This window comes from Rhizobium sp. 01N424 (assembly GCF_056399485.1).
In genome coordinates, this window is sequence record NZ_JBFTRK010000005.1 from 222,444 (window position 1) to 278,460 (window position 56,017).

The window sequence follows — 56,017 nt, forward strand, 5'->3', positions numbered from 1 at the left end:
GACTCGCAAGGATTATGTGATCAGGGTCTGAGTGCCGAACCTCAGCGCCTGAAACTCTCCGCGAAAGCGGGGGAGGAAATGCGGTTCAGGGTTTTGCGCAATTCTTCCGACGCTTCAGCGCCGAAGGCGTTTTCGAAGCGGTCGCGTGCTTCGGCCCAGAGACGGTTGGCTTCTTCCCATTTTGCCCGTCCGGCCCCGGTCAGCGTCACCCGTTTGACCCGCTTGTCTTTTTCGTCGGGCACCAGCTCCACCAGTCCGTCCCGGATCAGCGGTTTCAGCGTATGCCCGAGAGCGGAGAGGTCCATCACCAGCCCGTCGGCCAGGAATTTCAGCGACGGTTTGCCGTTCATATGGATCTGCGTCAGTAGCCCGAACTGCGTGCCTCTCAGCCCGCTTGGTGCAAAGACCTCCTCATAGAGCTGCCCGAGCTGGCGGGTCGCGCGGCGAAGCGCGCTGTTGCTGCAAACGGTCCAGCTTTCGAAGCCCGGTATTTTTTCGTCCATCGTCGTTCTCCTGATCCGGTGTCACCGGATTGCTGCCGGCCGTCAATCGTCTTCGATAATTTCTTCGGTGCGCCCTTGCGCAAGATGCCGTTGATCTCAATATAGTGGTATATGCCACTAATTACCAACGCATCGAAAAGGATTTCACGATGTCAACTTCCTCCCTTGGTACAGCTCTCGTTACCGGCGCCTCCTCGGGTATCGGCGCCACCTATGCCGATCGTCTCGCAAAGCGCGGATACGACCTGCTGCTGGTCGCCCGTGATGCAGCCCGTTTGAATGCCCTGGCTGAAAAGCTCACCGCCGCTCACGGCATCAAGGCCGAGGTCCTGCAGGCCGATCTGACGAACAGGGAAGACGTGCGAAAGGTCGAGAAGCGCCTGCGCGAGGACGAGGCGATTACGCTGCTCGTCAACAATGCCGGTATCGGCCCTAAAGGCGCATTGCTCGAAGATGATATCGACTATCTCGAAACGATGATCGAGATCAACGTCGTGGCCATCAATCGGCTGGGTGTTGCGGCTGCGCAGACCTTTGCGAAGCGCGGCAAGGGCGCCATCATCAACATTGCCTCGGTGGTCGCATTCCTCGCCGAACGCTTCCACGGCACTTACAATGCCAGCAAGGCCTTCGTGCTCAACCTGACCCAGTCGATCCATGCCGAGGCCAGCCCGAAGGGCGTCAAGGTTCAGGCCGTTCTTCCGGGCCTGACCCGCACCGAGATCTTCGAACGCGCTGGCGGCTCGGTTGATCAGTTGCCGCCGTCGATGGTGATGGACGTTACCGATCTAGTCGATGCGGCCCTTGCCGGTTTCGATCAGGGTGAACTCGTGACCATCCCGTCGCTACCGGATCCGGCTGATTTCGAAGCGTTGAACGCCGCCCGCTATGCGCTCGGACCCAACCTCTCACACAACAAGCCGGCCAGCCGCTACGGCATCGCATAAGGCTCCCGTTTTTGCCGGGCTGCGTCAAACCAACGCAGTCCGACATTAACATTTTGTAATGTTTACAGAGCCTTACAGGTTAAATCCTTGATTTAGTGAACGAACAGTCCTGCACGCTATGTGGGGCATCGGCGGGTGACTTCGAACTGTCGCGGAACTGTCATCAAACTGTAATGCGCAGCGCCTAGCCCGCCTTTGCGACGGGAATTTCAGCGCCCTTTGCCAGTGGATACCCCCTCCATGGCGCCGGTCTCGTCGATTGTTGGTTCCATTCAGGGAAGAGACCATATGCTCACCAAGACACTTCTTTCGGCCTGCCTCGGCGCCGGCCTGGTTGCTGCTCTCGCAGTGTCCGCTTCCGCCGCCGATATTACCGGCGCCGGCTCGACCTTCGTCTATCCGGTTCTGTCCAAGTGGTCCGCAGACTACAACAAGCAGACCGGTGACAAGCTGAACTACCAGTCGATCGGCTCGGGCGGCGGTATCGCTCAGATCAAGGCTGCGACCGTCGATTTCGGCGCCTCCGACGCCCCGATGAAGCCTGAAGACCTCAGCGCTGGCGGCTTCGGCCAGTTCCCGGTCGTAGTCGGCGGCATCGTTCCTGTTATCAACGTCAAGGGCATCAAGTCGGGCGAGCTGAAGCTCTCCGGCAAGGTTCTCGCCGACATCTATCTCGGCAACGTCACCAAGTGGAACGACAAGGCGATCGCCGACCTGAACCCGGGCCTCAAGCTGCCCGACAGCCAGATCGCCGTCGTTCACCGTTCGGACGGTTCGGGCACCTCGTTTAACTGGACGAACTTCTTCTCCAAGGTCAATCCGGACTGGAAGTCCAAGGTTGGTGAAGGCACTGCCGTCAACTGGCCGGTCGGCATCGGCGGCAAGGGCAACGAAGGCGTCGCTGCCTACGTCACCCGCGTCAAGGATTCGATCGGTTACGTCGAATACGCCTACGCCCTCCAGAACAAGCTGCCCTTCGTCCTCGTTCAGAATGCATCGGGCCAGTATCCGAAGCCCAACGCCGACAGCTTCTCGGCCGCTGCTGCCAGCGCCGAATGGGGCAAGGCTCAGGACTTCTACCTGATCATGACCAACGCGCCTGGCGAAAAGGCCTGGCCGATCACCGCTACCACCTGGGCGATCATGTACAAGGAGCCGAAGGACGCCGCGCGCTCCAAGGCTGCTTTCGCCTTCTTCAAGTGGGCGCTGGAAAAGGGCCAGAAGGAAGCTTCCGCGCTCGACTACGTTCCGCTTCCGGAGACCCTCGTGAAGCAGATCGAAGACTACTGGACGGCCTCCTTCAAGGGCTAAGTCCTGAGAATGCCGGGGCAGGGAGTTTTCCTCTCTGCCCCGTTTGCTTTGACGCCCCCTCAAAAGCAAGTCGAGTATCGATATGAGTGAAGCACTGGCATCGCTGCCGGCCGTCGTGCCGGATGTGAAGCGCCGCGACGGCGCCAACGGCGACCGCATTTTCCATTGGATCGTGATGGGCTGCGGCCTGTTCGTTCTCGCCGCGCTCCTGGCGGCGGCAATCTCCATGGCATGGGGCGGCCTTCTCGCCTTCCGCACCTTCGGCTTCGGCTTCATCACCGGCACCGAATGGGATCCCGTTGCTCAGCATTTCGCAGGTCTGGTGCCGATCTACGGCACGCTGGTGACCTCCGCGCTCGCCATGCTGATCGGCGTCCCGATCAGTCTCGGCATTGCCGTCTTCGTCACCGAGGTGGCGCCGCGCTGGCTGCGCGGACCGATCGGCGGCGCCATTGAACTGCTCGCCGGCATTCCCTCTATCATCTACGGCATGTGGGGCCTCTTCACTTTCGCGCCCTTCATGTCGGATTACGTTCAGCCGGCGCTGATCGACTGGCTCGGCCCGATCCCCGGGATCGGCCTGCTGTTCTCTGGCGCGCCGATGGGCATCGGCATGCTGACCTCTGGCATCGTGCTGGCGATCATGATCATCCCCTACATCTCCTCGGTCATGCGCGACGTCTTTCTGGTCGTCCCGGCGCAGCTGAAGGAATCGGCCTATGCGCTGGGTTCGACGCGCTGGGAAGTGGTGCGCGACATCGTCATTCCGCACACCCGCACCGCCGTCGTCGGCGGCATCTTTCTCGGCCTTGGCCGCGCACTCGGCGAGACGATGGCGGTCACCTTCGTGCTAGGCAACACCCACAATATCGCGGTTTCGCTGATGGAGCCCGGCAACTCGATTGCCGCTGTGATCGCCAACGAGTTCACCGAAGCCGATACCGACATCTATCTGTCGTCGCTGATCGCTCTCGGCTTCATCCTCTTCGTCGTGACCTTCATCGTCCTTGCCGCCGCCAAGCTGATGCTGCTGCGCATGGCAAAGCAGAGAGGCGAATAAGATGGCCGGTTCCAATTCCATCTATCGCAGCCGCCAGATCAAGAGCGGCATTGCACTGACGCTCTGCACCGGCGCCACCGGCCTCGGCCTGATCTTCCTGGTCTGGATTCTCTGGACGACGCTGGTCAACGGTCTCTCGGCGCTCAGCCTGAAGCTCGTCACCGAGATGACGCCGCCCCCTGGTGAAGACGGCGGCCTCGCCAATGCTTTTGCAGGCAGCCTGATGATGGTTGTGCTCGCCGTCATCATCGGCACGCCGATCGGCATTCTGGCCGGCACCTACCTGGCCGAATTCAGCCGCGGCAAGAAGATCGGCGCGGTCATCCGCTTCATGAACGACATCCTGCTGTCGGCGCCATCGATCATCATCGGCCTGTTCGTCTATGAGCTCGTCGTCCGCCAGACCGGCCATTTCTCCGGCTATGCCGGCGGCATCGCGCTCGCTTTCATCTTCCTGCCGGTGGTCGTGCGTACCACCGACGAGATGTTGCGCCTCGTACCGGACGTGATGCGTGAGGCAGCTCTTTCGCTCGGCATTCCGCGCTGGAAGGTGACGGTCGCCGTGCTCTACCGCGCCGCCTCGGCAGGCATCCTCACGGGCATCCTGCTCGCCGTCGCCCGCATCTCCGGCGAAACCGCGCCGCTGCTCTTCACTGCGTTGAACAACCAGTATTGGAGCACGGATATGTCCGAGCCGATGGCCAACATCCCGGTTGTCATCTTCCAATACGCGATGAGCCCCTATGACGAATGGCACGTGCTCGCCTGGGCGGGCGCCTTCGTCATGACCGCAATCGTACTGCTGCTGAGCGTGGGCTCCCGCGCCATTCTGAACCGTAAAGGTGGCAAATGATGCTGCAATCTTCCTCCACATTAGACACCCGCAGGACCGTGATGCCGATGGCCAACGACAAGCTCACCCTTGAAGATGTCAACTTCTACTATGGCGACGCGCATGCGATCCGTGGCGTCAGCCTGAATTTCCCCGAACGTCAGGTCTCGGCGCTGATCGGCCCGTCCGGCTGCGGCAAGTCCACGCTGCTGCGCATCCTCAACCGCATCTACATGCTCTATCCGAAGATGCGCGCGACGGGCACCGTGAAGCTCGATGGCGAAAACATCCTCGACCCGCGCTATTCGATGAATGAACTGCGCGCCCGCGTCGGCATGGTGTTCCAGAAGCCGGTGCCGTTCCCGATGTCGATCTACGACAATATCGCCTACGGCATCCGCCACCACGAGCGTCTCGGCAAGGCCGACATGGATGTCCGCGTCGAGCAGGCGCTGCGCCAGGCAGCTCTCTGGGACGAGGTCAAGGACAAGCTGAAGGGCAGCGGCCTTGGCCTCTCCGGCGGCCAGCAGCAGCGTCTCTGCATCGCCCGCGCGGTGGCATTGCGTCCCGAAGTCCTGCTGCTCGATGAGCCGACTTCGGCGCTCGATCCGATCTCGACCGCGAAGGTCGAAGAGCTCGTGTCGCAACTGAAGACCGACTTCACCATCGTCATCGTCACGCACAACATGCAGCAGGCGAGCCGCATCTCCATCAACACCGCCTTCATGTATCTCGGCGAACTCGTCGAATACGGCCCGACATCGCAGATCTTCCAGGCACCGAAAAACAAGCGCACCGAGGATTACATTACCGGACGTTATGGCTGATACGCCCGGTAGCCCTTTTGCCCAATCCCTTTAGGTGTATCCGAATACGCTAATTTACCGGCGCCGGTCCTTTCCGGTAAGAGAGCCCGGTCGCGAGCGGCGCGATGCGGGAGGGCTTCATGTCTTCGGGAATGATCGGGCGGTGGCTTCCGCAGGGAGCCATCGCGGGGCTTCTGTTTGCTATCTGCATGTCATCGGGCGCCTTTGCCGGCGAGAGGATCGATCTTGCGCTGGTGATCGCCGCCGACGTCTCGACGTCGATGGATCCGCGCGAGAAGGCGATGCAACAGGACGGCTTCGTCGCCGCCTTCCGCCAGCCCGAGATCATCGACGCGATCGGCAGCGGCAAATATGGCCGCATCGCCGTCACCTACGTCGAATGGGGCGGCGACCGCGGCCAGCGGATGGTGGTTCCCTGGACATTGCTCAAGGATGAGGCCGATTGCTGGATGTTCTCGCTGCGGCTTGCCGAGAATTCCCCGACCAAACTGCGCCGCGGCACCTCGATCAGCGAAGCGCTCTCCTATTCGGCCTCTCTGCTGCGCCAGAGCGGCTACGCGCCCGACAGGCTGGTCGTCAACATCTCCAGCGACGGCGTCAACAGCATCGGCCGGGAGGTCGCGCCCGTGCGCCGGGAACTGATCGCCGATGGCATGACGATCAACGCCCTCGTCATCAGCGCCCAGGGCGAAGAAGACGATGAGGAGCCGAACCTCTCTCCGGAAGCACTGTTTTCCTATTTTCACCGAGAGGTCATCGGTGGCCCGGGCGCATTCGCCATGCCGGTCCGCTCCGCCGCCGACTACCCAAGCGCCATCTACCGCAAGCTACTGCGCGAGATCGGCGGCTTCGGCGAGATTGCAGAAAACCGTTAGCGCTTGTCAGGCAGCGCGGATTTCCGGCAGCAGTTCGGGATGCTTGTCTAAAAGCCTCAAGAGTTTGACGAGCGCGACGGGTGGCTTGGTCTTGCCATTCTCGTAGCGTGAGAAGGCGTTGACGCCGCCGCCGAACAGATCGCCCGCTTCCTTCTGGTCGAGATTGAGCTTCTTGCGGACGGAAACGATGAAAGCCGGATCGACGCTGGTCGCGTTGACTTGCTTGCTGAATTCCAGCATCGCCGCGTTGACGCGGCGCGCTTCTGTGTCGTCGAGGACGAGTTCCCCGCATGACGCGCAGGATTGACCGGTGACATTGGCAATGGTCGTTTCCTCGCCCTTATAGCTATAAGGCAGGTCTTGGGTTCGCTGTGTCAAGTCGTCGCTGCCGCAGGAAGGGCACTTCATCTGTCCAGTTCCTTGAATGATACGATCAGCACGTCGTCGATAACCGTCAGTTTCAGGTAAACCTTGCCCGCTTTCGTCCGAGGCCGGTAGACATCCTGCCAGACTGTATGGTCGGCATAAGTGGTCATCGACTTGTAGAAGTCGCCAAGCGTCAACGACAGCACGGCTTCATGGACCTCATCGACGGTGAATTCCAGCCGCGAAGCGTCCGCCACCGCCGAGAAAGTCATGCGAACCTTGCCTTGGCCGACAAGCTTTTTGACAACATCGAGCGGACAATGCGCCTTACGCTTCTCGTTCATAAAATAACCTACTAGGTTAGTTTTTCAAGCGCTGAAATCACCACGCCAGATCAAGCCGCTCCAGCCCGTGGAAGTGATAGACATCCTTCACCTCGGGCACCTTCGCCATCCGCAGACCCGGCAGGCGCTTGAAGAGGATCGGCAGGACGACGTTGAGCTCCAGACGCGCCAGCGGCGCGCCGATGCAGAAGTGGATACCGGCGCCGAAGGAGAGGTTCGGGGCTTCGTTGCGGTCTGGCTTGAAGGCGAGGGGATCGGTGAATTTCGCCGGGTCGAGATTGGCGGCTGCGAGAATAAGGCTCACCTTGTCGCCGCGCTTGAACGAAATGCCGTCGATCTCGACCGGCTCGAGCGCCCAGCGCTGGAAGATATGGACGGGCGCGCAGATGCGCAGTGTCTCCTCGACCGTCCGCTCCGTCGTCGGCTCATCCTTGAAGAGTTCTGCGGGATCGCAGCCGTTGTCGAGGATGACGCGCACCGAATTGCCGATCTGGTGCACCGTCGCCTCATGGCCCGCATTCAGCAGCACGATCGTCGTCGAGACGAGCTCCTCCTCGGTCAGATACTGGCCCTTGTGCTCGGTATGGATCATGTGGCTGAGCAGATCGTCGCGCGGTTCGGCGCGGCGTTCGGCGATGACCGTCTTCACATAGTCGGAGAATTCCTTGGCGGCCTTCTCGGCGCCGTCCTCGTCTTCGCGGGTGCGGCCGAAGAGATACATGCGGATATAGGCATGCGACCAGTCGAGAAGTTGCGGTCCCATCTCCTCGGGGATGCCGATCATCCGGGCGATCATCGTCACCGGAATGATATCGGCAAAAGCCGAGAGTAGCTCGACCTCGCCCTTGTCCGCGAAGCCGTCGATCAGCTTGTTGGCAAGCTCCTCCAGTTCCGGCTTCATGCGCTCGACATGGCGGGAAACGAAGGCGCGGTTGACCAGCGTGCGCAGACGGGTGTGTTCCGGCGGCTCAAGTTCGAGCAGCGAATAGCGCTCAGCCAGATCGAAATTGGCGACATGCTGGTCCGGCTCCGGCAGGCCCAGTTCTTCGCGGCTGGCGATGTGCAGGATCTGGCGGCCGAAGCGGCGGTCACGCAACAGGCTGTTCACATGGTCGTAGCCTGTGAAGAACCACTGCTTCTGCTGTTCCCAATAGAAGGTCGGACAATGCTGGTGCAGCGCCGAATAGACGGCGTTCGGATTGCCATAGAAAGCCGGATCGCTGCTGTCCAGAGAAACGCGGCGGGTGGCGCGATCGATCGAGAGAAAGGGTGCTATCATCATGGCTTCGAGGCTTAGCGGATTTGCCAGGCCTCGAAAAGATGCATCAATTCGGCTGCGTCAACCGGCGCGGGAAAGCGAGCCCATCCGGCGCAGTGCCTCGACCTGATCGTCGACGGTTGGAACCAGTTCGCCAGCATTCTGGTCCATCTTCGCCGGCGGCGGGGCAGCCGTGTCCTTCTCGCCGAAGATGACGCTGCAATTGCGTCCGGCGCCCTTGGCGGCATAGAGCGCCCGGTCAGCGGCCGAGATCATCTTGTCGACATTGGCCTCGATCGGCGAGGCGATCGCTACGCCGATGCTGACGGTCGCCGGAACGATCGCTTCGCCGGTCGAGATCGGCAGGCGGCAGAACTCGGTGCGGATCGACTCGGCCAGCGCCTCGGCTTCCGTCTGGTCGGCAACTGTTGCGAAGGCGGCGAATTCCTCGCCGCCCATGCGGCCGAAGACGTGGTTTGGCACGAACTGGCGGGCCGACAGCGCGAAAGCCGAGAGCACGGCGTCGCCTGCCTGATGGCCGAAGCGGTCGTTGACGCGCTTGAAATGGTCGAGGTCGAAGAGCAGCACTGCCACCTGGCGCTTTTCGTCGAAGGCTTTTTCCTGGATGGCGCCGAAGCGGGCAAACAGGCCGCGACGGTTCCAGACGCCGGTCAGCGAATCCGTGAGGCTCAACACGCGCAAATGCCTTTCAGAGCGTTCCATGATCATGCGGCAGGTCAGTGCAAAGGCGATCGTCAGCAGGAAGGCGCTCACCATTGCTGCCACGCCGCCGTAATTGGTGGCCTGAGCATCGGTTGGCAAGGTCAGCGCCATCATCAGTGCAACGGCAAAGCAGAACACGCCCTGGATGACGAAGACGGCTGCCAGCTTGTTGCGCGTTCTTTCCTGGCGCATGTTGCCGGTGGCAACCGCCATGGCGAGCGCGGTCGCACCCGTGGCCGAGGCCAGATTATAGAGGATGACGCGGTTGCCGTCGTCGCCGCCGACCCATGGCAGGAAGACGCCGGCCAGCCAGATCGCCGGCGGCAGCAGCGCCCACCACTCGATCTTCCGTCGGTCGAGCGCCATGAAACCGGCGACCCAGGCGCTTTGCCCGGCCAGTGCCACGGCATTGCCGCCTTCGATCGAGAGAATATTCGGGATTTCACCGCGCAGCGCCACCATGGCAAAGCCTGCGCCGCTGAGAAGAAAGCCGAAGCTCCACAGCAGATAGGCCTTGTTGCGCGTATTATGGCGCCAGGCCATCAGCAGCAGCAAAGCGAGCGTCATGGCCTCCGAGCACCAGATCGCCAATCCTGTCGTAACACTAAACACGGCAATACCCCTTGAAGTCAGGGGCATACTCATCCGCCAATCTTCGCCAGTTGATTAATCGGGAGATCGGCGGCACGCGATATTCGCGGTTAGGCTTTGCAAAGGGTAAACGTTTGAAAGCACTTGCCGATGGATTAAGCTTCCCTTCATCCTGTCGCTGAGAAAAGCTGTGCGGGTGCTTGCAGGTCACTCGCCGTTAAGCGGCAATTCGCAGATAGACGCTACATCGCAGCACAAGGCTTTTCCACCGGTCCCCTTGCTTCTTAACGTTATCCTTATGCGTGTCTTGAAGTAGAGGGCAGGGACACTCTATGTAGGGATAAGGCATTTTTCTTTGATTCCCGGCCCGGCCGGCAAGACGTTGACAAAGGACGCACATGAGAAATCCAGTCGATACCGCTATGGCCCTCGTGCCGATGGTTGTTGAACAGACCAATCGCGGTGAACGCTCCTACGACATCTACTCCCGCCTGCTGAAGGAACGCATCATCTTCCTGACAGGTCCTGTCGAGGATCACATGGCGACGCTCGTCTGCGCCCAGCTTCTCTTCCTCGAGGCCGAAAACCCGAAGAAGGAAATCGCGCTTTACATCAATTCGCCAGGTGGCGTCGTCACCGCCGGCATGGCGATCTACGACACGATGCAGTTCATCAAGCCTGCCGTTTCGACGCTTTGCATCGGCCAGGCCGCTTCGATGGGTTCGTTGTTGCTCTGCGCCGGTGACAAGGACATGCGCTTCGCAACGCCAAACGCCCGCATCATGGTTCACCAGCCGTCCGGCGGTTTCCAGGGCCAGGCTTCGGATATCGAGCGCCATGCACGCGACATCCTGAAGATGAAGCGCCGCCTGAACGAGGTTTATGTCAAGCATACCGGCCGCTCCTACGAGGAAGTCGAAAAGACGCTCGATCGCGATCACTTCATGACCGCTGACGAAGCCCGCGAATGGGGCGTCGTCGACAAGGTTCTGACGTCGCGCACCGAGATGGAAGGCGATGCTGCGGCATAGTGATTAATTGGGATGGTGTTTTCGCTGCCACAGTTCTATCCCAATTGTGATTGAACAAGGGGTTTAATCCCGGAGCGGACACGCTAAGAGTAAGTATTAATGCTATGTTGAATTTTCATGACATAGCATTCGGCATTCGAGGGGAATTCGTTGCCGCCGGAACTTGAGCGTGTTTGGTTGGGTTCCGGTTCTTACCCCTTGAAGCTAGGCCGGCTGATGCTCTGGTGGCGGAGCGGGCTGGCGGGCCATTGAGTGGACCGCGATTTCACCTTTGAAATGCGGCGTGCTGGAAGGAAAGTGAAATGAGCAAGGTCAGCGGCAGCAACGGCGGCGACTCCAAAAATACCCTGTACTGCTCCTTCTGCGGAAAGAGCCAGCACGAAGTCCGGAAGCTGATTGCCGGACCGACGGTGTTCATCTGCGATGAATGCGTCGAATTGTGCATGGACATCATTCGCGAGGAGAACAAGTCCTCGATGGTCAAGTCCCGCGACGGCGTTCCGACGCCCCAGGACATCATCAAGGTTCTCGACGAATACGTCATCGGCCAGCGCCAGGCGAAGAAGATCCTGTCGGTCGCCGTTCACAACCATTACAAGCGCCTCGCGCATGCGACCAAGAACGGCGAAATCGAACTGGCGAAGTCGAACATCATGCTGGTCGGCCCGACCGGCTGCGGCAAGACCTATCTTGCCCAGACGCTCGCCCGCATCATCGACGTTCCCTTCACGATGGCCGATGCGACGACGCTGACCGAAGCCGGCTATGTCGGTGAAGACGTCGAAAACATCATCCTGAAGCTGCTGCAGTCTGCCGACTACAATGTCGAGCGCGCTCAGCGCGGTATCGTCTATATCGACGAAGTCGACAAGATTTCCCGCAAGTCGGACAATCCTTCGATCACCCGCGACGTGTCGGGCGAGGGCGTTCAGCAGGCGCTTCTGAAGATCATGGAAGGCACCGTTGCCTCGGTACCGCCGCAGGGCGGCCGCAAGCATCCTCAGCAGGAGTTCCTGCAGGTCGATACGACGAACATCCTGTTCATCTGTGGTGGCGCTTTCGCCGGCCTCGACAAGATCATCTCCGCCCGTGGCGAGAAGACCTCGATCGGCTTCGGCGCCAGTGTCAAGGCGCAGGATGACCGCCGCGTCGGCGAAGTGCTGCGCGAGCTCGAGCCCGAGGATCTGGTCAAGTTCGGCCTGATCCCCGAGTTCATCGGCCGTCTGCCGGTTCTGGCAACGCTCGAAGACCTCGATGAGGACGCGCTGATCCAGATCCTGTCGGAGCCGAAGAACGCGCTCATCAAGCAGTATCAGCGCCTGTTCGAGATGGAAGACGTGGAACTCACCTTCCACGAGGACGCCCTTCGCGAAATCGCCCGCAAGGCGATCGTCCGCAAGACCGGCGCCCGCGGCCTCCGCTCGATCATGGAAAAGATCCTGCTCGACACGATGTTCGAACTGCCGGCGCTGGAAGGTGTCCGCGAAGTGGTCATCTCCGAGGAAGTGGCGCGCGGCTCGGCCCGCCCGCTCTACATCTACGCTGACCGTCAGGACGAGAAGGCCAACGCTTCTGCCTGATAGTCGTAGACGGCATGGTTAGATTTAGGGGCTTGCCTGCGGCGAGCCCCTTTCTATTTTGTGAACCGGGAGCCCTCCTGTTAATTATTGCAGAAGAAGCTTGAAAACGCTGTTCCTGACGTTGCGGAATGCTGCGTCCCCGGCAATGATGGAATGATTCCGTAGCGTGTTTTCCGGCCCAGTATTTTAGCCGGTTCGGAATTGGTAAGCGCCACTACAGTTACACGCGTCATAGTGTGGGCGTTCCTTTGTAATAAGTCTGTCACAAGCAGGGAGCGCGAGCGTTGGCGTGGCTTGAAAAGGGTAAGAAGAACCTCCACTTGTAACTCAAGTGAGAGTGCCGGCCGGGTCCCAAGCGGCCGCGCCAGAGAGCCCGGAAACGGGACGATGGAAAGGAATAAGAAATGACGAAGAAAACGTCTGTAGCGAGCAGTGTTGCCTATCCTGTTTTGCCCCTGCGCGACATCGTAGTCTTCCCACATATGATCGTGCCGCTGTTCGTCGGCCGCGAGAAGTCGATCCGTGCGCTTGAAGAAGTCATGGGCTCCGACAAGCAGATCATGCTCGTAACCCAGATCAACGCCAGCGACGACGATCCGGATCCGTCCGCGATCCACAATGTCGGCACCGTGGCCAATGTTTTGCAGCTGCTGAAGCTCCCCGATGGCACCGTCAAGGTTCTGGTCGAAGGCCGCGCCCGCGCCGAGATCGACGCCTATACGGCCCGCGAAGATTTCTACGAAGCCCTCGGCCATGTGCTCGAAGAGCCGCATGACGATCCGGTCGAGCTGGAAGCGCTGTCGCGCTCCGTCGTCTCGGAATTCGAGAGCTACGTGAAGCTCAACAAGAAGATCTCTCCTGAAGTCGTTGGCGCCGCCAGCCAGATCGACGACTACTCGAAGCTTGCCGATACGGTCGCATCGCATCTGTCGATCAAGATCACCGAGAAGCAGGAGATGCTGGAAACCACCAGCGTCAAGGCTCGCCTCGAAAAGGCGCTCGGCTTCATGGAAGGTGAGATTTCGGTTCTCCAGGTCGAGAAGCGCATCCGCTCGCGCGTCAAGCGCCAGATGGAGAAGACCCAGCGCGAATACTATCTGAACGAACAGATGAAGGCGATCCAGAAGGAGCTTGGCGACGGCGAGGAAGGCCGCGACGAGATGGCCGAACTGGAAGAGCGCATCTCCAAGACCAAGCTTTCCAAGGAAGCCAAGGAAAAGGCTGACGCCGAGCTGAAGAAGCTGCGCCAGATGAGCCCGATGTCGGCCGAAGCCACCGTCGTGCGCAATTATCTGGACTGGTTGCTCGGCATTCCCTGGGGCAAGAAGTCGAAGATCAAGTCCGATCTCAACAATGCCGAGAAGATCCTCGAAGCCGATCACTTCGGTCTCGACAAGGTCAAGGAACGCATCGTCGAGTATCTGGCCGTGCAGGCCCGTGCCACCAAGATCAAGGGTCCGATCCTGTGCCTCGTCGGCCCTCCGGGCGTCGGCAAGACCTCGCTCGCCCAGTCGATCGCCAAGGCGACCGGCCGCGAATACGTGCGCATGGCGCTCGGCGGCGTTCGTGACGAAGCTGAAATCCGCGGTCACCGCCGCACCTATATCGGCTCGATGCCCGGCAAGGTCATCCAGTCGATGAAGAAGGCGAAGAAGTCCAACCCGCTCTTCCTGCTCGATGAAATCGACAAGATGGGCCAGGATTTCCGCGGCGATCCGTCTTCGGCTCTGCTCGAAGTGCTCGATCCGGCGCAGAACTCGACCTTCATGGACCACTATCTGGAAGTCGAATACGACCTTTCGGATGTGATGTTCATCACCACGGCGAACACGCTGAATATCCCTGCGCCCCTGATGGACCGCATGGAAGTCATCCGTATCGCCGGATACACCGAAGACGAGAAGCGCGAAATCGCCAAGCGGCACCTGCTGCCGAAGGCCATCAAGGAACATGCGCTGCAGCCGCAGGAATTCTCGGTCAGCGACGATGCCCTGATGGCGATCAGCCAGCAGTACACCCGCGAAGCCGGTGTTCGTAACTTCGAACGCGAACTGATGAAGCTCGCCCGCAAGGCGGTCACCGAGATCATCAAGGGCAAGACGAAGTCGGTTCATGTCACGGCTGAAAACATCGACACCTATCTGGGTGTTCCGCGCTTCCGCCATGGTGAAGCCGAACGCGAAGATCAGGTCGGTGTTGTCACCGGTCTCGCATGGACCGAGGTCGGCGGCGAACTGCTGACGATCGAAGGCGTGATGATGCCGGGCAAGGGCCGCATGACGGTCACCGGCAATCTGAAGGAAGTGATGAAGGAGTCGATTTCGGCTGCTGCATCCTACGTCCGCTCACGCGCCGTCGATTTCGGCATCGAGCCCCCGCGCTTCGACAAGTCGGACATTCACGTCCACGTGCCTGAGGGTGCGACGCCGAAGGATGGCCCGTCGGCCGGTGTTGCGATGGCAACCGCGATCGTCTCGATCATGACCGGTATTCCGGTCGACAAGAACGTGGCGATGACGGGTGAAATCACCCTGCGCGGCCGTGTCCTGCCGATCGGCGGTCTGAAGGAAAAGCTGCTCGCAGCGCTTCGCGGCGGCATCAAGAAGGTGCTTATTCCGGAAGAGAACGCCAAGGATCTGGCGGAGATTCCGGATAACGTGAAGAACAACATGGAGATCATCCCGGTATCCCGCATGGGCGAGGTGATCAAGCATGCTCTGATCCGCAGGCCGGAGCCGATCGAGTGGGATGGAACGGTTGAAACGCCGGTCATCGCAACGGTCGAAGGCCTTGACGACACAGGTGCTGGCATCGCTCATTGAGCGGCATTCGCCACATTTATGTCAAATTGCTGCAAATCCCCGAAAAGGCTGGCGTAAATCGCCAGCCTTTTTTGTGAAAACCTTATGGAGGTGCTTGCTTTTCCTTGATTTGCAGGGCTTTTGGGTTGCGGCGGGCCTGATGAAACCTATTCTGTGCCTGGCTTACAGATTGAGTCGTTTCAAACCATTGAAAGGGGTGGAAACATGAACAAGAATGAACTCGTGTCCGCAGTTGCTGAAAAAGCTGGCCTGACCAAGGCAGACGCTGCCTCTGCTGTCGACGCTGTTTTCGACGTTGTCCAGGGCGAACTGAAGAGCAAGGGTGACGTACGTCTCGCCGGCTTCGGCAGCTTCACCGTTTCTCATCGCGCTGCCACCAAGGGCCGCAATCCGTCCACCGGCGCTGAAGTCAATATTCCGGCTCGCAACGTGCCGAAGTTCACGCCCGGCAAGGGCCTGAAGGATGCCGTAAACGGCTAATCCGGTTTTGCTTGGCCGCCGGATAACGAGACCGGCAGGCGAAGTTTTGAAGGGTTCGGCGATAGCCGGACCCTTTTTGCATTTCGGACGGCTTGCAGGCGGAAGACCTTTGAACTACGGATCGGTTGTTCTCAGGGCGGGGTGAAAGTCCCCACCGGCGGTAAGGGTTTCGGCCCAAGCCCGCGAGCGCTTTGTCCCAAAGGGGCAGGGGTCAGCAGATCCGGTGCGATTCCGGAGCCGACGGTATAGTCCGGATGAAAGAGAATGATCGCGAGCCGTATGCGGGGCAGGGTCTGCCCGGCAGCCGTCCTGCGCTCATGCGTCCTGATTTGTGTTGGTCCCTTTCTGGATGAAAGACATGAATCAGACTTCCCTCAGCTTTTCCTCGTCGCGTGCGATGGCCGGTGCCGCCTTCATGGTGCTGGCGGGCATCGCCTTTTCCATTCTGAATGTCGTCACCCAATGGGTGACGATGAAGATGGGTTTCTCCGCTGCGTCCGCCGCCTTCTGGCAATATGCCTTTGCGCTGGTCTTCTCGCTGCCGTTTCTGAAGCGCACTGGTCTGTCGGCGATGCGCACCGCCTATCCTTGGCGCCATATCGTTCGCGTAGCGCTCGCCGCACTCGGCGTCGAGGCCTGGGTCTCCGGCCTCGCTTCGGTGCCTATCTGGCAGGCGATCGCGCTGGTCATGACCTCGCCATTCTTCATCATTCTCGGTGCCCGCCTGTTTCTCGGCGAGCGTGTCGGCCCGGCGCGCTGGGCAGCCACCGCCGCCGGTTTCGCCGGCGCGATGATCATCCTGCGGCCCTGGTCGGATGCCTTCACCTGGGCCGCCCTGCTGCCGATCCTCTCGGCGCTCTTCTGGGGCGCCTCGTCGCTGATCACCAAGAGCCTGACCGGCATTGAGAAGCCCGAAACGATCACTGTCTGGCTGCTGGTGCTGCTGACACCGATCAATGGCGTGCTTGCCGCTGCCGCTGGCTTCGAGTTGCCTGAGGGTTTCACCCTCGCGCTCTTCGTCTTTGCAGGTCTGCTGACGGTCTTTGCGCAATATCTGCTGACGCTCGCCTATACGGTGGCGGATGCCGCCTACGTTCAGCCCTTCGACGATCTGAAGCTGCCGCTCAATGTGCTCGCGGGCTGGCTGTTCTTCGGTTATGCGCCGGCAGGTTATCTCTGGCTTGGTGCAGCGCTGATCTTGACGGCCTCGCTGTTCATCATGCGCAACGAGATCAGACGCGAGCGGGCAGGGGCTTGATGCAAAGCGGTGCAAAACGCATCGCCTGTCATCCCTCTGTCATCCGCTTCCCTCAAAACCCCCATGTTTCGATTTTTCGACGCATGGGGGATTTCATGACTATTTCATCGCGCAAGGCAGCGCTCGCTGCCGTGCTTCTGGCTTCTGTTGCCTTTCCGGCAGCCGCCGAGCCTGTTTTCAACCGCATCGCATCTTTTCCGGTCGCCTCGAACCTGCCGGAAGGCAAGGACAAGCTTTCGACGACCTCTGCCGAAATCATCACCGCTACCGATGACGGCAACACGCTTGTCTACAGCGACAGCCCGCTCGGCGCGATCGGCTTCGTCGATATCACCGACGCCAAGGCCCCGAAGGCCCTGGGCGCGCTGATGATGGACGGTGAACCGACGTCGGTTACTTCGACGGCTGGCAAGGCGCTCGTCGCCGTCAACACCAGCGAAAGCAAGACCAAGCCGTCGGGCCGTCTGGCGATCGTCGACGTTGCCACCAAGAAGATCGAGAATACCTGCGACCTCGGCGGTCAGCCGGACTCGATCGCCCTCAACAAGGACAAGACGCTCGGCACCATCGCCATCGAGAACGAGCGTGACGAAGACGTCAACGACGGCAAGATTCCGCAGATGCCGGCAGGCGATCTGGTGATCTTCGAAATCAAGGCCGGCGCCGTCGATTGCGGCACCATCAAGCATGTCACGCTGACGGGTCTCTCGGCTGTTGCGCCTGAGGATCCGGAGCCCGAATTCGTCTCCTTCAACAGCCAGGACGAGATCGCCCTGACGCTGCAGGAAAACAACGAAATCGTCATCATCGACGGCAAGACCGGCACCGTGAAGACGCATTTCACCGCCGGCAGCACCGATCTCTCTGGTATCGACACCAAGAAGGACGGCCAGCTGAAGTTCACCGGCGAAGCGAAGGGCGTCCTTCGCGAGCCCGACGCCGTCAAGTGGCTGGACGACAACCGTCTCGTCGTTGCCAACGAAGGCGACTATGAAGGCGGCTCGCGCGGCTTCACCATCTTCGACAAGACGGGCAAGGTTCCCTACGAATCGGGCGCGTCCTTCGAGCGCGCCGTTGCCCATCTCGGCCACTATCCGGAGGGACGCTCCTCCTCGAAGGGCGTCGAGCCTGAAGGTCTGGAAGCTGCCAAATTCGGCGACGACCAGCTGTTCTTCCTGCTCGCCGAGCGCGCCTCCGTCGTCGGCGTCTTCAAGGACACCGGCGCTGATCCGGAACTCCTGCAGATCCTGCCGTCGGGCGTTTCGCCTGAGGGCGCAGTCGCCATCCCGAGCCGCAACCTGTTTGCCACCGCCAACGAAGTCGATCTCGGCGAAGATGGCGGCCCGCGTTCGCACGTCATGATCTACGAGCGTGGTGAAGGCGAGAAGACCTATCCGCAGATCGTCTCGGCGGAGAAGGACGGCAACCCGATCGGTTTCGCGGCCCTCTCCGGCCTTGCAGCCGTTCCTGAAAAGGCTGGCCAGCTCTTTGCGGTTTCCGACAGCGTTCTCGGCAATCAGCCGACGATCTACACGATCGACGCCACGAAGAAGCCCGCTCTCATCACTGACGCGCTGACAGTCAAGCGCGATGGTGCGGCTGCCCAGAAGCTCGACATCGAAGGCATCGCCGTCGATGCCAAGGGCTGGTTCTGGCTGGCCTCCGAAGGCAACAGCGAGAAGCTCACGCCGCACGCTCTCTACCACGTCAACCCGAAGGGCGAGATCAAGGAAGAGATCGCGCTGCCGAAGGAATTGACGGATAACGAGATCCGCTACGGCTTCGAAGGCGTGACGATCGTCGGCTCCGGCGACGACGTAACACTGTGGATGGCCGTTCAGCGCGAGTGGAAGGACGACAAGAAGGGCTTCGTCAAGCTCGTCTCCTACAATCCGAAGAGTAAGGAATGGGGCGCCGTTCGCTACCCGCTCGACAAGTCTGAAAACGGCTGGGTCGGTCTTTCTGAAATCTCCGCTCACGGCGACAGCGTCTACATCATCGAGCGCGACAACCTCGTCGGCGATGCTGCCAAGCTGAAGAAGCTCTACAAGGTCGCCATCTCCGACCTGAAGCCCGCCAAGCTTGGCGGCGAGCTGCCAGTCGTCAAGAAGACGGAAGCCCATGACTTCCTCGACGAACTGAAGACGGCGACCAACGGCTACGTCCTCGACAAGCTCGAAGGCTTCGCCTTCGACGCCTCGGGCAAGCCCTACGCCGTCACCGACAACGACGGCGTCAGCGACTCCTCCGGCGAGACCCTGTTTTTCCCGGTCAACCTGGTCGGCACGAACTGAGCTGGCGATAGCTGGATGAGATTAGGAAGGCCGGGCGAGAGCCCGGCTTTTTTGCTCTTTGGGCTGATACATGCGTGTGGGCAGTGAGAGCGAAGACGGCGGCAACCACAAACGCCCTCATCTCTGTGCTCGTCACAGAGATCCAGCTGGCCCAAGTCCTTGGGCCGAAGGGACTCCTCTCGCCGCGCAGACGCGCGTCGGCTGGATTCCTGTGACGAGCACAGGAATGAGGGAGGAAGATGGAGTGCCAAACAAAAACGGCCGGGCAATAACCCGGCCGTCTCTCATTCCAATATACTCAAACCCTACCAGCGGTGATGCACATGCGGTGCGATCAGCCGCTCGTAGATCTCGCGTGTCGCCGCCATCACGTCATGCGAAATCGGCGCAAGGCTGGCAGCCTCGGCATTGGCCTTGGCCTGCTCGCCATTGCGCGCGCCGGGGATGACTACGGTGACTGCCTCATGCATCAGGATCCAGCGCAGTGCGAAGGCCGCCATCGTGGCACCCTCGGGCACCAGCTTGCGCACTTCCTCCACAGCCTGCAGGCCAACCTCGAAGGGAACGCCGGCGAAGGTCTCGCCGACATCGAAGGCTTCGCCGTTGCGGTTGAAATTGCGGTGGTCGTCGCTGGCGAACTTGGTGTCGCGGGTGATCTTGCCGGACAGCAGGCCGCTGGCCAGCGGTACGCGGGCGATGACCGCGACATTCTTGCGGCGGGCTTCCTGGAAGAACAGGTGATCAGGACGCTGGCGGAAGATGTTGTAGATGATCTGGATGCTTTCGACGCCGGGGAATTCGATCGCCTTCAGTGCTTCCTCGACCTTCTCGACGCTGACGCCGTAACCCTTGATCTTGCCTGCCTTCTGCAGCTCGTTCAGACCTTCGAAGACTTCGGCGCGGTAGAGCACTTCCGTCGGCGGGCAGTGCAGCTGCACGAGGTCGAGGCTCTCGACTTCGAGATTCTTCAGGCTGCGATCAATGAAGCCTTCGAGATTGGCCTTGGTGTAACCGTCGGCGACATGCGGGTTGAGGCGGCGGCCGGCCTTGGTGGCGACCATCGGCCGTTTGCCGCCGCGGCTCTTCAAGACGTCGGCGACGATCTTTTCCGAGCGGCCGTCGCCATAGACGTCTGCGGTGTCGATGAAGGTCATGCCGGCATCGAGCGCCGCGTTCAGCGCCGCGCGCCCGTCAGCCTCGCTGACATCGCCCCAGGAACCGCCGATCTGCCAGGCACCGAAGCCGACATTGGTGACCGAAAACGGCATGCGGCCGAAACTATGTTCTTTCATGGAAATCTCCCTCGTGATGAAACTGCATCGCAACTAGCAGCCGCCGCAAATGGCGGCAAGCGTGCGACCGCAAGGGAGATAGGGCAGGGCGTCACTTCTTCGAGAAGGTCACGCGGACGGTGGCGACCGGGAAGCCGAATTTGCTGACCCAGGCGGTATTCAACAGCGTGCCGTCAGGCTGGCGCCGGATCGTGTCGTGGAAGCGCACGATGTTCTGGTTCGGCCCCGGCGCGATGTCGACGAGATAGCTGTAGCGCGCCACGTCGCCCTTGACGGTAACCTCCGCGGGACCAACGACATCCTCCCGGGTGCCGCTGTAGCGGCCGGGCGCCGTTTTGACGAATCGCCAGGTTTTGCGCTCGCGAACGCCATCCGCGTAGACAAAGTCTTCGCGAAGCGTGAGCCGCTTTCCGTTCCAGCGGCCGGTGAGCGCCACGCGGAACTTGCGATCGACGCCGTTGATCGCCTTGAACTCGCCATCGGCCACGCTTCTGCCGGCAAAGAAATCCTCGAGCGCGAAATCGCGCGCGCTTGCCAGGTGCGGCAGGGCGACGATGGCAAGCATGGCGGCGATAATGATGAGACCTGTGCGGCGCATGGTCTTCCTCCACTTCAAATCAGCCTGTTCCTGACCTACGTTTCGGCTAACGCACCGGATCAATCGCAGGAGAATCAAAATGGATATCAAGCAGGCCGGGTCGCGGCCCTCGACCAGGCCATCCGCCGACTATTTCACCGGCACCGTCCGCCTCGATCCGATCGTCGAAGGCCCGGATCCGGCGCGGGTGCGCGCCGCCACCGTCACCTTCGAACCGGGCGCCCGCACGGCTTGGCATACACATCCGCTCGGACAGACGCTGATCGTGACCTCGGGACGAGGCCTGGTACAGGTCTGGGGACAGGACATCCGCGAAATCCGCACTGGCGACGTCGTCTGGTTCGAGCCCGGCGAAAAGCATTGGCATGGTGCAGCACCCGACACGGCGATGAGCCACATCGCCATCCAGGAGGCGCTGAACGGTTCCCCGGTCGATTGGATGGAGCATGTCAGCGACAATCAATATGCAGGAAAGAGCTGGACCGTCTCGCGCCAGGCCTAGGCGGAAGTGGGCGATCGGCGGTCTGCCGATCGCCGCGCGGCGTCAGAGCCGCTTCAGGCAGTAGGAAAAATGCGCATGTGATTCGACGGTCAGGAACTCGAACTGCCAGCCGTAATCCTTGCAGAACTTGGTGACCGCCTCGACGACGCCATAGACGATCGGCTTGACCGTATTCCCGGTGCAGAAATCATGCCCGGCAATCCGCCCCGTCCGCTTCACTTTCTTCTCGCAAAGCAGCAATTCCTGCCAGGTGAGCTCGAAGGAATGGTCGGTGTCGATATAGGCCCAGTCGAGAAACCAGTCCTCGAATTCGGCCAGCTTCTCCAGCGAGGTACCCTGCATCAGCTTGACCTGACCAGAGGCGATTTCGGCCTCGAACTTCGTGTGGACGTCGTGCAGGCCGGAGCTATAGCGGTCCATCCCCCAGGGATCGATGAGGAAAAGCTGGGACGGCCGATTCTTCTCGATGATCTCGGCGGTGTATTCGCCGAAGGCAACGCCCACCTCGACCCCGATTCCGCCATTCGGAATGCGATAGAGCAGCTCGCCGCGATCCGGAAGAAGCCTGGCATTCTCCATATGGTGGGCCGAAAGCTGGGTCCGCGGCATCGCCGCACGCTGCGCCTGCCGTTCTTCGCGTGTCTTCATGATTCTCGCCTTATCCGGGGCAATTCCATTTCACTGACTGCCAAGTAGCCGAAAGACGCAGGAGCGCCAACATCGGAGCCACGATGCGCGATCAAATATCTGAGATTTTATTGGAAAAAGAATGGTGGGCGATGAGAGACTCGAACTCCCGACATCCTCGGTGTAAACGAGGCGCTCTACCAACTGAGCTAATCGCCCTCGCGTCACGAAGCCTGTTCGGCCCGCCGCGTCGGTGGCCGTGATCTATGCGGATCGGGAAAAAACCGCAAGAGTGTTTGTGAAGATTTTTTGATTTTTTTGGAAAGGGCGCGGCAACGCAGGCTTTTCGGCTTGTGGAAAAGGGAAGAGGAGTACGTGGGCGGGTAACGCCGGGCGGATCTCTATATAGGGATCGGTGCGAGAAGGCCCCGCGCGGCGTCTGCTTCGCGCGAACTTTCAGACACTTGCGCGCTGCATCCAAAACAATTTCCGTGCTGTCATGGATTTGTCTCCAAACCTGCTTGACACTCAAATGCGAACCCCTTAGTTAGCCGCTCATCGAAGCGGCGAGCCCGCCTCGGTAAGGAAGCGAAAGCCTCCGGATTGCTTGAAATGAATGCGGGTGTAGCTCAGTTGGTTAGAGTGCCGGCCTGTCACGCCGGAGGTCGCGGGTTCGAGCCCCGTCACTCGCGCCATTTCAAAGCAAGTGCTGAAAGGCACATTCCGGTCATCGCCTCCGCAATGCGCGGGTGTAGCTCAGTCGGTTAGAGTGCCGGCCTGTCACGCCGGAGGTCGCGGGTTCGAGCCCCGTCACTCGCGCCATTTTCTCCTCCAAGCCATGCAGAATTTCGTGGGCTGCCATGCAGCCTTCCGCAACCTAAGCGGATTTGTCGCGACATCGTTGCATCTGCTTGATAATGTCGCATCATCGTAGCTTGAATTGGTCTTCTAAAAGTCTTGCGCCGTGGCTCAGCCTGCGCTAACCACGGCTTGTTGCAACGCACGTTCGCTTGCCGGGCATTTGCCCATTGCGCCGCCCGGCGCAGCCGGCAAGCAGGGATGAACATGATGACTGAACTGCTCGGTAATTACATTCCGATCGCTATTTTCATTGGTATCGCTCTCGTTATCGGCCTGGCCCTTCTGATTGCGCCGTTCGCCGTTGCCTTCAAGGCGCCTGATTCGGAAAAGCTCTCTGCTTACGAATGCGGTTTCAATGCCTTCGACGATGCCCGCATGAAGTTCGACATCCGCTTCTATCTCGTGTCGATTCTCTTCATCATCTTCGACCTCGAAGTCGCCTTCCTCTTTCCTTGGGCCGTTTCCTTCGGCGCCATCGGCTGGTTCGGCTTCTGGTCCATGATGGTCTTCCTCTTCGTGCTGACCATCGGCTTTATCTATGAATGGAAGAAGGGAGCCCTGGAATGGGAGTGACCCCAGCCGGCAATCAGCCGCTCGTTTCTCAGGCCCCGAAGGGGATCATCGATCCCTCGACCGGCAAGCCGATCGGCGCCAATGACGCCTTCTTCGGCGAAATCAACAATGAGCTCGCCGACAAGGGCTTTCTCGTCACCTCGACCGACGAGCTGATCAACTGGGCCCGTACCGGATCGTTGATGTGGATGACCTTCGGTCTCGCCTGCTGCGCCGTCGAAATGATGCAGTTGTCGATGCCGCGTTACGACGTCGAGCGCTTCGGCTTTGCGCCGCGCGCTTCGCCCCGCCAGTCCGACGTCATGATCGTCGCCGGTACGCTGACCAACAAGATGGCGCCTGCGCTCCGCAAGGTCTATGACCAGATGCCCGAGCCGCGTTACGTCATCTCGATGGGCTCCTGCGCAAACGGCGGCGGCTACTATCACTATTCCTATTCGGTTGTTCGCGGCTGCGACCGCGTCGTGCCGATCGACATCTACGTGCCGGGCTGTCCCCCCACGGCAGAGGCTCTGCTTTACGGCGTGCTCCTGCTGCAGAAGAAGATCCGGCGCACCGGCACGATCGAGCGGTAAGGGTTAAGGACAAGACATATGAGCGAAGCCCTCACTGAGCTGTCGTCCTATATCTCGGAAGCGCGTGGCAACCTGGTTGCCGCGTCGCAGCTGAAGTTCGGCGAATTGACCCTGACGACGACGGGTGAAAACCTGATCGCGCTGCTGACGTTCCTGCGTGACGATGCCAAGTGCGGCTTCGTCAACATGATCGATATCTGCGGCGTCGACTGGCCGCAGCGCGAGCTGCGGTTCGATGTCGTCTATCACCTTCTGTCTCCGAAGCAGAACCTGCGTATCCGCATCAAGGTCGCGACCGACGAGGACACGCCGGTCCCCTCGGCCTGCGCCGTTTATCCGGGCGCCGACTGGTTCGAGCGCGAGACTTGGGACATGTACGGCGTTCTCTTCACCGGCCATCCGGATCTGCGCCGCATCCTGACCGACTACGGTTTCGAAGGTCACCCGCTGCGCAAGGACTTCCCGACGACCGGTTTCGTCGAAGTCCGCTATGACGACGCCGCCAAGCGCGTCGTTTACGAGCCGGTGGAGCTGAAGCAGGAATTCCGCAACTTCGACTTCATGTCGCCATGGGAAGGCACGGATTATGTGCTGCCGGGCGACGAAAAAGCGAAGCAGTAAATTTTGATAGTGGCTGGTGGGAAATCCCCGCCAGCTGCTGATTATCTGAGAACGCGAGCCCGATCGCCATGACCGAACATAACGTCCGCAACTTCAACATCAATTTCGGACCGCAGCATCCGGCGGCGCACGGCGTTCTTCGTCTTGTCCTGGAGCTTGACGGCGAAATTGTGGAGCGTGTCGACCCGCATATCGGCCTGCTGCACCGCGGCACCGAGAAGCTGATCGAGACCAAGACCTATCTGCAGGCCGTTCCGTATTTCGACCGTCTCGATTACGTCGCGCCGATGAACCAGGAGCATGCCTATGCCCTGGCAGTCGAAAAGCTGCTCGGCATCGATATTCCGATCCGCGGCCAGCTGATCCGCGTTCTCTACTCGGAAATCGGCCGTATCCTCTCGCATCTGCTGAACGTCACGACGCAGGCGATGGACGTCGGCGCGCTGACGCCGCCGCTCTGGGGCTTCGAAGAGCGCGAGAAGCTGATGGTGTTCTATGAGCGTGCCTGCGGCGCGCGCATGCACGCTGCCTATTTCCGTCCGGGCGGCGTCCACCAGGATCTGCCGGAAGATCTCGTCGAGGATATCGGCAAGTGGTGCGACCAGTTCCCGGGCAAGCTCGATGACATCGATGATCTGCTCACCGGCAACCGCATCTTCAAGCAGCGTAACGTCGATATCGGCGTCGTCTCGCTGGAAGATTGCTGGGCCTGGGGTTTCTCGGGCGTCATGGTGCGCGGTTCGGGTGCTGCCTGGGACCTGCGCCGTTCGCAGCCCTACGAATGCTATTCCGATCTCGAATTCGATATCCCGATCGGCAAGAACGGCGACTGCTACGACCGCTACCTGATCCGCATGATCGAAATGCGCGAATCGGTCCGCATTATGAAGCAATGCGTCAATCGCCTGCTTTCCGACGCGAAGACCGGTCCGTTCTCGTCCGTTGACGGCAAGGTCGTGCCGCCGAAGCGTGGACAGATGAAGCGCTCGATGGAAGCGCTGATTCACCACTTCAAGCTCTATACTGAAGGCTATCACGTACCGGCCGGCGAAGTTTACGCCGCTGTCGAAGCGCCGAAGGGCGAGTTCGGCGTCTACGTGGTGTCCGATGGCAGCAACAAGCCGTACCGCTGCAAGATCCGCGCCCCGGGCTATGCCCACCTTCAGGCGATGGACTTCATGTGCCGCGGCCACCAGCTGGCCGACGTCGCAGCCGTTCTCGGTTCGCTCGACATCGTCTTCGGTGAGGTTGACCGCTGATGAAGCTCATCGTGCTATCGGCCGCTGCGCTCCTCGTTGCCTCCTCGGCCTTCGCCCAGGACAATACGCAGGGATTCGGCCCGAAGCTCGGTGCGGAAGAGATAACGCCGCCAAGCGGTCAGGCCACGATCGGGGAGCTCGTTTCCAAGGGCTACCAGATCAAGGCCGCCGTTCCGAACGGCAAGAAATTCGTAGTGTTTTTGCAGAAAGACCAGTCGGCCTACGCTTGTGAGATGCAGTCTTTGACGGCCTCGCGGTGTGGGACCCTAAACTGACAAGGCGTGAGGAAGAATGTCCGTTCGTCGACTAGCCGAAGATCAATTCCAGCCTGCCGCATTCGCCTTCAATGACGAAAACGCGGTCTGGGCGGATAAGACGATCCAGAAATATCCCGCAGGCCGTCAGCAGTCCGCGGTCATTCCGCTGCTGATGCGAGCGCAGGAGCAGGACGGTTGGGTCACGCGGGCGGCGATCGAAAAGGTCGCCGACATGCTTGACATGGCCTATATCCGCGTCCTCGAGGTCGCGACCTTCTACACACAGTTCCAGCTGGGTCCCGTCGGTACGCGCGCCCATGTTCAGGTTTGTGGCACCACGCCCTGCATGCTGCGCGGTTCGGAAAAGCTGATGGGCGTCTGCCGCAGCAAGATCCACCAGCACCCGTTCGAGCGCAACGCCGAGGGCACACTGTCCTGGGAAGAGGTCGAGTGTCTCGGGGCCTGCGTCAACGCGCCGATGATCATGATTGGCAAGGACACCTACGAAGATCTGACGCCTGAGCGTCTCGAAGAGATCATCGATACGTTCAACGCCGGCAACGGCGCGAGCGTTAAGCCCGGTCCGCAGATCGATCGTCACTTCTCGTCGCCGGAAGGTGGCCCGACCTCGCTTCTGACCGAAGAGCCGAAGGCCAAGGCAAAGACCTCGGCGAAGAAGGCTGATGCCGATGCCGTCAGTGTTCCGCCGTCGGAAGCTGCGCGTCCGAAGAGCACCGATGCAGAGACCAATGCCGCGCTGAAGACGCCTGTCACGGCGCCGAAGGCTGCTGCGAAGAACGCCGCTGCTGAGGCTGCACCCGCTGCCGCTGAAAAGCCTGCCAAGGCCGCCGCTGCTCCGGCCGCTGCCAAGCCGTCGCTGGAAGACAAGAACCGTCCGGCCGGCATCGCAAAGCCTGCTGCGCCTGACGATCTCAAGCTGATCTCCGGCGTTGGTCCGAAGATCGAAGCTATTTTGAACGAACTCGGCATCTTCACCTTCGCGCAAGTCGGCGCGTGGAAGAAGGCTGAACGCGAATGGGTCGATGGATACTTGAATTTCAAGGGCCGCATCGAGCGCGACGACTGGGTCAAGCAGGCCAAGGCGCTCGCCAAGGGCGGTGAAGCGGAATATATCAAGGTCTTCGGCAAGAAGCCGCGGTAAGAGGTGAAGCATGTTACAAGATAAAGACCGCATCTTTACCAATATCTACGGCCTCAAGGACAAGTCCCTGAAGGGCGCGATGAGCCGCGGCCACTGGGACGGTACCAAGCAGATCCTCGAAAAGGGCCGCGACTGGATCATCAACGAGATGAAGGCTTCCGGCCTTCGCGGACGTGGCGGCGCAGGCTTCCCGACCGGTCTCAAGTGGTCCTTCATGCCGAAGGAATCCGACGGCCGTCCGCACTATCTCGTCGTCAATGCCGACGAATCGGAACCCGGCACCTGCAAAGACCGCGATATCATGCGCCACGATCCGCATACGCTGATTGAAGGCTGCGTTATCGCCAGCTTCGCCATGGGCGCCAACGCCGCCTATATCTACGTCCGCGGCGAATATATCCGTGAGCGTGAAGCCCTCCAGGCCGCGATCGACGAATGCTACGACGCCGGTCTGCTCGGCAAGAGCAACAAGCTCGGCTACCCGATGGACATCTACGTCCACCACGGCGCTGGCGCCTATATCTGCGGTGAAGAAACCGCGCTGCTCGAAAGCCTGGAAGGCAAGAAGGGCCAGCCGCGCCTGAAGCCGCCGTTCCCGGCAAACATGGGTCTCTACGGCTGCCCGACGACCGTCAACAACGTCGAATCGATCGCCGTTGCGCCGACCATCCTGCGCCGCGGCGCCGGCTGGTTCTCGTCGATCGGCCGTCCGAACAATGTCGGCACCAAGCTGTTCATGCTCTCGGGCCACGTCAACAAGCCGTGCACCGTCGAAGAAGAGATGGGCATCACCTTCCGTGAGCTCGTCGATCGCCACGCCGGCGGCATCCGCGGCGGCTGGGACAACCTGCTCGCCGTCATTCCGGGCGGCGCATCGTGCCCGATCGTTCCGGCCAAGGACATCATCGACTGCCCGATGGACTTCGATGGCCTTCGCGCCGTCGGCTCCTCGTTCGGTACGGCCGCCGCGATCGTCATGGACAAGTCCACCGACGTCATCAAGGCGATCGCCCGTATCTCGGCCTTCTTCAAGCATGAGAGCTGCGGCCAGTGCACGCCGTGCCGCGAAGGCACCGGCTGGATGTGGCGCGTCATGGAGCGCATGGCTAAGGGCAACGCCCAGAAGCGCGAAATCGACATGCTGTTCCAGGTCACCAAGCAGATCGAAGGCCACACCATCTGTGCGCTTGGCGATGCTGCCGCATGGCCGGTCCAGGGTCTGATCCGCAATTTCCGTCCGGAAATCGAAGCGCGTATCGATCAGTACACGGCAAGCGCCATGGATCACGGCGCTGTTCTGGAAGCTGCGGAGTAAATGATGGCCAAGGCATCTGGCGGCAATGACAAGGAAGGGGCAGCCGATTTCTCGGCTGACTTCGGCCGTCTTGCTGCCGAGATGCTGGAAAATGCCAAGGCAATGCCGATCCATCCGCTGATGGCCCATCCGGCCGCGGCGATGGCAGCGGCAACCGCCGTCGGCATCGGCTTCTCGACACAGATGGCCGGCGCCTTCTTCGGAGCGCTGCAGGGCGCCTTCGAGGCGACCAGCCGGATTGCCGAGGCACTCGACGAAACGCCGCCGCAGGCTGCAAAGCCAGAGGTTCGCATCAAGCCGGAAAACATCCGTCCGGCGGCCGTGCGCAAGGCGAAGCTCTCGATCGTCGCGGCCGAGGAGCCCAAGGCCCAGGTTGCGAAGAAGCCGGTGAGCCGCGCCAAGAAGGCCGACGACCTGAAGCTGATTTCGGGCATTGGTCCGAAGCTGGAGCAGGTTCTGAACGCCAGGGGCATCCGTACCTTTGCGGCGATTGCCGCCTGGAGCGATGCGGAAGCGGCAGGCGTTGACGCCGATCTCGGCTTTGATGGCCGGATCGCCCGCGACGACTGGCGTGGTCAGGCAAAGGCGCTCGCGGCGAAGGGCCGCAAGCGAAGCTGAATTTTTCCGGCTGACCCAAGCGGCCGGAGGGAATAAGGCAGGCATGGCGGGGCAGGGGCCTCGTTAACGGCAGGCCGATCGGGTCTCGGGTTCCCCGGGGCCGGGGAAAGACAATTTGGGCGACGCCGATGCCTGCGGGGACGAAATCCCGCCTGGCAGCGGTCATGTTGCAGAATAGGTTTGTTTGCCGCCATCCGGCGAACGGGAAACAGGACTTGAGTGACGATGGCAAAACTGAAGATTGACGGCAACGAGATCGAGGTCCCGGATCACTACACGCTCATCCAGGCGTGTGAGGAAGCCGGCGCTGAAGTTCCGCGCTTCTGCTTCCATGAGCGGCTGTCGGTCGCCGGCAATTGCCGCATGTGCCTCGTCGAGGTGAAGGGTGGCCCGCCGAAGCCGCAGGCTTCCTGCGCCATGGGTGTGCGCGATATCCGCGGCGGCCCGAACGGCGAACTGCCTGAAGTTTTCACCAACACGCCGATGGTCAAGAAGGCCCGCGAAGGCGTGATGGAATTCCTGCTGATCAACCATCCGCTAGATTGCCCGATCTGCGACCAGGGCGGCGAGTGCGACCTGCAGGACCAGGCGATGGCCTTCGGCATCGACACCTCGCGCTATCAGGAAGACAAGCGCGCGGTCGAAGACAAGTATATCGGACCGCTCGTCAAGACGGTCATGAACCGCTGCATCCACTGCACGCGCTGCGTCCGCTTCACCACGGAAGTTGCCGGTATCTCCGAGCTTGGCCTGATCGGCCGCGGCGAAGATGCCGAAATCACCACCTATCTCGAGCAGGCGATGACCTCCGAGTTGCAGGGCAACGTCGTTGACCTCTGCCCGGTCGGCGCCCTGACCTCCAAGCCTTTCGCCTTCACGGCCCGGCCGTGGGAACTGAACAAGACTGAGTCGATCGACGTCATGGACGCGCTCGGTTCGGCGATCCGCGTCGATACCCGCGGCCGCGAAGTCATGCGCGTCATGCCGCGCGTCAACGACCAGATCAACGAAGAGTGGATCTCCGACAAGAGCCGCTTCATCTGGGACGGCCTGAAGACGCAGCGCCTCGATCGTCCTTACGTCCGCAAGAGCGGCCGCCTGCAGCCGGCAACCTGGGCCGAAGCCTTCTGCGCCATCAAGACGGCAGTGGCTGGCACGAACGGCGAGAAGATCGGCGCGATTGCCGGCGACCTCTCCACGGTCGAAGAAATGTACGCATTGCAGGAACTGGTAAAGTCGCTCAGTTCCGAGAACCTCGACTGTCGCCAGGATGGGACGGCACTTGATCCGTCGCTCGGCCGCGCAAGCTACATCTTCAACCCGACCATTCAGGGCATCGAAGAAGCCGACGCGCTGTTGATCATCGGCGCCAACCCGCGCTTCGAAGCGGCCGTTCTCAACGCCCGCATCCGCAAGCGCTGGCGCCGCGGCGGTTTCCCGATCGGTGTGATCGGCGAAGCCGGCGACATGCGCTACGATTACGAATATCTCGGCGCTGGCCCGGATACGCTGAAGGATTTGGTCGATGGCAACCACGCCTTCGCCAAGGTTCTCGCTGATGCCAAGAAGCCGCTGATCATTATCGGCCAGGGTGCTCTCTCGCGTGTTGATGGCGCCGGTGTCCTCGCCAGCGCTGCCAAGCTCGCAGGCACGGTCGGTGCTGTTGCCGACGGCTGGAACGGTTTTGCAGTCCTGCACACGGCAGCGGCCCGCGTCGGTGGCCTCGACCTCGGCTTCGTGCCGGGCGCTAAGGGCGTCAACGCCGCGGATATGCTGTCCTCCATGGACGTGCTCTTCCTGCTGGGCGCAGACGAACTCGATTTCACTAAGAAGGCAGCGAAGTTCACGGTCTATATCGGCTCGCATGGCGACCAGGGCGCGCATAACGCCGACGTCATCCTTCCGGCTGCTGCTTATACCGAAAAGTCCGGTACCTGGGTCAACACCGAAGGCCGCGTCCAGATGGGCAACCGCGCCGGTTTCGCACCGGGCGATGCCCGCGAAGACTGGGCGATCCTGCGTGCGCTTTCCGACGTGCTCGGCAAGAAGCTTCCCTTTGATTCGCTTGGCGAATTGCGCGGCAAGCTCTATGCGGCATTCCCGCATTTCGCAGCCGTCGACGAGATCGCCGAAAGCGACAGCGCCAAAATTGCCGCAGTTGCGAAAAAAGCCGGGAAGATGAACAAATCCGGGTTTGCTTCACCGGTCAAAGACTTCTATTTGACGAACCCGATCGCGCGCGCCTCGGCTGTCATGGCCGAGTGCTCGGCATTGGCCCGCAACAACTTCAAAGTCGCGGCAGAGTAAGGGCAGGGGACTATGGAATCGTTTGTTTCAACTTATGTCTTGCCTGGCCTCATCATGGTCGGTCAGTCGCTGCTCATGCTTGTCTGCCTGCTGGTCTTCATCGCATACATCCTGCTTGCCGACCGTAAGATCTGGGCTGCCGTTCAGCTGCGCCGTGGACCCAATGTGGTTGGTCCCTTCGGTCTTTTCCAGTCCTTCGCCGACCTTTTGAAGTTTGTCTTCAAGGAGCCGGTCATTCCGGCCGGCGCCAACAAGGTCGTCTTCCTGCTGGCCCCGCTGGTCACCGTGCTTCTGGCTCTGTCGACCTGGGCGGTCGTGCCGGTCGCCAACGGCTGGGTCATCGCCAACATCAATGTCGGCATTCTCTATATTCTGGCGATCTCGTCGCTCGAAGTGTACGGCATCATCATGGGCGGCTGGGCTTCGAACTCGAAGTATCCGTTCCTTGGCGCGCTCCGCTCGGCAGCGCAGATGGTTTCGTATGAAGTCTCGATCGGCTTCGTCATCGTCACCGTTCTTCTCTGCGTGGGTTCGCTGAACCTGACCGACATCGTCATGTCGCAGCAGACCGGTCTCGGCACCAAGCTCGGCCTGCCCAGCTCGTTCCTCGACTGGCACTGGCTGTCGCTGTTCCCGATGTTCATCATCTTCTTCATCTCGGCGCTCGCTGAAACCAACCGTCCGCCCTTCGACCTTCCGGAAGCGGAATCGGAACTGGTTGCTGGCTTCATGGTCGAATATGGCTCCTCGCCATACATGATGTTCATGCTCGGCGAATATGCTGCCATCTGCCTGATGTGCTCGCTGACGACGATCCTGTTCCTCGGCGGCTGGCTGCCTCCGGTCGATTTCTGGCTGATCAATTGGGTCCCGGGCATCATCTGGTTCATGCTGAAGTCGTGCTTCGTGTTCTTCATGTTCGCGATGGTCAAGGCTTTCGTGCCGCGCTACCGCTATGACCAGCTGATGCGCCTCGGCTGGAAGGTCTTCCTTCCGCTGTCGCTCGCCATGGTCGTCATTGTTGCATTCGTGCTGAAGCTGATGGGATGGGCGTGATCATGTCCTTCCTCGGTTCCAGCAAATTTGGAGGTTGAAGATGGCCAGCTTGTCCAACGCCGTCAGCTCGCTGTTCCTCAAGGAATTCGTCGGCGCATTCTTTCTGTCGATGCGCTACTTCTTCAAGCAGAAGGCGACGATCAACTACCCGTTCGAAAAGGGTCCGGTCTCTCCGCGTTTCCGCGGCGAACACGCACTGCGCCGTTATCCGAACGGCGAAGAGCGCTGCATCGCCTGCAAGCTCTGCGAAGCGATCTGTCCCGCTCAGGCGATCACCATCGAAGCCGGCCCGCGCCGCAATGACGGCACGCGCCGCACGGTGCGTTACGACATCGACATGGTGAAGTGCATCTATTGCGGCTTCTGCCAGGAAGCTTGCCCTGTTGATGCGATCGTCGAAGGCCCGAATTTCGAATTCGCCACCGAGACCCGCGAAGAGCTTTACTTCGACAAGCAGCGGCTTCTCGACAATGGCGACCGGTGGGAACGTGAAATCGCGCGCAACATCGCGATCGACGCTCCGTACCGTTGATTGAAATTTGAAATGCCGCAGGGCTGGCACTCGCCGCCCGCGGTCAACATGCACCGGAGCTTTGCCGGCCCTTCACGGGTGACGAAGCTTCATCGGGCAGGGAAACTCCCGGCTGCCCGGGGGAAGATGAAAAAGGCACCAACATGGGTCTGCAGGCTCTATTTTTCTATCTTTTCGCCTTCGTCGCGATAGCGTCGGCGTTCATGGTCATCTGGGCAAAGAACCCGGTTCACTCGGTTCTGTTCCTGATCCTGACCTTCTTTAACGCCGCGGGCCTCTTCCTGCTGCTCGGCGCCGAGTTCCTGGCGATGATCCTGCTCGTCGTCTATGTCGGCGCGGTGGCGGTTCTCTTCCTCTTCGTGGTCATGATGCTAGACATCGACTTCACGGAGCTGCGTGCGGGCGTTCTCGAATATGCGCCAATCGGCGCGCTGATCGGCCTGATCCTCGCAGCCGAGCTGATCGTCGTCGTCGGCGGCAGCGTGATCTCGCCCGAGATCGCCAAGACCGTCGCCATGCCGATCCCGGCGCTGACAGAACGCACCAATACGGCGGCCCTCGGCGACGTGCTCTATACGAACTACGTCTACTTCTTCCAGATCGCCGGCCTGGTGCTTCTGGTCGCCATGATCGGCGCGATCGTGCTGACGCTCAAGCATCGCACCAATATCCGCCGCCAGAATATTTCCCAGCAGGTTGCCCGCACGCCGGCGACCGCCGTCGAGGTGGTCACCGTCAAGCCGGGGCAGGGTGTCTAAGGACAGGTATAAGGAACAAAGAACATGGTCATCGGTCTTTCCCACTACCTGACGGTCAGCGCCATCCTTTTCACGCTCGGCGTCTTCGGCATCTTCCTGAACCGCAAGAACATCATCGTCATCCTGATGTCGATCGAACTGATCCTGCTTGCGGTCAATATCAACATGGTCGCCTTCTCGTCGTTCCTCAACGACATCGTCGGCCAGGTCTTTGCACTTTTCATTCTGACCGTTGCGGCTGCAGAAGCGGCGATCGGTCTTGCAATTCTCGTTGTCTTCTACCGTAACCGCGGTTCGATCGCGGTCGAAGACGTCAATATGATGAAGGGCTGAGCGGCTCATGTTCCTCTATAAGGCTATCGTCTTTCTTCCCTTGATCGGCGCGATCATTGCCGGCCTTTTCGGCCGCGCAATCGGCGCCAAGGCATCGGAATACGTCACCAGCGGCCTGATGATCATCACCGCCGCTCTCTCCTGGTATGTGTTCTTCACGGTGGCGCTCGGCCATCCGGAAGGCGCCATCAAGGTGGATGTACTGCGCTGGATCCAGTCCGGCGGCATCGACGTCTCCTGGTCACTGCGCATCGATACGCTCACCTCCGTCATGCTGATCGTCGTCAACACGGTCTCGACGCTGGTGCACATCTACTCGATCGGATACATGCATCATGATCCGCATCGCCCGCGTTTCTTCGCCTATCTGTCGCTCTTCACCTTCGCCATGCTGATGCTGGTGACCTCCGACAACCTGCTGCAGATGTTCTTCGGCTGGGAAGGCGTGGGTCTGGCCTCGTATCTCCTGATCGGCTTCTGGTTCAAAAAGCCGTCCGCTTCGGCCGCCGCGATGAAGGCTTTCATCGTCAACCGCGTCGGCGACTTCGGCTTCGTGCTCGGTATTGCCGGTGTCTTCGTGCTGTTCGGCGCCATCAACTTCGACACGATCTTCGCCAACGCCGCGAACTTCGCACCGCATGAAGGTGCCGAGGCTGCCAGCGAAGTGGTTCTGAACCTCTTCGGCATGCAGCTCGACAAGACGCATGCGCTGACGGCCGTCTGCCTGCTGCTGTTCATGGGTGCCATGGGTAAGTCGGCGCAGTTCCTGCTGCACACCTGGCTCCCGGACGCCATGGAAGGCCCGACCCCGGTTTCTGCGCTCATTCATGCCGCAACCATGGTTACCGCCGGCGTCTTCCTCGTCGCCCGCATGTCGCCGCTCTTCGAACTGTCGCATGATGCCCTGACCGTCGTCACCATCATCGGCGCGATCACCGCCTTCTTTGCGGCAACGGTCGGTCTGGTCCAGAACGACATCAAGCGCGTCATCGCCTATTCCACCTGCTCGCAGCTCGGCTACATGTTCGTGGCGCTCGGAGTAGGGGCCTATGGTGCGGCGATCTTCCATCTCTTTACGCACGCTTTCTTCAAGGCTCTGCTGTTCCTTTGCGCCGGTTCGGTCATCCACGCCGTCGATGGCGAACAGGACATGCGTTACATGGGCGGCCTGCGTCCGCGCATCAAGGTAACGTTCTGGATGATGATGATCGGCACGCTCGCCATTACCGGCGTCGGCATTCCGTTCACGCCGTTCGGCTTTGCAGGCTTCTTCTCGAAGGACGTCATCATCGAAGCTGCCTACGCGTCGCATTCGCCGGCCGCGGGCTTCGCCTTCACCATGCTCGTCATCGCCGCGCTGTTCACCAGCTTCTATTCCTGGCGCCTGATCTTCATGACCTTCTTCGGCAAGCCGCGCGCTTCTCACGAAGTCATGCATCACGTCCATGAATCGCCGCAGGTCATGCTGGTGCCGCTCTATATCCTCGCGATCGGCGCCGTCTTCGCAGGCTTCCTCTTCGAGGGCCGTTTCTACGGCGAAGAATATGCCGAGTTCTGGAAGGGCGCGCTGTTCACCTCCAAGGAGAACGAACTGCTGGAACACTTCCATCACGTTCCGGCTCTGGTGGCTCTGAGCCCCTTCATTGCCATGGTCGTGGGCTTCGTGATCGCTTGGTACATGTACATCAAGTCGCCTTCGACGCCGCGCGTTCTCGCCCAGCAGCATCGCGTGCTCTACCAGTTCCTCTTGAACAAGTGGTACTTCGACGAGCTCTACGACTTCCTCTTCGTCCGCTCGGCCAAGGCTCTTGGCAAGTTCCTGTGGCAGAAGGGTGATGTCGGCGTCATCGATACCTACGGTCCGAACGGCATTGCCGCCCGCGTCGTCGATGTGACGAACCGCGTGGTCCGCCTGCAGACCGGTTACCTCTATCACTACGCCTTCGCGATGCTGATCGGCATTGCGGCGCTCGTTACCTGGATGATGCTCGGGAGTTCCTTCTGATGACCGATTGGCCTATTCTTACAACGGTCACCTTCCTGCCGCTGGTCGGCGTGGTGCTTCTGCTGCTGATGAATGAAAACGGCCCGAATGGCCGCCGGAACGTGCTCAACATCGCGTTGTTCACGACCATCGTCACGTTCCTGCTGTCGCTTCTGATCTGGATCGGCTTCGATAACGCCAATCCGGGCTTCCAGATGATCGAGAAGCACGCCTGGCTCGGCACCGGCATCGGCTATCATGTCGGTATCGACGGCATCTCGATGCTGTTCGTCATCCTGTCGACCTTCCTCATGCCCTTCTGCGTGCTGGCCAGCTGGCTCTCGGTCGAGAAGCGCCTGAAGGAATACATGATCGCCTTCCTCATCCTCGAAGTGATGATGGTCGGTGTCTTCGTGTCGCTCGATATCGTGCTGTTCTACGTGTTCTTCGAAGCAGGCCTGATCCCGATGTTCCTGATCATCGGCGTCTGGGGCGGCGCGAACCGCGTCTATGCAAGCTACAAGTTCTTCCTCTACACGCTGCTCGGCTCGGTGCTGATGCTGCTCGCCATCATGGCAATGTACTGGCAGGCCGGCACGACCGATATCTCGGCGCTGCTCGCCTACAAGTTCCCGCCGCAGATGCAGACGTGGTTATGGCTGGCCTTCTTCGCCTCATTCGCGGTGAAGATGCCAATGTGGCCGGTTCACACCTGGCTTCCCGATGCGCACGTTCAGGCCCCGACGGCTGGCTCCGTCATCCTGGCAGGTGTGCTCCTGAAGCTCGGCGGCTATGGTCTGATCCGCTTCTCGCTCGGCATGTTCCCGGTGGCGTCCGATTTCTTCGCGCCGATGGTCTTTGCCCTGTCAGTCATCGCCATCATCTACACCTCGCTGGTGGCGATGATGCAGGACGACATCAAGAAGCTGATCGCCTACTCGTCGGTGGCGCACATGGGCTATGTCACCATGGGCATCTTTGCCGCCAACATGCAGGGCGTTCAGGGCTCGATCTTCCAGATGCTGTCGCACGGCATCGTCTCCGGCGCGCTCTTCCTCTGCGTCGGCGTTGTCTACGACCGCACCCATACCCGCGAGATCGCGGCCTATGGCGGCCTCGTCAACAACATGCCGAAATACGCGGTGGCGATGATGGTTTTCACCATGGCCAATGTCGGTCTTCCCGGCACCTCCGGCTTCATCGGTGAATTCCTCACCCTGATCGGCGTCTTCCGTGCCAACACCTGGGTTGCGCTGTTTGCGGCCACCGGTGTCATCCTTTCGGCTGCCTATGCTCTGTGGCTCTATCGCCGCGTGATCTTCGGCGCGCTGGAGAAGGAAAAGCTGAAGGCGCTTCTCGATCTTTCGCCGCGTGAGCAGTTGCTGCTCTACCCGCTGATTGCGCTGACCATCCTCTTCGGTGTCTATCCGGCCCCGGTCTTCGATGCGACGGCCGCTTCGGTGGATCTGCTGGTGAATAATTATACGGCCGCCGTACACGCAGCGCAGAACGTTGCGCTGTCGATGAATTGATGACGGGACTATTTGGACATGACCGCTGAAACCATTCTTGCAAGTCTGCATCTCGCCGCGCCGGAGCTGATCCTCGCGGTAGGCGCCCTTGTCCTTCTGATGATCGGCGTCTTTGCGGGCGAGCGTTCCGGGCGCATGGTGAGCGTGCTCGCCATGATCCTGTTTGCCGCCTCGGCGCTCTGGCTGATCTTCATCCCGTCCACGGGCCTCGCCTTCGGCGGTGTCTATCAGGCGGACGGCTTCTCCCGCTTCATGAAGGTGACGGCGCTGACCGGCTCCTTCGTGGCGCTCTTCATGTCGCTCGGCCTTGCCAAGGAAAACCAGCTCGACAAGTTCGAGTTCCCGGTTCTCCTCGTGCTCTGCACGCTCGGCATCATGCTGATGATCTCGGCAAACGATCTGATCGCGCTCTATCTCGGCCTTGAGTTGCAGTCGCTGGCGATCTATGTCGTCGCTGCGATCAACCGCGACAGCGTCAAATCGACCGAAGCCGGTCTGAAGTATTTCGTCCTCGGCGCGCTCTCCTCGGGCATGCTGCTCTACGGCATGTCGCTGGTCTACGGCTTCACCGGCCACACGCATTTCGCCGACATCGCCCAGGCGCTGAATGTTGAAGGCGCCCGTTCGCTGGGCCTGATCTTCGGTCTGGTCTTCATCCTCGCCGGTATCGCCTTCAAGATCTCGGCCGTGCCGTTCCACATGTGGACGCCTGACGTTTACGAAGGTGCACCGACCCCGGTCACGGCCTTCCTGGCCAGCGCGCCGAAGGTTGCCGCCATGGCCATGATGACCCGCATCGTCATCACCGCCTTCCAGCCGATCATGGCGGACTGGCAGCAGGTCGTCGTCTTCATCTCGATCGCCTCGATGCTCCTCGGTTCCTTCGCCGCCATCGGCCAGAAGAACATCAAGCGACTGATGGCCTATTCGTCGATCGGTCACATGGGCTATGCGCTGGTCGGCCTCGCCGCCGGCAACCAGACGGGCGTCTCCGGCGTCATGCTCTACATGGTCATCTACATGGTCATGACGCTCGGCTCCTTCGCGATCATCATGTCGATGCGCCGCAAGGATGGCACCGTCGTCGAAGGTATCGACGATCTCGCAGGTCTCTCCAGCACCAACCCGTTCATGGCGACCGTGCTGACGATCCTGATGTTCTCGCTGGCCGGCATTCCGCCGATGGCAGGCTTCTTCGCGAAGTACTTCGTCTTCGTCGCCGCCATCGAAGCCAAGCTCTATGCGCTGGCGATCATCGGCGTTCTGGCTTCGGTCGTTGGCGCTTACTACTACCTGCGCGTCATCAAGCTGATGTGGTTCGATGAAGCCAAGGGTGAGTTTGCCCGCGTCTCCGGCGCCCTCAAGCTGGTCTACGGTCTCTCCGGTCTGTTCGTTCTCGCCTATGTTCTCATCGGCGGTCCGATCGGCGGTGCGGCCGAGCTCGCGGCAGCGACGCTGTTCTGATGGTGTCTCCCATGCGCCGCCGGATATCGCTCGGCGATTTCCGGCATGAAGCGCTGCCGGAGACCCCGTCGACCAACACCGAATGCCTTGCCCGGGCCCGGGCAGGGGACAGCGGCCTCCTCTGGGTGACCGCAGTCAGGCAGACCGGCGGCCGCGGCCGCCGTGGACGCCCCTGGGTTTCCGAACCCGGCAATCTCTACGCCTCTCTCCTTCTGATTAATCCGGCGCCGATGGAGCGCATGGGATCTCTGCCGCTGGCGATTGCCGTCGCCGTGCATCAGGCCGTTCGCATGGTGCTGCCGCCGGCAGCCGAGCCCCTCGAAGTCAAGTGGCCGAACGATATCCTGATCGGCCGCAAGAAGACCTGCGGCATCCTCGTCGAGGGCGAACAGCTGCCGGATGGCCGCTACGCGCTGGTGATCGGCATCGGCATCAATGTTTCCGTCATGCCTGATAATCCGATGTATCCGGTGACCTGCATCAGGGAGCAGGGTGGCAGGGCTTCCCCTGAGGAATTGTTTGCCCATCTCTATGCCTCGATGGCCGAAGTTCTGGATATCTGGAACGAGGGCCGCGGCATCCGGGAGATTACCGCGCGCTGGCGCGATGTCGCCTGCGGCATTGGCGAGAAGATCACGGTGAATTTGCCGGACAGGTCGATTTCCGGCCAATTCGCCGGAATTGATGATAATGGGCTGTTGATGCTCGATACCGGCGCAGGCAGGATACTGCAGATCGCTGCCGGTGATGTTTTCTTTGGATAGTAGGACCTAATGGCGAAACAGGACGAACTGGTATTTCTTCCGCTGGGCGGCGTCGGCGAGATCGGCATGAATCTCGCGCTGTACGGCTATGGCCCCGCGGATCATCGCCAGTGGATCATGGTCGATTGCGGCGTGACCTTCCCGGGTCCCGATCTGCCGGGCGTCGATCTGGTGCTCCCTGATATCCGCTTTCTCGCCAAGGAGCGAAAGAGCCTCAAGGCGATCATCATCACCCATGCCCACGAAGACCACTACGGTGCGCTGGCCGATCTCTGGCCGGGCCTGAACGTCCCGGTCTACGCCTCGCCGTTCACGGCCGGGCTTCTCGAAGCCAAGCGCAATTATGAGAAGGACGCGATCGGCGAAGTGCCGGTGACGATCTTCAAGGCCGGCGATACGATCAATGTCGGCCCCTTCAGCATCGAAGGCGTTGCCGTCAACCACTCGATCCCCGAGCCGATGTCGCTGATGATCCGCACGCCGCTCGGCAATGTCATCCATACCGGCGACTGGAAGATCGACCACGAGCCGTCGCTCGGGCCGCTGACCGATGAGACCCGCTTCCGCCAGCTCGGCGACGAGGGCGTCCTGGCGATGATGTGCGATTCCACCAACGCGCTGCGCGACGGCGTCTCGCCATCCGAAAAGGACGTTTCCGCCAGCCTGCGCAAGATCATCGAGAATGCCGAGGGACGCGTGGCGATCACGACATTCTCCTCGAATGTCGGCCGTATCCGCACCGTCGCCGAGGCAGCCGAAGCCGCCGGCCGCGAGATCCTGCTGCTCGGTAGTTCGCTGAAGCGTGTCGTCGATGTCTCCCGCGAGCTGGGCCTGATGGAAGGCGTCAAGCCGTTCATCGCCGAAGACGAATACGGCTATATCCCGCGTGACAAGGTCGTGGTCATCCTGACCGGCAGCCAGGGCGAACCGCGCGCAGCGCTCGCCAAGCTGTCGCGGGACGAGATGCGCAATGTGGCGCTTGCCGCCGGCGATATCGTGGTCTTCTCCTCGCGCGCCATTCCCGGCAACGAGAAAGCCATTCAGGACATCAAGAACGGCCTCGTCGAGCAGGGCATTCACATCATCACCGACAGCGAAGCGCTGGTTCACGTCTCCGGTCATCCGCGCCGCAACGAACTGCAGAAGATGTACCAGCTGGTGCGGCCGAAGATTCTCGTGCCTGTGCACGGGGAGGCGACGCATCTGACGGCGCATAAGGAACTTGCCGAACAGTCGGGTATCAAAAGTGTTCCCCGTGTCCGCAATGGTGACCTGCTGCGCCTGGCGCCGGGTCCGGCAGAGGTCATCGGCGAAGTGCCGCATGGCCGCATCTACAAGGACGGCTCGCTGATCGGCGACTTCGAGGAAATGGGCATCGGCGATCGCAAGAAGCTCTCCTATGTCGGCCATGTCGCCGTGAACGTGCTGCTGGACAGCCGCTTCGACATCATCGGCGAGCCGGATGTCGTGGCCATCGGCCTGCCTGTCTACGACGATGAAGGCGATGAGCTGGAGGATACGCTTTATGACGCCGTCGTCGGCGCCATCGAGAGCATTCCGCGCGCCCGCCGCAAGGATCTGGACATGGTGCAGGAGGCCGCGCGCCGCGCTGTGCGCTCCGCCGCAAACCACGCCTGGGGCAAGAAGCCGGTTGTGACTGTCTTCCTCAGCAAGGTCTGACCTTATGCTCGGCCGCGTCAATCACATCGCGCTTGCCGTCCCCGATCTCGCTGCGGCGAGCGCCAGCTATCGTGATACCCTGGGTGCCAGGGTATCACAGCCGCAGGCCCTGCCTGACCACGGCGTCACCGTCGTCTTCGTAGAGCTCGAGAACACCAAAGTCGAACTGCTGGAGCCGCTCGGCGATGCTTCGCCGATCGCAGCCTTCCTCGAAAAGAACCCTGCCGGCGGCATGCACCATATCTGCTACGAGGTGGCGGATATCATTGCTGCCCGTGATCAGTTGCTGACATCGGGGGCTAGGGTGCTGGGCAACGGCGAACCGAAAACCGGCGCCCATGGCAAACCAGTGTTGTTCTTGCACCCCAAGGATTTCTTCGGGACATTGATCGAGCTCGAGCAGGTCTGACCGCCACTCGAAGCACAACCCGATATTCATATTGAATATTTACCCAGGGTTGCTATTCCTCTCGAAGGTGGAGGAATGCAAATGTCGGTCAGATCAATAGGGATCGCCTGTGCTATTTGTCTAGCCGTGCCTCCTGGCGCCCATGCGCAAGCGGCGGTCGATGGAAATGCCCTTACCGCGAGGGCGAGACATCAGCTCGAATGCTCCGCAGTCTTTCGTCTTCTGGTCGAGGCCTATCCCAGAAACTGGCAAACCCGCCAGCGCGAGCGTATGTATGACGCATTCTTGGTGTTGAGCAGCGCAGGCGAACAAAATCTCGTGCGCGCAGGTCAGCCCAAGCCTGCCGCAGAGGCGATCGTGCAGGCCCGTGTCGATGAGCTGATCAGGCAATTGGAAGACGGCATGCCACCGGAACAGTTCAGCGCGGCCTTGAAGGACTGCACGAGACTCCATAGTGAGACGCTTCGCGATTGATCGGGCCCGCTGCGGCAGAGTGACCTATTCCCCAGCTGAGCGCGCGGCGTGATTTGAGCTTCGCGCCAATCCACTCTATAAGGCGCGGCGTTGCGATGGTCGTAACGCGATTTGGAACCCACCATGCTGCAGATTTTCCTACAGGGCTTCGCCGTCTATTTCATCGTCTGGTGGCTCACCCTTTTCGCCGTCCTGCCGATCGGTCTGCGCACCCAGGCGGATGATAACGAGATCGTGCTCGGCACGGTACCCAGCGCTCCGACGCGCTTCCGGGCGCTGTTCGTCTTCTCGACGACGACGGTGGTTTCGGCGATCGTCTACGGCGCTTGGTACTTCTCGTCGACCTACTTCGGTTGGGGGTTCGACGCCCTGCCGCAGATCGGCCCGGCCTTCAACATCGAGTAGGGCTTTTGCTCAATCTTTGAGCATATGCGTTACCTGGCGTAGAAACACCGTCATACGGCTGTCATCAAGATGATGCAAAGAGCTCACGCGGCGGCAGGGGCATCTGCCGCAACGTCAATTCTCTGATGTTCACGTTAGGGAAGGGGCTGAAAAACCAAAAAAAAACAAGGCTAAAAGCCTTGTTTTAAGTATCGCGTGATCCGTAACCGTTACCGGGGCTGCGACGAGCGCGCCTAAGATCTGATCCTCCCAAGACTTGACCGCGAGTTGGCAAGAATTTATCTCCTTGCCTGTTTTGTGAGCTGAAACTAGCTCAAAGAATGGGCTTTGTCACCAGCTTTTTTTGCATTTTTGCTACAGTCGGGTAAAAAATTTCTGTTGACAAGATTTTGATGCAAGCCCTTATAAACACGCGATTTTTTCTGCATTCGCGTTTTCCGGACGCCAACTTGCGTCTGCGGAAGGCTGCTTGCGTATCGCGCGGGTTTCTTTCCGGCTGCGAAGCAGATATGAACGCTGCCACTGTTAACGATTGCCGTCGATTCCGCGATTGATGTGGAATCCCAACTGCTCTGGAATCCGTCATGCGTCTGTCCCGCTACTTCCTGCCCATCCTGAAGGAAAACCCCAAGGAGGCGGAAATCGTCTCCCACCGGCTGATGCTGCGCGCCGGCATGATCCGCCAGCAGTCGCAGGGCATCTATTCCTGGCTGCCGCTCGGCAAGCGCGTCCTCGACAAGGTCAACAACATCATCCGCGAGGAGCAGAACCGCTCCGGCGCCATCGAGCTGTCGATGCCGACGTTGCAGTCTGCCGAGCTCTGGCAGGAAAGCGGCCGCTACGACGCCTATGGCAAGGAAATGCTGCGCATCAAGGACCGCCAGGACCGTCCGATGCTCTACGGCCCGACCAACGAAGAGATGGTCACCGACATCTTCCGGTCCTACGTCAAGTCCTACAAGGACCTGCCGCTGAACCTCTATCATATCCAGCTGAAGTTCCGTGACGAGATCCGTCCGCGCTTTGGCACCATGCGCTCGCGCGAGTTCATGATGAAGGATGCCTATTCCTTCGACCTGACGCGGGAAGGCGCGGAGCACTCCTATAAGAAGATGTTCGCCGCCTACCTGCGCACCTTCGATCGTCTCGGCCTGCGCGCCATTCCGATGCGTGCCGATACCGGCCCGATCGGCGGCGATCTCAGCCACGAATTCATCATCCTGGCCGAAACCGGCGAATCCGAAGTCTACAGCCACAAGGACTTCGTGAATTTCGACATCCCCTCTGTCGATACCGATTTCGACGATGTCGCCGGTTTGGATGCGATCTTCAAGAAGTGGACGTCGGTCTACGCCGCCACCTCGGAAATGCACGACGAAGCCGCCTTCGACGCCATCCCCGAGAGCGACAGGCTCTCTGCGCGCGGCATCGAAGTCGGTCATATCTTCTATTTCGGCACCAAATATTCCGACCCGATGGGCGCCAAGGTCCAGGGACCTGACGGCAAGGAACACAATGTTCACATGGGTTCTTACGGCATCGGCCCGACACGCCTTGTTCCCGCCATCATCGAAGCATCGCATGATGAGAACGGAATCATCTGGCCGGCCTCCGTCGCGCCGTTCGATGCGATCGTGATCAACATGAAGGCCGGCGATGCCGCTTGCGACAGCGCCTGCGAAAAGATCTATGCCGCGCTCTCCAAGGCCGGTAAGGACGTCCTTTATGACGATACTGACGATCGCGCCGGAACGAAGTTCGCGACGGCAGACCTGATCGGCGTTCCGGTTCAGATCATTGCCGGCCCGCGTGCGGTCGCGAACGGCGAAGTCGAAGTCAAGGACCGCAAGACGGGCGCCCGCGAAACGATGACGATCGACGCGGCGATCAACAAGCTCTTGGGCTGATATCGGAGGCGAAATGGCAGACGCAGCAGTGGACCAGCGGGGTTCCAAATCCGGTTTCGGTTCGGCGAGTAAGCCATTTTCCATCTTCGAACGCATGGTCGCCTGGCGCTATCTGCGCGCCCGGCGCAAGGAAGCGTTCATTTCGGTCATCGCCGGCTTCTCCTTCGTCGGCATCATGCTCGGCGTCGCGACGCTGATCATCGTCATGGCCGTCATGAACGGGTTCCGCACCGAGCTGATTTCGCGCATTCTCGGCATCAATGGCCACATGATCGTCCAGCCGGTCGATGCGCCGTTCACCGATTATGCCGCGCTGACGGAGAAATTCGCCGCTGTGCCCGGTATCCGCATGGCGCTGCCGCTGGTCGAGGGCCAGACGCTGGCGTCAGGCCAGGGGGGGGCGGGCAGCGGTGCGCTGGTGCGCGGTATTCGCTCAGAAGATCTGACCAAGCTGAAAACCGTCTCCGACAACATCAAGTCCGGCGATCTGGTCGGCTTCATGTCCGGGCAGGGCGTGTTGATCGGCTCCGGCATGGCCAACCAGTTGGGGCTGCAGGCAGGCGATACGATCACGCTGATTTCGCCGGAAGGCGATGTGACGCCGATGGGCGTCAATCCGCGCGTCAAGTCCTACACCATCTCAGGCATCTTCGAGATCGGCATGTCGGAATATGATTCCGCCATCATCTACATGCCGCTCGAGGAGGCGCAGCTCTATTTCAATTCGGAAGGGCTGGTGCAGTCGATCGAGCTCTTCGCCAACAATCCCGATGATATCGACAATCTGAGGCCGAAGGTGGAGGCTGCCGCTGGCCGCCAGATCGCCATCACCGACTGGCGCCAGCGCAACCAGACCTTCTTCTCCGCCCTTCAGGTCGAGCGCAATGTCATGTTCATGATCCTGACGCTGATCGTTCTGGTCGCGGCGTTGAACATCATCTCCGGCCTGATCATGCTGGTGAAGGACAAGGGCAGCGATATCGCCATCCTGCGCACCATGGGCGCCAGCTCCGGTGCGATCATGCGCATCTTCTTCATGACCGGCGCCGCAATCGGCATCGTCGGCACGCTGGCAGGCGTTCTGCTCGGCGTTGTCGTCTGCATCAATATCGAGTCGATCCGCCAGTTCTTCTCCTGGATTACCGGCACCATTCTCTTCAATCCGCAGCTCTATTTCCTCAGCCAGCTGCCGGCACAGATGAGCGTCAGCGAGACCACGTCCGTCGTGATCATGGCGCTGACGCTGTCCTTCCTTGCGACCATCTTCCCGGCCTGGCGCGCCTCGCGCCTCGATCCGGTGCAAGCGCTACGCTACGAATAAGGAATGCTGAACTCCATGAAACGCAATGTCGTTCTCAAGCTTTCCGGCGTCGAGCGTCACTACGGGCAGGGCGATACGGTGCTCTCGATCTTGAAGGGCGCGGATTTCACGCTGCACAGCGGCGAAATCGTCGCTCTCGTCGCACCGTCGGGTACCGGCAAGTCGACGCTGCTGCATCTGGCAGGTCTGCTGGAACATCCTGACGATGGCGAGGTCAGCATCAACGGCCATGCCTGCAACGGGCTCTCCGACGACAAGCGTACCGCGATCCGCCGCAGCGAGATCGGCTTCGTCTATCAGTTTCATCACCTGCTGCCGGAATTCTCGGCGCAGGAAAACATCATGATGCCGCAGATGATCTCAGGCCTGGCGCGCAAGGAAGCTGCCGTGCGCGCCCAGCAGCTCCTCGAATACATGCGCATCGGCCATCGCGGCGCCCATCGACCGGGCGAACTGTCCGGCGGCGAGCAGCAGCGAGTGGCGATTGCCCGCGCCGTTGCCAACGCGCCGAGCCTGCTTCTCGCCGACGAGCCGACCGGCAATCTCGATCCGGAAACGGCAAACTACGTCTTCGATGCGCTGGAAGCGCTGGTGCGCCAGTCGGGCCTCGCGGCCCTGATCGCCACGCATAACCACGAGCTTGCGCGCCGCATGGACCGCCGTGTGACGATCACCGACGGCAAGGTCGTCGAGTTCTAAAGGCGGATCAGGCCGCCGCGATAATCGAGCTCGTAAGCCCGCCGTTCCTCGACGACGATCATCTCCAGGCCGCGGAAATGCCCGCAATCGCCCTCGCTTCGGTCGATATACAGGCCGAATTCGTGGTCGTATTCCATGCCGCCGAGAAAGCGTTTTTCACCGCCATAAAGCGCCGAGAGCGCTGCCTTGATCACGGCCCCGGCGCGGCTACCGTCGATCAGCCGCGGCTCGATGATATGGCCGAAGTAGTTCATCGCCCAGACGGGCTCGCCGTTCAGCCAGACCGTCTCCTGGCCGGCGAAATCGGTGCCGCCGAAATAACTGTCGAGATAGCGCCATTCGCCGCGCTCATAGCCGATATCCTGCGATCCCGGCCGGCAGGCCGCGATCTTTGCCCCGCCGCCGACATAGGCCTGCGATTTTGCCTCGACGATGAAGTCGTTCAAGAGAGTGAGATACATGCCGCGCCTCCTGCGATATGTCTCGCAGACGCAACGATATTTGTAAAGAACAAAAAGAGAACAAGCGTCAGTTGCCGCAGATCGACTGGCCGGTTTCGTCCTTCCAGTCGGTGATGGCGATAACGCGGGGCTCCGATGTCTGATCCTTGCCCCCTTTCTGCAATTTACCCGTCAGCGCATTGTAGTCACAGGTGCCGCCCGCATCCGGGTCGAGCGTATCGTAATCGCTGTAGGTATAGCCGGCGACGACGAACTGGCCGTTGCGATAGGCGAGCGTCAGCGTCTGTTCCCAGCGGTCCCGGCCGATGGCGCTGTTTTGCGAATGGACGGCGATCGACGATTTTCCGGCGGCCTTGATCGATGGCTCCTGGCCGTAGATCCCGTCGATGGCCGTGCTGCCCCAGATCTTGCCGGGTGCGCTGGCCGCAAGCCGCAGCAGATCGTGGTCGTCGCGCAGATAGATGTAGATGCCGAGCTGATCGTCTTCGGCATCCGCCGCGGCCTCGGCAAGCACTGCCAGATCAGGCTTGCCGTCGCCGTTCCAGTCGCCCACGGCCGCATCGACGATGCGGGCGGGGCCAGCATCGGAGGCAACAGCGGCCTGGGCCGAAAGCAGGGCGGCGGTAAGGATGATCAGGCGCATGTTTCTCTCCGGTTCCGCGTTAACCAAACAGAAAACAATCCTGTTGACAACGGAACAATAGCGGAACAAACTAAAAACATAACGAGTAAAGGAGAGCCAAATGACTGACATGATCCGTGACGTCGCAGCATTCACCTCCATCGCAATGTTTGTTGCCAGCTTCTCTCTGATCCTGATGGCGATGTAATTTTTCAGGGGACCGCATGGCTGCCATGCGGTTCCGGGCAGGGACTTCTTCTGGACATCTCCACGGCCAGGACCGACAATGGCACCGATTCATACGGGCGATTGAAGGGACGTGTCATGGCGGATGCAGAGGGCGGATTTATCGGCGGGACGCCGGGTTTCGTTCATCTGCGCGTACACTCCGCCTATTCGCTGCTCGAGGGTGCGTTGCCGCTGAAGAAGATCCTCTACAAGGCTTCGGGCGACAGCCAGCCGGCGATTGCCATCACCGATACAAACAATCTCTTCGTCGCCCTCGAATTCGCCCAGAAGGCGATGGACGAGGGGCTGCAGCCGATCATCGGCTGCCAGATCTCCGTCGATATGGAAGATGGGCTGGAAGTTGAAAAGCGCGGCGGCCAGCAGATGATGGGCAAACTGCCCGCGATCGTCGTGCTGGCGGCAACGGCTGCCGGTTACGAGCGCCTCGTCGATCTGGTGAGCCGCGCCTATCTCGGCGGTGAAGACAATCAGGCGGTCCACGTCCGCGCCTCCTGGCTCGAGGAGGCCGGAACCGAGGGTCTGATCGCGCTCACCGGTTCGCTTGGCGGCCCCATCGATATGGCCCTGAAGCAGGGGCATATGGCGCCGGCGGTTTCGCGCCTGTGGCGTCTCAAGGCGTTGTTCGGCGACCGGCTCTATGTCGAGTTGCAGCGCCACGGCACCTATGACAAGCGCCACGAGCAGAAGATGATCGGCCTTGCCTACGAGCACGATCTGCCGCTGGTGGCGACCAACGAGGCCTTCTTCCCGGCGCGCGACGACTATGACGCGCATGACGCCCTGATGGCCGTGGCGCACAACGCCATCGTCTCCGACGACAGCCGCTTCCGGCTGACTCCGGATCACTATCTGAAGAGCCGGGCGGAAATGGCCAAGCTGTTTGCCGATCTGCCGGAGGCGCTGGAAAGCACGCTGGAGATCGCAAGGCGCTGCTCCTTCGTTCTGCAGACCCGCAAGCCGATCCTGCCGCGCTTTACCGGCGCCAGCGACGGCGCCGACGAAGCCGATCGCGCCGAATCCGGCGAATTGCGCCGCCAGGCCGTCGAAGGCCTCGATATGCGTCTGGCGACGCTCGGGATGTCGCCGGGCTACGAGGAGAAGGACTATCGCGACCGGCTAGAATTCGAGCTCAGCGTCATCGAGAAGATGAAGTTTCCCGGCTACTTCCTGATCGTTGCCGACTTCATCAAATGGGCCAAGCTGCAGGACATCCCGGTCGGCCCGGGCCGCGGTTCCGGTGCGGGCTCGCTGGTTGCCTACGCCCTGACGATTACCGACGTCGATCCGCTGCGCTTCTCGCTGCTGTTCGAACGCTTCCTCAATCCCGACCGCGTGTCGATGCCCGACTTCGATATCGACTTCTGCCAGGACCGCCGCGAAGAGGTGATCCGCTACGTGCAGAAGAAATACGGCCGCGAGCAGGTGGCGCAGATCATCACCTTCGGTTCGCTGCAGGCGCGTGCTGCACTGCGCGACGTCGGCCGTGTGCTCGAGATGCCCTATGGCCAGGTCGACAAGATCTGCAAGCTGGTGCCGAACAACCCGGCCAATCCGACGCCGCTGTCGAAGGCGATCGAGGAAGAGCCGAAGCTGCAGGAAGAGGCGGCCAAGGAACCTGTCGTCGCCCGTCTGCTCGACATCGCCCAGAAGATCGAAGGCCTCTACCGCCATGCCTCGACCCATGCCGCCGGTATCGTCATCGGCGACCGTCCGCTGTCGAAGCTGGTGCCGATGTATCGCGATCCGCGCTCAGACATGCCCGTCACCCAGTTCAACATGAAATGGGTGGAACAGGCCGGCCTGGTGAAGTTCGACTTCCTCGGCCTGAAGACGCTGACCGTTCTGAAGGTCGCCGTCGATTTCGTCGCCAAGCGCGGCATCAAGGTCGATCTGGCCTCGATCCCGCTCGATGACAAGAAGACCTACGAGATGCTGTCGCGCGGCGAAACGGTCGGCGTGTTCCAGGTGGAAAGTGCCGGCATGCGTAAGGCGCTGATCGGCATGAAACCCGACTGCATCGAGGACATCATCGCGCTAGTGGCGCTCTACCGCCCGGGCCCGATGGAAAACATCCCGACATACAATGCCCGCAAGCATGGCGAGGAAGAGGTCGAGTCGATCCATCCGACCATCGACTACCTGTTGAAGGAAACCCAGGGCGTTATCGTCTACCAGGAGCAGGTCATGCAGATCGCTCAGGTTCTCTCCGGCTACTCACTGGGTGAAGCTGACCTTCTGCGCCGCGCCATGGGTAAGAAGATCAAGGCCGAGATGGACCAGCAGCGCGAGCGCTTCGTCAGCGGCGCCGTCAAGAACGGCGTGTCGAAGCCGCAGGCCGACAACATCTTCGAACTGCTAGCCAAGTTTGCCAATTACGGCTTCAACAAGTCGCACGCCGCCGCTTACGCCATCGTCTCCTACCAGACGGCCTATATGAAGGCGCATTATCCGGTCGAGTTCCTCGCCGCCTCGATGACGCTCGATATGTCGAACACCGACAAGGTCAACGACTTCCGCCAGGATGCCAAGCGCCTGGGCATCGACGTGATCGCGCCCTCGGTCCAGACGTCGTTCCGGCATTTTGAAACCGGCGAGGAGCGGATCTATTACGCGCTGGCGGCGCTCAAGGGCGTCGGCGAAAACGCCGTTGAACACATTGTCTCGGTGCGCGGCGACAAGCCGTTTTCCAGTATCGAGGATTTCTGCCTGCGCATCGATCCGCGCCAGGTGAACCGCCGCGTGCTCGAAAGCCTGATCTATGCCGGCGCCTTCGACTGCTTCAATCTCGACCGGGCGCAGCTTTCGGCTGGTCTCGACCGCGTGCTCGGCTATGCGCAGCGCGCGCAGGAAAACAAGCTGAGCGGCCAGTCCGATATCTTCGGTGGCGCGCTGTCGTCGGGACCGGAAAAGATCGCCCTGCCGCCTTATTCGCCCTGGCTCGCCTCGGAGCGGCTGTTGAAGGAATTTCAGGTTCTCGGTTTCTATCTGACGGCACATCCGCTCGACAGTTACAACAGCCTGTTGGACAAGATGCGCGTGCAGACCTTTGCGGATTTCTCCGCGGCTGTCAGGCAGGGGGCCGCCAATGGCCGTCTGGCCGGTACCGTGATTTCCAAGCAGGAGCGCAAGACGCGCACCGGCAACAAGATGGGCATCATCGTCTTCTCGGATTCGTCGGGCCAATACGAAGCCGTGCTGTTTTCCGAGATGCTGAACCAATATCGGGATATACTGGAATCCGGAAAATCCTTCGTCATCACCGCCACCGGCGAAGAGCGCCCAGAAGGCATCGGGCTGCGGATCCAGACCATTCAGTCGCTGGAAGAAAAGTCGCTGCAGATGCAGAAGACGCTGCGCGTCTATGTCCGCGATTCCGGTCCGCTGAAGGCGGTTGCCGCCCATCTGAATGCCAAGGGGGAGGGTCTGGTGTCCTTCATCGTCATCAAGGAGGATGGCAAGCGCGAGGTCGAGGTGGCGCTGCAGCAGAAATACCGCATCACGCCTGAGATCGCCGCGGCGCTGCGCGCAGCACCCGGCATTGTCGATGTCGAGCTCGTCTAGCGCGTTACGGTGATGAAGTCGGTACCGGCGCCGGTCTCAGGGCCGAGGCCGGTATCGGAAATCGTCATCGTCGAACCGGCGGCCAGCATCATGTCCACCTTGCGTCTGGTGTCGTCGGGGATCTGGATCCGCGACAGCGCGTTGGTGATCGGGCTGCCCATGATGATCGAGCCTTCCTGCGTCTTGATGCCGAGGCGCTTCATCGTCTGTGACGGCAGGTTGTTGTCGAGCGTCAGGCCCAGCCAGTCTGCCGTGCCGTTTTGCTGATCCACCTTGTGCAGCGTGAAGAAATGCGTTCCGAGCGCTAGTTGCGGGTTCTCGATGGTAACGGGAGCCTCGAAGACAGGCTTGAAATCCTGGCGGATCATCAGCACGCCGTTCGGCGGCTCGCCTTTGCCTACCGCTGCGTAAACTTCCCTAAGGAGAGTATCGCTGGTGAGCGTTCGGTCGCCCTTGAACGCAGTGGGGCGCAAGGCCTTGAAAGCATTGATCGCCTGCACCGTCGAGGGGCCGAGCAAACCATCCGGATTGCCGGCATTGAAGCCCAGCTGATTGAGGAAGGTCTGGATGTCGATGATCGATTCCCGCTGGGCGCGGCGGGTGATCAGGATGCGGATCGGCTCGAGGTTTTCGGCGGGTGCGGCCGTTGGCGGCATCAGCGATGCAGACACCGTGTTCATGGCCAGCTGCACTGGCTCGCCATCGGTGCTGCCGATGGATGGGCGTAGCTGGACGTCGGAAAGCAGCAGCGCCGGTTCTGGCGCGTTCGGGCGGAACAGCGACGGGTGGTCGATCGGCTCGGGCACGACGGCCGCATTGCTGATGATAACAGGGACGCTGAGATCCGTCATCTTGTAGAGCTCTTTGGCGAAGGCGGCGGGCATGCGCACGCAGCCATGCGAGGCCGGATAGCGCGGCACCGAATTCGACTCGTGCAGCGCGATGCCGGACCATGTCAGCCGCTGCATCCATGGCATCGGTGCTGCCGAATAGAGATTGGACTCGTGATATTTCTTCTTCTCGAGCACCGAGAAGATGCCGCTCGGCGTCGTGTGGCCGGGCTTGCCGGTCGAGACTTTCGAGGCCGCCACGACCTCGGTGCCGTCATAGACCGCAAGCGACTGCTTGTCCTTGGAGACGATGATTTGCAGCGTCCTGGCATCCGCTGCCAGAGCAGGGTTCACCAGTGCGGTTGCCGACAGCAAGCCGAGGCCGAAAACAAAACGCGAGAACATGTTACCCAACCAATACGCAATACTCGAGGGGAACAATATTCAACGAAGTTTAAGGAAGGCTTGATCGCGAGCGTCCGGGGCGGCCGTCACGCACTCGTGATCAAGCGACCGCTTATTGTAGTGGGCGCGAATGTATGCAAATCTCGACGCCGTGGCGGTTGGGGAGCCCGGCTATGCACGTCGATATTGTGTCTGCGTTCGACGAACTCGAGAAATTGCAGGGCGACTGGGAGGCGGTCTATGACGCCGATCCGGAATCGAACTATTTCATGTCCTGGAACTGGATGCGGCGCTATCTGCAAACGCGCGCCAACTGGCATGTCCTGGCGGCAAAGCGCACGGAAGCGGATGAGCATTACATCGCATTCCTGCCACTGCAGATCCGCCTGGATTTCGAGCCGGGGAAGGGTTTCTTCAATGCCATCCATATGGCGGGCATGCCTTTCTCCGTTTACAGCGGCATTCTTTCACGCCCCGAATGGTCCGACGAGGCGATGGCGGCTTTCGCAGCCTGTCTGCAGACCTTCAATTGGCGCCGGTTCAATCTCGATGAGATCTATCTGTCCGACCAGCGTCTCTCCGCACTGATCGGCAGTTTCCCGCGCCAGGAATTCGTGCCGGCAAAGGTCATCCGGGCTGACCATATCACCGATGCCGGCGAGAGCATCGATCACGACGCCTATGTTTATATTCCGCTGGCGGATGACTTCGAGACATTCCTCAGTACCCGCCTCAGCTCCAAGGCTCGCCGCAACGCCCGGGTGGCCCTGCGCGATCTGGCGAGCGGCAAGCATGCACTGCGTGTCACCCATACGACCGCCGAGACATTCGAGCAGAATCTCGAGACCTTCTATGCGATGTGGAATGCGCAATGGGGTGTGCGTCAGCCGGATTATGCGGCCGGTATCATTGCCGGTTGCCGCAAGATGCTGCCCGGTTCGCTTGATGACGGATCGCTTCTGGTGCCTGTGCTTTGGGAGGGCGACAGGCCTGTCGCCATGCAGGTCCTCTATCTCGATCACAAGAAGAAGACGATGATCTGCTTCATCGGCAGCCGGGATAGCAACGCGGCCTCTCACAGCCCGGGCTTCACGCTGCATTGTTATTGCCTTCGCTGGGCAATCGAGAACGGCTACCGGAACTACGATTTCGGTACCGGAGATTTTGCCTACAAGTTCACTTTCGGCGGCGAACAGCAGCTGGTGGAGCGTCGCAGGGTGATGACGGTCTCCGAACGCAATATCGGCGATCGTCTCGACCCGCGCTCGCTGGACGCGGCCTGTTACCGCGCCGCGCAGATGGCAGCGAAAGGCGATATCGAAAATGCCAATCTCTGCTGCCGCCAGATCCTCGCCACCGATCCTTCTCATTCCCAGACGCTGGCGCTGGCTGAAAGCCTCGAAGCGGCACGGCGCCGGCCTGCTGCGGATGTCGAGCTGGAGGCGCTGATGCGCACCGCGATCGCCGATCACCGCGCTGGCGCCCTGGCGCGCGCCGAATCCGGCTATCGCCGCATCATCGAAGCGGTGCCTGGGCACTTTGCGGCCCTTCGTCAGCTGGCGCTCGTGCTGTTGCAGCAGGGCCGCCTCGATGCTGCAAAGTCGTCGATCCTTGAGGCGCTGGCCGCCGGGCCTGGCAATGCGGCGGCCCATTGCACCTGCGGCAATATCCTTGCCGCTCTGTCCGAGGATGATGCGGCCATCGTCAGCTATGAGCGCGCCATCGCCCTTTCGCCGTCCTATGCCGCGGCCTTTAACAATCGCGGCAATGTTCTGCGCCGGATGGGACGGTTGGAGGATGCGGCGGAAAGCTATTCGCGAGCCCTCGAACTGGCGCCCGATCACGCCCAGGCCGCGCTGAACAAGGCGGCCGTGCTGGCGCAGATCAACGCGATGGCCGTCGCCTAGCGGTCGCGCTTGCCGCTGCCGAACGTGTAACCGGTCTCGACGGTGTGCTTGCCGAATTTTTCGCGCAGCTTGTCCATCGCTGCTTCGGCGGCCGCGCGGCGGGTCGATTGCTCGTCGATCAGATCGGGCGGATCGGCGCGGCCGGGATCGCAAAGATCGGTGACGCCGATGCCGAGCAGCCGAAACTTAGTGCCGTCGGTCTCCCGTTCAAGCAGCTCAACGCCGGTGCGGAAGATCCGGTCGGCAAGCTGCGTCGGGTCTTCCAGCCGCCTGTTGCGCGTCCGTAGCTTGAAATCCGCAGTCTTCATCTTCAGCACGACGGTATGGCCGGCGATGTCATCCTTCTTCAGCCGCCAGGACACCTTCTCGGAGAGGTTCCGCAGGATCGGCACGAGATCCTCGTGACGGGAAATGTCTTCGAAGAAGGTGGTTTCCGACGAGACGCTTTTCGCTGCCTCGTTGAGATGCACCTCGCGATCGTCGATGCCGCGGGAGAGCCGCGCGAGGCGCTGGCCCATGCTGCCATAGCGGCGCATCAGGTCCGTCTCTTCCATCTGCTGCAGCTGACCGATCGTCCGGATGCCATCGGATTCGAGCGTGGCCGCGAATGCCTTGCCGACGCCCCAGATGGTCGTCACCGGGCGCGGCGCCAGGAACTCGACAGCCTCTTCACGCCCGATGACCGAAAAGCCGCGGGGCTTCTGCAGGTCGGAAGCAACCTTGGCGAGGAACTTGCAATAGGAAAGCCCGACCGACACGCTGATGCCGATCTCCTTCTCCACCCGCCGTACGAATTTCGCCAGCGTCCGGGCAGGGGGATCGTTGTGCAGGCGCTCGGTGCCGCCGAGTTCCAGGAAGGCTTCGTCGATCGATAGCGGCTGCACCAGCGGCGTCAGCTCCTGCATCATCGACCTGACCTCGCGGCCGACCCTGACATATTTCTCCATGTCGGGCCGGATGACGATCGCCTGCGGGCAGGCTTCCAGGGCCTTGAA

At 60.8% G+C, this 56,017-nt stretch carries 52 protein-coding genes, 3 tRNA genes and 1 riboswitch (2 of these 56 only partly in view); of the genes, 42 read left to right on the forward strand and 13 right to left on the reverse strand.

The window, feature by feature from the left end; all coding sequences use genetic code 11:
* Nucleotides 1-31: the final stretch of a cupin domain-containing protein gene (locus AC1DNK_RS15855; protein WP_310298397.1), read on the forward strand. Its footprint begins 314 nt before the window's first position; only the last 31 of its 345 coding nucleotides appear in the window; its start codon lies off the left edge, out of view; the stop codon is at nt 29-31.
* A gap of 10 nt (nt 32-41) precedes the next feature.
* On the opposite strand, the gene AC1DNK_RS15860 is transcribed toward AC1DNK_RS15855, so the two are convergent.
* Nucleotides 42-503, reverse strand: coding sequence for a MarR family winged helix-turn-helix transcriptional regulator (locus AC1DNK_RS15860; RefSeq protein WP_477942067.1), 462 nt, complete (start codon nt 501-503; stop codon nt 42-44).
* A 149-nt stretch (nt 504-652) separates the two neighbouring features.
* Between AC1DNK_RS15860 and AC1DNK_RS15865 the strand changes: the two genes are divergently transcribed.
* From AC1DNK_RS15865 to AC1DNK_RS15890, 6 genes are all read left to right on the forward strand, one after another.
* Nucleotides 653-1,450, forward strand: a complete 798-nt coding sequence (locus tag AC1DNK_RS15865; protein WP_477942069.1) for an SDR family NAD(P)-dependent oxidoreductase — start codon at nt 653-655, stop codon at nt 1,448-1,450.
* Between the two features lie 288 nt (nt 1,451-1,738).
* Nucleotides 1,739-2,761, forward strand: coding sequence for a phosphate ABC transporter substrate-binding protein PstS (gene pstS / locus AC1DNK_RS15870; protein WP_477942070.1), 1,023 nt, complete (start codon nt 1,739-1,741; stop codon nt 2,759-2,761).
* 82 nt (nt 2,762-2,843) lie between these two features.
* Nucleotides 2,844-3,821 (forward strand): phosphate ABC transporter permease subunit PstC, encoded by a 978-nt coding sequence (gene pstC, locus AC1DNK_RS15875; RefSeq protein WP_477942071.1) that lies wholly within the window; start codon nt 2,844-2,846, stop codon nt 3,819-3,821.
* A gap of 1 nt (nt 3,822) precedes the next feature.
* A complete protein-coding gene (pstA, locus tag AC1DNK_RS15880) occupies nt 3,823-4,674 on the forward strand; it encodes a phosphate ABC transporter permease PstA (RefSeq protein WP_112537432.1) in 852 nt (283 codons plus the stop codon).
* Nucleotides 4,674-5,480, forward strand: a complete 807-nt coding sequence (gene pstB, locus AC1DNK_RS15885) for a phosphate ABC transporter ATP-binding protein PstB (protein WP_477942198.1) — start codon at nt 4,674-4,676, stop codon at nt 5,478-5,480. Before pstA ends, pstB begins: the two co-directional genes overlap by 1 nt.
* Before the next feature lie 119 nt (nt 5,481-5,599).
* Nucleotides 5,600-6,355, forward strand: coding sequence for a DUF1194 domain-containing protein (locus AC1DNK_RS15890; protein WP_477942073.1), 756 nt, complete (start codon nt 5,600-5,602; stop codon nt 6,353-6,355).
* 6 nt (nt 6,356-6,361) lie between these two features.
* Here AC1DNK_RS15890 and AC1DNK_RS15895 read toward each other — a convergent pair whose 3' ends face one another.
* Genes AC1DNK_RS15895 through AC1DNK_RS15910 form a run of 4 tightly spaced genes read right to left on the reverse strand, consistent with a single transcriptional unit; the run spans nt 6,362 to nt 9,658 of the window.
* On the reverse strand, nt 6,362-6,763 hold the full coding sequence (locus tag AC1DNK_RS15895; protein WP_477942074.1) for a type II toxin-antitoxin system MqsA family antitoxin: 402 nt from the start codon (nt 6,761-6,763) through the stop codon (nt 6,362-6,364).
* Entirely contained in the window at nt 6,760-7,065 is a 306-nt protein-coding gene (locus AC1DNK_RS15900) for a type II toxin-antitoxin system MqsR family toxin (RefSeq protein ID WP_477942076.1), read from the reverse strand. Before AC1DNK_RS15900 ends, AC1DNK_RS15895 begins: the two co-directional genes overlap by 4 nt.
* A gap of 37 nt (nt 7,066-7,102) precedes the next feature.
* Nucleotides 7,103-8,347: a cytochrome P450 gene (locus tag AC1DNK_RS15905; RefSeq protein WP_477942077.1), complete on the reverse strand. Its 1,245-nt coding sequence runs from the start codon at nt 8,345-8,347 to the stop codon at nt 7,103-7,105.
* 57 nt (nt 8,348-8,404) lie between these two features.
* Complete coding sequence (locus tag AC1DNK_RS15910; RefSeq protein ID WP_477942078.1) at nt 8,405-9,658, reverse strand: GGDEF domain-containing protein; 1,254 nt, start codon at nt 9,656-9,658, stop codon at nt 8,405-8,407.
* A 377-nt stretch (nt 9,659-10,035) separates the two neighbouring features.
* Here AC1DNK_RS15910 and clpP point away from each other — a divergent pair, with 377 nt between their 5' ends.
* From clpP to AC1DNK_RS15940, 6 genes are all read left to right on the forward strand, one after another.
* Nucleotides 10,036-10,668 carry an ATP-dependent Clp endopeptidase proteolytic subunit ClpP gene (gene clpP, locus AC1DNK_RS15915; RefSeq protein WP_112389661.1) on the forward strand — a complete coding sequence of 211 codons (633 nt, stop codon included), beginning with the start codon at nt 10,036-10,038 and terminating at the stop codon, nt 10,666-10,668.
* Nucleotides 10,669-10,970: 302 nt separating this feature from the next.
* The gene (gene clpX / locus AC1DNK_RS15920) at nt 10,971-12,248 is read left to right on the forward strand and encodes an ATP-dependent Clp protease ATP-binding subunit ClpX (RefSeq protein ID WP_112389662.1); all 1,278 of its coding nucleotides are present in this window, start codon (nt 10,971-10,973) and stop codon (nt 12,246-12,248) included.
* Nucleotides 12,249-12,652: 404 nt separating this feature from the next.
* A complete protein-coding gene (gene lon / locus AC1DNK_RS15925) occupies nt 12,653-15,070 on the forward strand; it encodes an endopeptidase La (RefSeq protein ID WP_112389663.1) in 2,418 nt (805 codons plus the stop codon).
* Between the two features lie 204 nt (nt 15,071-15,274).
* Entirely contained in the window at nt 15,275-15,550 is a 276-nt protein-coding gene (gene hupB / locus AC1DNK_RS15930) for a DNA-binding protein HupB (RefSeq protein WP_112389664.1), read from the forward strand.
* Nucleotides 15,551-15,673: 123 nt separating this feature from the next.
* A riboswitch (FMN riboswitch) is annotated at nt 15,674-15,820 on the forward strand.
* A gap of 79 nt (nt 15,821-15,899) precedes the next feature.
* Entirely contained in the window at nt 15,900-16,808 is a 909-nt protein-coding gene (locus tag AC1DNK_RS15935) for a DMT family transporter (RefSeq protein WP_477942079.1), read from the forward strand.
* Between the two features lie 83 nt (nt 16,809-16,891).
* Complete coding sequence (locus AC1DNK_RS15940) at nt 16,892-19,102, forward strand: esterase-like activity of phytase family protein (protein ID WP_477942080.1); 2,211 nt, start codon at nt 16,892-16,894, stop codon at nt 19,100-19,102.
* Nucleotides 19,103-19,407: 305 nt separating this feature from the next.
* Here the strand turns inward: AC1DNK_RS15940 and AC1DNK_RS15945 are convergent, their stop codons facing one another.
* Together AC1DNK_RS15945 and AC1DNK_RS15950 are read right to left on the reverse strand one after the other, a co-directional pair.
* Nucleotides 19,408-20,394 (reverse strand): aldo/keto reductase, encoded by a 987-nt coding sequence (locus AC1DNK_RS15945; protein ID WP_477942081.1) that lies wholly within the window; start codon nt 20,392-20,394, stop codon nt 19,408-19,410.
* 91 nt (nt 20,395-20,485) lie between these two features.
* The gene (locus AC1DNK_RS15950) at nt 20,486-20,992 is read right to left on the reverse strand and encodes a DUF3833 family protein (RefSeq protein ID WP_477942084.1); all 507 of its coding nucleotides are present in this window, start codon (nt 20,990-20,992) and stop codon (nt 20,486-20,488) included.
* A 79-nt stretch (nt 20,993-21,071) separates the two neighbouring features.
* Here AC1DNK_RS15950 and AC1DNK_RS15955 point away from each other — a divergent pair, with 79 nt between their 5' ends.
* Nucleotides 21,072-21,494, forward strand: coding sequence for a (R)-mandelonitrile lyase (locus AC1DNK_RS15955; protein WP_477942085.1), 423 nt, complete (start codon nt 21,072-21,074; stop codon nt 21,492-21,494).
* 42 nt (nt 21,495-21,536) lie between these two features.
* On the opposite strand, the gene AC1DNK_RS15960 is transcribed toward AC1DNK_RS15955, so the two are convergent.
* A complete protein-coding gene (locus tag AC1DNK_RS15960) occupies nt 21,537-22,142 on the reverse strand; it encodes a class I SAM-dependent methyltransferase (protein ID WP_477942087.1) in 606 nt (201 codons plus the stop codon).
* A gap of 122 nt (nt 22,143-22,264) precedes the next feature.
* Nucleotides 22,265-22,340, reverse strand: a tRNA-Val gene (locus tag AC1DNK_RS15965).
* A 399-nt stretch (nt 22,341-22,739) separates the two neighbouring features.
* On the opposite strand from AC1DNK_RS15965, the gene AC1DNK_RS15970 reads away from it, so the two are divergent.
* The 26 genes from AC1DNK_RS15970 (at nt 22,740) to AC1DNK_RS16095 (ending at nt 46,987) form a co-directional block, all read left to right on the forward strand.
* A tRNA-Asp gene (locus AC1DNK_RS15970) sits at nt 22,740-22,816 on the forward strand.
* Between the two features lie 50 nt (nt 22,817-22,866).
* A tRNA-Asp gene (locus tag AC1DNK_RS15975) sits at nt 22,867-22,943 on the forward strand.
* A gap of 246 nt (nt 22,944-23,189) precedes the next feature.
* Nucleotides 23,190-23,555, forward strand: coding sequence for an NADH-quinone oxidoreductase subunit A (locus AC1DNK_RS15980; RefSeq protein WP_112389750.1), 366 nt, complete (start codon nt 23,190-23,192; stop codon nt 23,553-23,555).
* Nucleotides 23,546-24,130 carry a NuoB/complex I 20 kDa subunit family protein gene (locus AC1DNK_RS15985; RefSeq protein WP_112389670.1) on the forward strand — a complete coding sequence of 195 codons (585 nt, stop codon included), beginning with the start codon at nt 23,546-23,548 and terminating at the stop codon, nt 24,128-24,130. The genes AC1DNK_RS15980 and AC1DNK_RS15985 overlap by 10 nt, the downstream gene beginning before the upstream one ends.
* An 18-nt stretch (nt 24,131-24,148) precedes the next feature.
* Complete coding sequence (locus AC1DNK_RS15990; protein WP_112389671.1) at nt 24,149-24,751, forward strand: NADH-quinone oxidoreductase subunit C; 603 nt, start codon at nt 24,149-24,151, stop codon at nt 24,749-24,751.
* Nucleotides 24,752-24,819: 68 nt separating this feature from the next.
* Nucleotides 24,820-26,010 (forward strand): NADH-quinone oxidoreductase subunit D, encoded by a 1,191-nt coding sequence (locus AC1DNK_RS15995; RefSeq protein ID WP_477942088.1) that lies wholly within the window; start codon nt 24,820-24,822, stop codon nt 26,008-26,010.
* Complete coding sequence (locus tag AC1DNK_RS16000) at nt 26,010-26,285, forward strand: hypothetical protein (protein WP_477942089.1); 276 nt, start codon at nt 26,010-26,012, stop codon at nt 26,283-26,285. Before AC1DNK_RS15995 ends, AC1DNK_RS16000 begins: the two co-directional genes overlap by 1 nt.
* Before the next feature lie 16 nt (nt 26,286-26,301).
* Complete coding sequence (locus tag AC1DNK_RS16005) at nt 26,302-27,429, forward strand: NADH-quinone oxidoreductase subunit E (protein ID WP_477942091.1); 1,128 nt, start codon at nt 26,302-26,304, stop codon at nt 27,427-27,429.
* A gap of 10 nt (nt 27,430-27,439) precedes the next feature.
* On the forward strand, nt 27,440-28,744 hold the full coding sequence (nuoF, locus tag AC1DNK_RS16010) for an NADH-quinone oxidoreductase subunit NuoF (RefSeq protein ID WP_112389675.1): 1,305 nt from the start codon (nt 27,440-27,442) through the stop codon (nt 28,742-28,744).
* Nucleotides 28,745-29,362 carry a 5' DNA nuclease gene (locus AC1DNK_RS16015; protein ID WP_477942092.1) on the forward strand — a complete coding sequence of 206 codons (618 nt, stop codon included), beginning with the start codon at nt 28,745-28,747 and terminating at the stop codon, nt 29,360-29,362. It abuts the gene before it with no gap.
* Between the two features lie 225 nt (nt 29,363-29,587).
* Complete coding sequence (nuoG, locus tag AC1DNK_RS16020) at nt 29,588-31,669, forward strand: NADH-quinone oxidoreductase subunit NuoG (protein WP_477942093.1); 2,082 nt, start codon at nt 29,588-29,590, stop codon at nt 31,667-31,669.
* 12 nt (nt 31,670-31,681) lie between these two features.
* Nucleotides 31,682-32,725 (forward strand): NADH-quinone oxidoreductase subunit NuoH, encoded by a 1,044-nt coding sequence (gene nuoH / locus AC1DNK_RS16025; RefSeq protein ID WP_112389678.1) that lies wholly within the window; start codon nt 31,682-31,684, stop codon nt 32,723-32,725.
* A gap of 40 nt (nt 32,726-32,765) precedes the next feature.
* On the forward strand, nt 32,766-33,257 hold the full coding sequence (gene nuoI, locus AC1DNK_RS16030) for an NADH-quinone oxidoreductase subunit NuoI (RefSeq protein ID WP_112389679.1): 492 nt from the start codon (nt 32,766-32,768) through the stop codon (nt 33,255-33,257).
* A gap of 143 nt (nt 33,258-33,400) precedes the next feature.
* Entirely contained in the window at nt 33,401-34,015 is a 615-nt protein-coding gene (locus AC1DNK_RS16035; protein WP_112389680.1) for an NADH-quinone oxidoreductase subunit J, read from the forward strand.
* 24 nt (nt 34,016-34,039) lie between these two features.
* On the forward strand, nt 34,040-34,348 hold the full coding sequence (gene nuoK, locus AC1DNK_RS16040) for an NADH-quinone oxidoreductase subunit NuoK (protein WP_018900202.1): 309 nt from the start codon (nt 34,040-34,042) through the stop codon (nt 34,346-34,348).
* Nucleotides 34,349-34,355: 7 nt separating this feature from the next.
* The gene (nuoL, locus tag AC1DNK_RS16045) at nt 34,356-36,353 is read left to right on the forward strand and encodes an NADH-quinone oxidoreductase subunit L (protein WP_477942095.1); all 1,998 of its coding nucleotides are present in this window, start codon (nt 34,356-34,358) and stop codon (nt 36,351-36,353) included.
* Entirely contained in the window at nt 36,353-37,864 is a 1,512-nt protein-coding gene (locus AC1DNK_RS16050; RefSeq protein ID WP_310298467.1) for an NADH-quinone oxidoreductase subunit M, read from the forward strand. Before nuoL ends, AC1DNK_RS16050 begins: the two co-directional genes overlap by 1 nt.
* 18 nt (nt 37,865-37,882) lie before the next feature.
* On the forward strand, nt 37,883-39,328 hold the full coding sequence (gene nuoN / locus AC1DNK_RS16055; RefSeq protein ID WP_112389751.1) for an NADH-quinone oxidoreductase subunit NuoN: 1,446 nt from the start codon (nt 37,883-37,885) through the stop codon (nt 39,326-39,328).
* Nucleotides 39,328-40,092, forward strand: coding sequence for a biotin--[acetyl-CoA-carboxylase] ligase (locus tag AC1DNK_RS16060; RefSeq protein WP_477942097.1), 765 nt, complete (start codon nt 39,328-39,330; stop codon nt 40,090-40,092). The genes nuoN and AC1DNK_RS16060 overlap by 1 nt, the downstream gene beginning before the upstream one ends.
* Before the next feature lie 9 nt (nt 40,093-40,101).
* Complete coding sequence (locus AC1DNK_RS16065) at nt 40,102-41,772, forward strand: ribonuclease J (RefSeq protein WP_477942099.1); 1,671 nt, start codon at nt 40,102-40,104, stop codon at nt 41,770-41,772.
* Nucleotides 41,773-41,776: 4 nt separating this feature from the next.
* Nucleotides 41,777-42,181, forward strand: coding sequence for a methylmalonyl-CoA epimerase (mce, locus tag AC1DNK_RS16070; RefSeq protein WP_477942101.1), 405 nt, complete (start codon nt 41,777-41,779; stop codon nt 42,179-42,181).
* Nucleotides 42,182-42,262: 81 nt separating this feature from the next.
* On the forward strand, nt 42,263-42,655 hold the full coding sequence (locus tag AC1DNK_RS16075) for a hypothetical protein (RefSeq protein ID WP_477942103.1): 393 nt from the start codon (nt 42,263-42,265) through the stop codon (nt 42,653-42,655).
* Between the two features lie 123 nt (nt 42,656-42,778).
* Nucleotides 42,779-43,060, forward strand: a complete 282-nt coding sequence (locus tag AC1DNK_RS16080) for a DUF1467 family protein (protein WP_477942105.1) — start codon at nt 42,779-42,781, stop codon at nt 43,058-43,060.
* Between the two features lie 584 nt (nt 43,061-43,644).
* Nucleotides 43,645-44,967 carry a proline--tRNA ligase gene (gene proS, locus AC1DNK_RS16085; RefSeq protein ID WP_477942107.1) on the forward strand — a complete coding sequence of 441 codons (1,323 nt, stop codon included), beginning with the start codon at nt 43,645-43,647 and terminating at the stop codon, nt 44,965-44,967.
* Nucleotides 44,968-44,980: 13 nt separating this feature from the next.
* The gene (locus tag AC1DNK_RS16090; protein ID WP_477942109.1) at nt 44,981-46,288 is read left to right on the forward strand and encodes a lipoprotein-releasing ABC transporter permease subunit; all 1,308 of its coding nucleotides are present in this window, start codon (nt 44,981-44,983) and stop codon (nt 46,286-46,288) included.
* 15 nt (nt 46,289-46,303) lie between these two features.
* The gene (locus AC1DNK_RS16095) at nt 46,304-46,987 is read left to right on the forward strand and encodes an ABC transporter ATP-binding protein (RefSeq protein ID WP_477942111.1); all 684 of its coding nucleotides are present in this window, start codon (nt 46,304-46,306) and stop codon (nt 46,985-46,987) included.
* Here the strand turns inward: AC1DNK_RS16095 and AC1DNK_RS16100 are convergent.
* On the reverse strand, nt 46,984-47,448 hold the full coding sequence (locus AC1DNK_RS16100) for a DUF5680 domain-containing protein (protein ID WP_477942113.1): 465 nt from the start codon (nt 47,446-47,448) through the stop codon (nt 46,984-46,986). The two genes, AC1DNK_RS16095 and AC1DNK_RS16100, sit on opposite strands and share 4 nt — an antisense overlap.
* Before the next feature lie 67 nt (nt 47,449-47,515).
* On the reverse strand, nt 47,516-48,091 hold the full coding sequence (locus AC1DNK_RS16105; RefSeq protein ID WP_477942115.1) for a hypothetical protein: 576 nt from the start codon (nt 48,089-48,091) through the stop codon (nt 47,516-47,518).
* A 303-nt stretch (nt 48,092-48,394) separates the two neighbouring features.
* Here AC1DNK_RS16105 and dnaE point away from each other — a divergent pair, with 303 nt between their 5' ends.
* Nucleotides 48,395-51,880 (forward strand): DNA polymerase III subunit alpha, encoded by a 3,486-nt coding sequence (gene dnaE / locus AC1DNK_RS16110; RefSeq protein WP_477942117.1) that lies wholly within the window; start codon nt 48,395-48,397, stop codon nt 51,878-51,880.
* Here the strand turns inward: dnaE and AC1DNK_RS16115 are convergent.
* Nucleotides 51,877-53,115: a L,D-transpeptidase family protein gene (locus AC1DNK_RS16115; protein WP_477942119.1), complete on the reverse strand. Its 1,239-nt coding sequence runs from the start codon at nt 53,113-53,115 to the stop codon at nt 51,877-51,879. The two genes, dnaE and AC1DNK_RS16115, sit on opposite strands and share 4 nt — an antisense overlap.
* A gap of 173 nt (nt 53,116-53,288) precedes the next feature.
* On the opposite strand from AC1DNK_RS16115, the gene AC1DNK_RS16120 reads away from it, so the two are divergent.
* Nucleotides 53,289-55,022, forward strand: a complete 1,734-nt coding sequence (locus AC1DNK_RS16120; protein WP_477942121.1) for a GNAT family N-acetyltransferase — start codon at nt 53,289-53,291, stop codon at nt 55,020-55,022.
* Here AC1DNK_RS16120 and AC1DNK_RS16125 read toward each other — a convergent pair.
* Nucleotides 55,019-56,017, reverse strand: partial view of a DNA polymerase IV gene (locus tag AC1DNK_RS16125; RefSeq protein ID WP_477942123.1) — the 3' portion only. The gene runs 297 nt beyond the window's last position; only the last 999 of its 1,296 coding nucleotides appear in the window; the start codon falls outside the window, past its right edge — the gene reads right to left on this strand; it ends in the stop codon at nt 55,019-55,021. The two genes, AC1DNK_RS16120 and AC1DNK_RS16125, sit on opposite strands and share 4 nt — an antisense overlap.

Excerpts from the sequence above, each read along its gene's own strand:
- AC1DNK_RS15860 (WP_477942067.1), bottom strand. The coding sequence starts at position 503 with ATGGACGAAAAAATACCGGGCTTCGAAAGCTGGACCGTTTGCAGCAAC.
- AC1DNK_RS15865 (WP_477942069.1), top strand. The coding sequence starts at position 653 with ATGTCAACTTCCTCCCTTGGTACAGCTCTCGTTACCGGCGCCTCCTCG.
- pstS (WP_477942070.1), top strand. The coding sequence starts at position 1,739 with ATGCTCACCAAGACACTTCTTTCGGCCTGCCTCGGCGCCGGCCTGGTT.
- pstC (WP_477942071.1), top strand. The coding sequence starts at position 2,844 with ATGAGTGAAGCACTGGCATCGCTGCCGGCCGTCGTGCCGGATGTGAAG.
- pstA (WP_112537432.1), top strand. The coding sequence starts at position 3,823 with ATGGCCGGTTCCAATTCCATCTATCGCAGCCGCCAGATCAAGAGCGGC.
- pstB (WP_477942198.1), top strand. The coding sequence starts at position 4,674 with ATGCTGCAATCTTCCTCCACATTAGACACCCGCAGGACCGTGATGCCG.
- AC1DNK_RS15890 (WP_477942073.1), top strand. The coding sequence starts at position 5,600 with ATGTCTTCGGGAATGATCGGGCGGTGGCTTCCGCAGGGAGCCATCGCG.
- AC1DNK_RS15895 (WP_477942074.1), bottom strand. The coding sequence starts at position 6,763 with ATGAAGTGCCCTTCCTGCGGCAGCGACGACTTGACACAGCGAACCCAA.
- AC1DNK_RS15900 (WP_477942076.1), bottom strand. The coding sequence starts at position 7,065 with ATGAACGAGAAGCGTAAGGCGCATTGTCCGCTCGATGTTGTCAAAAAG.
- AC1DNK_RS15905 (WP_477942077.1), bottom strand. The coding sequence starts at position 8,347 with ATGATGATAGCACCCTTTCTCTCGATCGATCGCGCCACCCGCCGCGTT.
- clpP (WP_112389661.1), top strand. The coding sequence starts at position 10,036 with ATGAGAAATCCAGTCGATACCGCTATGGCCCTCGTGCCGATGGTTGTT.
- clpX (WP_112389662.1), top strand. The coding sequence starts at position 10,971 with ATGAGCAAGGTCAGCGGCAGCAACGGCGGCGACTCCAAAAATACCCTG.
- lon (WP_112389663.1), top strand. The coding sequence starts at position 12,653 with ATGACGAAGAAAACGTCTGTAGCGAGCAGTGTTGCCTATCCTGTTTTG.
- hupB (WP_112389664.1), top strand. The coding sequence starts at position 15,275 with ATGAACAAGAATGAACTCGTGTCCGCAGTTGCTGAAAAAGCTGGCCTG.
- AC1DNK_RS15935 (WP_477942079.1), top strand. The coding sequence starts at position 15,900 with ATGAAAGACATGAATCAGACTTCCCTCAGCTTTTCCTCGTCGCGTGCG.
- AC1DNK_RS15940 (WP_477942080.1), top strand. The coding sequence starts at position 16,892 with ATGGGGGATTTCATGACTATTTCATCGCGCAAGGCAGCGCTCGCTGCC.
- AC1DNK_RS15945 (WP_477942081.1), bottom strand. The coding sequence starts at position 20,394 with ATGAAAGAACATAGTTTCGGCCGCATGCCGTTTTCGGTCACCAATGTC.
- AC1DNK_RS15950 (WP_477942084.1), bottom strand. The coding sequence starts at position 20,992 with ATGCGCCGCACAGGTCTCATCATTATCGCCGCCATGCTTGCCATCGTC.
- AC1DNK_RS15955 (WP_477942085.1), top strand. The coding sequence starts at position 21,072 with ATGGATATCAAGCAGGCCGGGTCGCGGCCCTCGACCAGGCCATCCGCC.
- AC1DNK_RS15960 (WP_477942087.1), bottom strand. The coding sequence starts at position 22,142 with ATGAAGACACGCGAAGAACGGCAGGCGCAGCGTGCGGCGATGCCGCGG.
- AC1DNK_RS15980 (WP_112389750.1), top strand. The coding sequence starts at position 23,190 with ATGACTGAACTGCTCGGTAATTACATTCCGATCGCTATTTTCATTGGT.
- AC1DNK_RS15985 (WP_112389670.1), top strand. The coding sequence starts at position 23,546 with ATGGGAGTGACCCCAGCCGGCAATCAGCCGCTCGTTTCTCAGGCCCCG.
- AC1DNK_RS15990 (WP_112389671.1), top strand. The coding sequence starts at position 24,149 with ATGAGCGAAGCCCTCACTGAGCTGTCGTCCTATATCTCGGAAGCGCGT.
- AC1DNK_RS15995 (WP_477942088.1), top strand. The coding sequence starts at position 24,820 with ATGACCGAACATAACGTCCGCAACTTCAACATCAATTTCGGACCGCAG.
- AC1DNK_RS16000 (WP_477942089.1), top strand. The coding sequence starts at position 26,010 with ATGAAGCTCATCGTGCTATCGGCCGCTGCGCTCCTCGTTGCCTCCTCG.
- AC1DNK_RS16005 (WP_477942091.1), top strand. The coding sequence starts at position 26,302 with ATGTCCGTTCGTCGACTAGCCGAAGATCAATTCCAGCCTGCCGCATTC.
- nuoF (WP_112389675.1), top strand. The coding sequence starts at position 27,440 with ATGTTACAAGATAAAGACCGCATCTTTACCAATATCTACGGCCTCAAG.
- AC1DNK_RS16015 (WP_477942092.1), top strand. The coding sequence starts at position 28,745 with ATGATGGCCAAGGCATCTGGCGGCAATGACAAGGAAGGGGCAGCCGAT.
- nuoG (WP_477942093.1), top strand. The coding sequence starts at position 29,588 with ATGGCAAAACTGAAGATTGACGGCAACGAGATCGAGGTCCCGGATCAC.
- nuoH (WP_112389678.1), top strand. The coding sequence starts at position 31,682 with ATGGAATCGTTTGTTTCAACTTATGTCTTGCCTGGCCTCATCATGGTC.
- nuoI (WP_112389679.1), top strand. The coding sequence starts at position 32,766 with ATGGCCAGCTTGTCCAACGCCGTCAGCTCGCTGTTCCTCAAGGAATTC.
- AC1DNK_RS16035 (WP_112389680.1), top strand. The coding sequence starts at position 33,401 with ATGGGTCTGCAGGCTCTATTTTTCTATCTTTTCGCCTTCGTCGCGATA.
- nuoK (WP_018900202.1), top strand. The coding sequence starts at position 34,040 with ATGGTCATCGGTCTTTCCCACTACCTGACGGTCAGCGCCATCCTTTTC.
- nuoL (WP_477942095.1), top strand. The coding sequence starts at position 34,356 with ATGTTCCTCTATAAGGCTATCGTCTTTCTTCCCTTGATCGGCGCGATC.
- AC1DNK_RS16050 (WP_310298467.1), top strand. The coding sequence starts at position 36,353 with ATGACCGATTGGCCTATTCTTACAACGGTCACCTTCCTGCCGCTGGTC.
- nuoN (WP_112389751.1), top strand. The coding sequence starts at position 37,883 with ATGACCGCTGAAACCATTCTTGCAAGTCTGCATCTCGCCGCGCCGGAG.
- AC1DNK_RS16060 (WP_477942097.1), top strand. The coding sequence starts at position 39,328 with ATGGTGTCTCCCATGCGCCGCCGGATATCGCTCGGCGATTTCCGGCAT.
- AC1DNK_RS16065 (WP_477942099.1), top strand. The coding sequence starts at position 40,102 with ATGGCGAAACAGGACGAACTGGTATTTCTTCCGCTGGGCGGCGTCGGC.
- mce (WP_477942101.1), top strand. The coding sequence starts at position 41,777 with ATGCTCGGCCGCGTCAATCACATCGCGCTTGCCGTCCCCGATCTCGCT.
- AC1DNK_RS16075 (WP_477942103.1), top strand. The coding sequence starts at position 42,263 with ATGTCGGTCAGATCAATAGGGATCGCCTGTGCTATTTGTCTAGCCGTG.
- AC1DNK_RS16080 (WP_477942105.1), top strand. The coding sequence starts at position 42,779 with ATGCTGCAGATTTTCCTACAGGGCTTCGCCGTCTATTTCATCGTCTGG.
- proS (WP_477942107.1), top strand. The coding sequence starts at position 43,645 with ATGCGTCTGTCCCGCTACTTCCTGCCCATCCTGAAGGAAAACCCCAAG.
- AC1DNK_RS16090 (WP_477942109.1), top strand. The coding sequence starts at position 44,981 with ATGGCAGACGCAGCAGTGGACCAGCGGGGTTCCAAATCCGGTTTCGGT.
- AC1DNK_RS16095 (WP_477942111.1), top strand. The coding sequence starts at position 46,304 with ATGAAACGCAATGTCGTTCTCAAGCTTTCCGGCGTCGAGCGTCACTAC.
- AC1DNK_RS16100 (WP_477942113.1), bottom strand. The coding sequence starts at position 47,448 with ATGTATCTCACTCTCTTGAACGACTTCATCGTCGAGGCAAAATCGCAG.
- AC1DNK_RS16105 (WP_477942115.1), bottom strand. The coding sequence starts at position 48,091 with ATGCGCCTGATCATCCTTACCGCCGCCCTGCTTTCGGCCCAGGCCGCT.
- dnaE (WP_477942117.1), top strand. The coding sequence starts at position 48,395 with ATGGCGGATGCAGAGGGCGGATTTATCGGCGGGACGCCGGGTTTCGTT.
- AC1DNK_RS16115 (WP_477942119.1), bottom strand. The coding sequence starts at position 53,115 with ATGTTCTCGCGTTTTGTTTTCGGCCTCGGCTTGCTGTCGGCAACCGCA.
- AC1DNK_RS16120 (WP_477942121.1), top strand. The coding sequence starts at position 53,289 with ATGCACGTCGATATTGTGTCTGCGTTCGACGAACTCGAGAAATTGCAG.